Genomic DNA, 57671 nt, shown 5'->3' on the forward strand with positions numbered 1-57671 from the left:
ATGTATCGTGCCTCTTGGGTAGGGAAAGAAATGGAGAGCACGGCATTATCCCCTTCCCCTGTAGCTACAGCTTTACCCCAATCCGTGCCATCCAGTGAGGTGAATACTTCATAACCACGAGCATAATCCTCACTGCTGTGTGCACTATCCAGTACAATCCGGTTCACCATTTGGGGATTACCCAGATCCAGCTGAAGCCACTCACCACCTGTTTGGGTCTGGCCGGAAGTCCAGCGTGTTTGGTTCGAGCCATCCAGTACCGATTGAGCTTCCTCACCGGAAGACGCTGTGACGGACCATGCATCTGGAAGCAAACGTTTTTGTTTTCCTGTTCCATAGTGATGAACGAATAGCTCAGAGACCGACCACCATTGATCAGATTCACCTGTCTGTACGATCTTCACATAACGTGTTTGCTGCTCAGGGAAGGTAATGGAGAGACGTCCTGACACGCCTTCGCCTCCAGCGATAGATGTTCCCCAGTTCTGCCCGTCATCGGAAACAAAGATTCGATATTGCCGTGGATAGTCATCCTTGGCGTTCCCAGAGTCCAACTCTATCGCGTCAAAAGCACTCGTTTGTCCAAGATCAATCGTGATCCATTGTCCGTCCGTTTGCTTTCGCCCGTTCGTCCATAACGTCTCTTTATTGCCGTCTAACATGTGAGCTGTGACATCCGTTCCTTGTGTGGAGGAAGCGGTCACGATCCAGGTTGACCGATCGGGCAACGGGGTAGGCTTTGGATGCTCAGGAGCTTGGGTCAATTTTCCGAATCGGGCAAGCTTGAGTTCCGAGATAGACCACCAGCTGTCTGCGGGAGCAGTCAAAACAATTTTGATATAACGCACAGTCTGCATCCCCAAATCGACGGACAGGCTCGGCGATGTTCCTGTTCCCTGTGCAATCGGCTTGCTCCAGTTCTCATTATCCTTCGAAACGTAAACTTCATACCCGTGAGCATAATCCCCCCCGTTGTTGCCGGAGTTCATGAAGAGTGTGTCCATGATCTGTTCGTTGCCCAGATCAATATGGAGCCAGTCTCCAGGCTGTTGCGTTTGTCCAGATGACCAGCGGGTAGCCAAATCTCCATCAATCATGCGTTCCACTGCTTCCGAACTGGAGGAGGCGGTAATCGTCCATGTGCTACGATCCAGATAAGTGACACCTTGTGAAGCATCCGGCTGCTTAACTACCGTATGTTCCAAGGGATTAACCTTTACTTGAGCCTTTGCATAGACGGTAGCTGAACCCAAAGCCCCGCTTGCATTATAAAAGCGAACCGTCTTAGCGGTATCGGATGGATTCCAGATTTGCGCCGTGTAGACGCCGTCCTTTTCGTAGACGGTTACTGCCGGAGAATCAGCCCAAATATCCATTGTACGTGTTCCCGTGGATGCCATACTATGCATGAACCAATAGGCATTAAAGACTTCATTTTGCTGCATGTCTTTCGTATTCCACTTTGCAAGAGCAGCCCCCGGGTCCCCGATGGATTGGAAAGGCCAGATGATGTGCTGCCATGTGCGCTCCTGCTGACCACCAAGATCCTTGATCAGACCGTTGTAAAGTGCCGCGGTATTCTTCGGATCACGGCCATAATAGGTCATCCACTCCGCCGGCGGCAGCCAATGAATGCCGTAAATATGCTCTGCGTCGTTGGAGAAGTACGTGCCATACAGGTAAGCACTGCCGTATACATGCCCTACGGTAGCGTGTTTGTATCCTTCCAGCCAGTTGTCTCCATCGTAGTTGAACCAATATTGCTCGGCCGCTTTTTCTTCGGTGACGAAGCCCCATATGCCTGTATCGCGATAGGCTTTATTGCCTGTTACCTCGCCCCACATATATTGTCCGACCCAACTGAACAGAGCTTCGCCTGCAGCTTCCTGATTGTTTCCACTGCGATTGTCGGCATAACCGCCCGCCCAGGAATGACCTGAATAAGGATCAAAATTACGCATCCACGGGAATTGATTGTCTGTGCGCGAAGGATTGGCATAATCCCGGATCAGGAGTTCAACCATGTCACCATAATCTTCTACAAACGTTGAATCATACGTAGCCAGCACCGCAGATGCAAAGACGTAATAGCCATACGTAAAATGATGATCCGTCAGCCCGGTATTGACGCCGAACCCGCTTCCGTAAGGAAAGATCGTTCCCCATTGCTCCGAGTAATAAAAATAATAGGAGTGTAGACGTTCATCCGGCGAGTAGGTGTACCAGTCTGTCAAAATGTTTCTTAACAGGGACAGGTAGTGGTCCCGACGTTCGTGATCCCCAAGCTGATCGCTAATGAGCACACCCAGCGCAAGCGGATGAAGCTTTTTCCCCTGCCAGTAGGGATCTTCGCTCATTAAATTGCCTGACGTATCTGCATCAAGCTGATCCAGATAACTGATTAATTGCGCGCGTGAGTATGTCGGATCGTCCGGCTCTACAAATTGCGGAATGATGCCGTAGAAACGATCCTGTGTCGTAAAGCTGTTGCCTTCGCTTACTTTCATCATTCCTCGAATGGAAGGATAAGTGAGTTCCGTGAGTGGAGTTGTTGCAAGTTTCCACTGGTGCGGGAACAAAGCCATTAATGTGCTCGCAGAAAAGTTGGCACGCTTTGTTTGTGTAACGGAATTGAAGGTCGTCGTAACTTGAGAAGTGCTCTCGTTATAGTTGTAATCAACCTTCGTATCCGTCACAAAAGCATAGGCATGCTGGTAATAGTATGCTAATTCTGATGTAGATGGCAGAGTAGCCAGCGATAAATAATTTTCGCCTGATCCCAGCTTAATTTTAAGTGTATTGCCAAGCTTTATAAGTGTTGTTCCTTCTGGTACATAAAGGCCGTAGTTTCTTGTAAAGGTTTGCGGTGAAGGCGCTCTGTCCTGATTGGTGACTTCTACACCGATATGATCGCCTGTCCATGATTCCCCGTCTTGCAGTACAATCTCACGGTTTTGATCATCAAAGAGACGTGTGATGTTCGGTGAACGGAGCAGGATCGTGTCCGGGTTCTCGAACGTGTTGTACAGGAAAGGGGAGCCTTTCACAAAGGTTGTATTGACCTTCGCCGTGTCGTCATCACTCATGATGATGTTTGCGGAGTAATCTCCGTATCCGGCTACCTTGGTATTCACCTTGGCCGGATTCATACTGCTTGTCGTCAGGATCAGGTCTGCTTCGCCATCTGCATCCATCGAGTTGCCGTCAGCAGAGAGGTATCCCGCACCGGGATTCAAAATATGAAGCCCCTGTTTGGTATATCGATTTTTGAAGGGGAGTGTAACCAGACTGTTTCCATCCCCTAAGTCCGAAACAAGAATCGATTGCCACCAGTCATTAGATGGAATCGGGGCAGTGATGTCGGCTGTACGATTTTTGGGGTTTTTCGGTTGCAGCATCGTGATGTCATTAATAGCATAACTGCCAGCTCCAACTTGTACTGAGCTCATCTCCGGGATATCCGGAATGGTGTAGACCGGTTTCTCATCACCTGTAATATACTCATACACATCAAAGGCATAGAGCGAATATCCGTTAGTCGTACCTCGGCCAAGCCCTGCGAATTTTACATATCTGGCTTCTGCGTATACAGGTATGTCATCCCGTCCACCGTTGCTGTGTAACTCCCGAACCAACGTAGTCCATTGCTTTGCATCGCTCGATACCTGAATGTCGTAAGCACGTCCAAACGCATTTTCCCATTGCAGAGAAATATGTCCGATCTCATGACGCCTGCCAAGGTCCACAACAATCCATTCCTGATCCTTGTATATGGAAGACCAGCGTGTACCTGGGTCACCATCTGTCACATTGCGCGCTTCATAATTGCGCTTCTCCATTTTGGCCTTGTCTTCGGCGGAGCGGGCAGGTTCGTCAATCTCTTCCGATGACGCCATGACCGATTTACCAAGGGCAAGATTGGTGGCAACCGGTTTTGGAGGCGGGTTTGCTCCGCCCGTTCCATACACATTGAACGCGTAAAGAGAGACACCGTAGGCTTGTTGTGCCCGCTCATGACTGATTAAACGCACATAGCGTGCATTAGCGGCGACTTCTACTTCGCTTAGACCGCCTTGACCCCTCGTTGTGGAATACACTTGTTTCCAGTTCACCTCGTCATCCGACACTTCAAGGTCGAAGGCGGATGCATAGGCATTTTCCCACTCAATCGAGATATTCGAGATGGAAGCAACTGCGCCCAGGTCAACATAGATCCACTGAGGGTCCTGCTGCCATACACTTTCCCATCGGGTATTTTTGTTACCATCCACGGCATGATCGGCTGTATTCCCGCCAAGGGATGAGGAACTATACACCGGTCTGTTCAGAGATAAGAGATATGACCCTTCTACTGCAGCGTTTGCTGTTTTGCTTGGCCATAGCGGCACACTGCTAATTAACAATAGCATGGATAACAGCAAGTTCACGCAGATGCTGCGTTTGTTTCGTTTGTGACTCGTTCGTCCCTTCATATCTTCTTCTCCTTTGTTAGCTCTTGCCTCTCGGTCAGACAGAACTTTCTCTTTTTCCTAACAACCTGTTATATGTATGGTTCTGTTCTCCCGTGCCGCATTCCTGAGATCGATTTCAGGTTGCAATCATGGGATAAGCGGATGTTCATTGTTGTATATCGATCATTTGGAGCGGATTATAAAGTTTTTTTAAACGTTTTCGTAGAAAAAGAGACATATGTCCTACAGTAGGCAAGCGTGGTGTGTAACTATGAAATGCCGAATTAGGATTAAGGTCCGATAGCAATATAATATTTCTTCCTGCTGTAATCTAAGCAAATATTATCCTTCCGCGGGCAAGTTTGATTGAGGCAGTCTGTTTACAGGGAAATCAAAAAGCCCGCTTATCGCGAGCTTCAAGGTTCATAGTTTTCTATGGGGAAATTGAATTAGGTCATTAAACATGACTCAACGACTATTTTTAAGATAAACTGATTTATCTATAGTAGCCTTGACACATCTTCTATTATTCTAATATAGAGATAATTTCTCGCTGAACTAGCGCAGGTTGTTCAAGATATACATAGTGTCCTGAGCCTTGTGCAATCACATGAGTCGTCTTATCTGATAAAGAAGCTAAATCTTGCTGCATTTCGGCCCATTTGATTTCCATTTCTGGCCCCATGCCGTGTTCTGTTGCAGAAATTACGCTTAATGGTAGATTCCGCAATGCATCCTTGGCGCGCAACTTTTCGATATATTTAAAGCTCTTGGTTACTTCTGCATAATTCCCCTCCGCAGTAAACTGTGACTGATACATTTCAATAAATTCTGGGGGAAGGGTTGCCAGAACGGCTTCCTCTTGCTTTTCGTGAGAAGCGTCGATCAGCACGGCTCCTGCAACTTCATTCGTATAGCGGTCAGCGAATCCTCTCACATTTATTTGTATTATGGATAATTAATTTTAAATTAAAATGTTCAGAATAGGAGAGATTCTATGGTGCGTGCTTATCTTATGTTATTGTTCATAACGATCTTGATGATTAGCGGATGTGAACAGACTGATCATCGTATGGATCAAGAGAATGAGAGACGAACTGCTGCCAAAATGGGAATAGGAGACCCAGTGAATCTATCTAATTTGGATTCCCAGAAAGCTTATGAACTCTGTGCAGATGCTCTATCCGAATATTACAAAGCGATCTGGAACGGTCTGGAATTGGACGTCGGCAGATATATGGATAATCAGAACTTCCAACGTTATACAGAAAAAAAGATCAAATCACAATATAATCTGTTTCGTAAGAACAATCTAACCTATAACCAAGTGAAAGATGTCAAGATTGATGCCGAAAAAGTGGATTATTTAGAAGGGGAGCAACGTTTCTACTATCTAAAATTGAATGCACGTATTATTAAGGATGTAGGAGAATACGCAGAGCCTACTGAATTCTTGGTACAAGATGTGAGAGGAAGGGTAGTGATTGTAGATTGGTACACGTCTGGAAAGGATAGTTACGACTCCATTATGCGTGGGGAGAATCAGGTGATTGATAATCCTGCTATCTGGGAGAATAGCGATTGGGTAGGTAAATTGAAGTAGTGGATCGGTTACTATTGGGCCGTGATACTTGACATATACTGAACCCTAGCCCAACAGCCCGAAGTCTGTGTTAATGGTCTTTAGGCTGTTGTTAGAGTATCGATAAGTATTAGTCTCCGAATATAGGCTCTTTTGTGTTATCTGCTTGGCCCTGCAGCATGTTGCACAGTCAGTGATTCGGCGTCAATGGTCACCGTAAGATCGAAAAAACGGTCGCTGTATCCCTCTCTCCAGTCCTCAGGAATATCTTCGGAATAAAACCAGAAGCGAAGCAGTCGCCGCTCTGGATTTTGAAGGAGTTCAACAGCACAGTCAATTGAGCATATGGACAGATCAAGCGTAAGCGGTGGTGACCACTGCTGTACTGCTTCAGTCCATTCTGCTACAAGTTGCTGCGCGACTTCAATAGCGATGAGTAAATGTAATGTATATTCAGAATCGGCCAATTGCTCCACAATCATTTCCTGCTGCCTGACGTTTGTGGCGGATAAAAGTGCTGGAACATCCCTGCGGTCGATATTAAAGATGCTGCTTGGGAATTGCAGATTGGAACGTCTTTCATGATATGACTCCGGCATAGTTGTTCACCTCTTTTTAATGGATTTAGGATGTATCCCTCAGTGAATTTTTCCGGATTTAAATCCTATTTTACCACGTTTAATAAATAACAAAATAAGGGGCAATTGTTATTATTCAAATGAAGTCTATAAAGTGGATCTTTCGTTGCAAACTCGAGTTCCATATGGTGTCATTTCTAACTGTCATGGTAAAGGTGCCCTTCCTGACGAGTTTCCAGAAAATAAAGGCCCGCAAGAGGGAGCTAGCGCAACAAAACTGGAATTATATAATAATGTATCTATCTTTACACCTATTGAAGAAATCAACGGCAACTGGTATGGGGCATTACCAACAAAACAATGGAATACTAGGGGCTTATGTAAACTGGACGACGATCAACAAGACGTTAACAGCGAACGTATCGTTAAGTAAAAAGCGATAATCGATTTCATGATTCAACCGTGGTGGGCGGATGTCCATCGCGTTTTTTTTTTTCTGTTATCGTGAATCAAAAAAAGGACTAGCTGGGAGCGTATTAACTCTCTCAGTTTAGTCCTTAAAGCCTCTTCTCAGAATATCATCAAAATTTTATTCTTCCCATAACCCGCCTGCGATTGTGATCGAAGATGTGTCTATATCAATTCAGACAGTTCGATCTTGACCACCGAATCTTATACACTAAGTCCACCGTCTACAGGCAAAACGACTCCAGTAACAAAAGATGAATAATCACTAAGCAACCAAGCGGCTGCGTTTGCAATCTCAATAGGTTCAGCCGGGCGTCTGAGAGGTGTCTTAGCACAAATTTGTTCAATGATATCGGGGTTAATAGAAACCCACTGCTGAATCATATCGGTCATTGTGGTCCCCGGAGCAATGGCATTGACACGGATACCCGCTGGCCCATATTCGACCGCAGCTGTTTGCGTCAGACTGTTTACCGCTCGTTTGGATGCCCCGTAAGCTCCCAAGCCCGGATTACCCTTCAGACTACCTACGCTGCTGGTATTAACAATAGAGCCTGACCCTGAAGTCTCCATCATCACTTTAATCTGAGCTTTCATGCACATCCAGACTCCTTTATAATTTACAGACTGAATCAGGTCGAAGTCTTCTTCTTTTTCATCCACCAGCGATGATACCGTCACTCCGATACCTGCGTTGTTAAAAGCAGCATCAAGACGGCCATATCGTTCCACTGTAGCTTTAACAGCTTCTTCAACATTGCCTGCATCGGACAGATCGGCTGTAAAATATGCAGCATCTCCACCCGAGGTCACGATTTCATCCCTGACTTTACGCAACTCAGACTCTGTTCTTGCGACGAGCATCACAGAAGCTCCTTGCTGTACAAACAGCCTTGCTGCCTCAGCTCCAATGCCTCGCCCCGCCCCTGTAATCATTACTACCTTGTTTGCCAACATTTGTCCTGCAATGGTTGTCATATTCATTCTCCTTGCCTGGAATTGTTGATCTCATCAACTACCTTCAGTATAATTTGACTACGAAATGGTCACGAGAACCTGCTTGATGGTAGGTTTCCGAGTGATAGGATAAGGGGGAGGTTTTACTTGAACGACGGTGAGCGCCGTTTAGCGCTAGGTAATTTCTTAAGAGATTTACGCTCCTCCGTTTCTCCCCTTGATGTTGGCCTTTTGCCTGGCAATCGTCGTCGCACACGAGGCTTGCGGCGAGAGGAAGTCGCCGGGATCGCGAATATAGGACTCTCATGGTACACGCGCCTTGAGCAAGGTCGTGATATTCGTCCGTCCGTAGGTGTACTGGAAAGTTTGGCTACAGCACTCAAGCTGACGCCCAATGAGCGAAGACATCTCTTTCTGCTTGCTGGAGAATCACTGCCTCCTCAATCAACTATTATTGAGGAGAAAATCAGTCCTTCCATTCAGGACATGCTGAATGAATTGAATCCGAATCCGGCCTATGTCATCGGGAAAAAGTGGGACTTTTTAGCTTGGAATAAAGCGGCAGATGCTGTATTTATGATTCACAGGGTGTCACCCCCACATGATTATAATTTGATGTGGCGCCAATTTACGGATTCTATTTGGAAAGAAGGATCGGAGGATTGGGAAAGTGTCTCACGAAGAATGATTGCTGAGTTTAGAACGTCAAGAGCACGTTATCTGAACGACGATTCATTCGACAAGTTAATTGAAGATCTGAAGAGGGCGAGTGCTGATTTTACAAGGATGTGGCAGTATCATGAAGTACCAGGCTCCCTTGACGGCTACAAGAAGCTTTTGCACCCCACTTATGGAGTTATTGAATTTGAGCATGTCACCCTTCAATTTCCCAATGAACCTGATCAGCGAATGATGATTTATATGCCTCATCCGGCAACCAAATCCCGTTTAGAGCATTGCTTCACGCGCGGGTAGACAGCCGTGAAAATTTCTTTAGGCATCCCGTGCAACGATGCCTCTATCTCTCCCGTATTCCCGGGGGACGCTCAGGCAATGCAAATACACCGCCTCAAGGCATCAGCCTGCATGACGGTGTATTGGTCTTCGAGATACGGTAGACTTGTCCTCCGAACCTACTCTTCCCCGGTAGCCACCACCGCATTTCCCTCGTAACTGATCCAGTCGCTCCAGCTTCCGGAATACAGCTTCACATTCGAATATCCCGCTTCCTCCAGCGCAATCACGTTCGGGCAGGCGGAGACACCGGAGCCACAGTAGACGATGATGGCATCATCTTTCCCCAGCTTACTGAAGCGCTCTCCTAACACCTCAGTATCTGTCCAACGTCCATCCCAATCCAACACATCTTTCCAAAAATAGTTCACCGCACCCGGAATATGTCCGGCCTTGGCATCAATCGGTTCTTCCAGTCCCGCATAACGGCGGGCATCACGGGAGTCAATCAGCACGGCGCTGCCGCTTGCCGAAGCTTGTTGCGCATCCTCTACACTAGCGAGCATCTGTGGCTGCAGGTTCAGGTCAAACGAAGACGGGATCTGAACGGGGACATCCTGAGTCACCGGGAACTTGGCGTTCTGCCACGCGGTGAAACCTTCGTCCATGACATATACCTGATCATGTCCCATATAACGCAGCAGCCACCACAGACGCGAGGCGTTCATGCCGCCTTGATCATCATAGGCAATGATGCGGCTATTGGAGCCGATGCCTGCTTTGGCAAGGTGACTTGCGAGTGTAGCTGGATCAGGGAGCGGATGGCGTCCGCCATGCTCGGTGACCGGAGCGGACAAATCCTTTTCGAGATCAAGGTAGACAGCCCCCGGAATATGTCCGGCTTCATAGGCTTCACGCCCGGCATCGGGTTGCCCCAGCAGGAAGCGGCAATCTACGATGGCCACATCGGATTCGTACATTCTGGCGAGCAGCCAGCGCATGGATACCACATTTTTCATAACAATACACCGCCTTTAATATATAATGAATTTTTTATACCGTTTTCGGTTCAACCGGAACCGGAGCAGCGATGGGCGCATCAGCCGGGATAGGTTGTGGTTTGGTTTTGCCATATCGAATGAAGATCCACACTCCGAACAGGATAACAACACCCGCAGACATTTGAAGTGTGCTCAGTGCTTCACCCAGCAGCATCCAGGCTAGTATGGATGAGAATACAGGTTCTCCGAGAACACCCATAGATACCGTGGTAGCGTTCATATACTGTAGCAACCAGTTGAAGAGGTAATGTCCAAAGATGGTTGGTACGATAGCCAGCAGCAGGAAGATTCCCCACTCCGAAGCCGCATAACCGCCGAACGGATGCCCCATGAACAGATTGTACACAGCGAACGTACAGGCAGCGACAAGAAACACCAAGAAATTATACGTGAATGCACTGAGACCTGTTCGCAAAAATTGACCCAGCAACATATGCACAGCCACTGCCATCGTGCCAAGTAACGATAAAATATCCCCCTTCAGCGCAGTACCTGCCACCTGGAAGTCTCCTGCGCCGATGATAATCGACCCGAATAGAGCGATCCCCATACCGATGAGCATCATGCGATTAATTTTGGCTTTGAACAGCCATACCGAACCGGCCAGGATCAGAATCGGCTCCAGAGCAAGAATGACGGTGGAACTGGCGACACTGGTTAACCTCAGTGATCCCATCCAGAGCAGGAAGTGCAGCGCAAGCATCACACCGGAAGCTAGTAACAAGATCCACTGACGGAAATTCAATCGTAACATCTCATGTCTGTACGGCCAAACGAAAGGCAGCATGAGCAGATTGGTTAAAAACAGGCGATACATGGCAATGACCGCAACATCTGCGTCAGACCAGCGTACAAAAATAGAAGAGAAAGAAATGGCAATAATGCCGACAAAAAATAACAAATAGATGGGTCTGCCGGCACGGTTCATGCTTGTCATAGGTGTAGCTCCTTCTTGTAAATAGATAACCTAAATCACCTCATTATACAGGAGAAGATCAGCACAGGGAAGATCCATAGCAGGTAAACATGCTTTAAATAAAAGCAGATATCCTGTTATGATGATATGATGCATAAACGCTGAAAAAACTGGAAGCAACATCACGGCTGCGAAGTGCGTTTTACTTTTAACAACGCATAGATCCAAGTTTACATCAGGAGTTAGAGAAACATGGGAAAGAGATAAGCAGATTGTAACCGGGCTTGTAACTATTCTGTCATTCACAGCACGAGGTTTTCTATTAATCTTTTATATAGAGACATGAATCGATATAATATTCCATTCATCGGGAAAAAATGAAAGTTAGGAAGTGGCCAGGTCGTGAGAGTACAACAAGAAACAACGCGAGAGTATGGAAATGCCATTCGCAGCGTAAGTCGGAAACAAACCCATAGAAGAAGAAAAATTCGCTACGGCAGGTTGAGCGTAGCTATTATGCTCATGCTCCTGTTGGTTGCGGGATTGACATATGTATTTATCGGTATGACTCATTGGATTAAAACGGCTGTGGCCCCACCGCCAATTGCCGTGATTGAACAGCCTGCCAAGCTGGGCATGATTCAGGTCACACCTGAGGCGAAGGAAGAGCCGGCGCGGTTTCTGGGTCAAGTTCGTAAAGTGGCGTACATAACATTTGACGACGGACCAAGTAAATATACGGATCAGTTGCTGGATATTTTAAAACAACATGAGGCGAAGGCGACCTTTTTCATGGTTGGACGTCAGTTGCATGAATACCCGGATGCGGTCAAACGTTTGGTGAAAGAGGGCAGTTACCCTGGGCTGCACAGTATGACACATAACTATAAAAAGCTGTACAAGAGCGGGAGCTCAGCCAACTTTGTGAACGAGTTCAAAAAAGAGCAAAAAATGGTCGAGAAACTGATCGGATATACACCGCATCTCATCCGTGCCCCATACGGAAGCAGTCCGCAGATTGGTGAGGCATTCAGAGGAGATATTGCTGCGGCAGGTTTCAAAATGTGGGATTGGACAACGGATTCACTGGACTGGAATCTTCCAGGTCAGCCGGATAAAATTCTGGCCCGAGTGAGTAACAGTGTACACAAAGATAAAGAAGTTATTTTGATGCATGAACGGGAACAGACCGTGCAGGCGCTACCGCGTATCATGAAACTGCTGGAGGAACGGGGTTATGAGTTCGAGGTATATGATCCGAAGGCACATTGGGTTGTTAATTTCAGCGGAGATGCGCGCCTGTAATATTACGATAGAACCGTAGATGGTTATGGCAAGAGAGGGAGAACACATGTTAATCACGAGTAAAAAAATGACCCTTGCAGCATGCAGCATATTGCTGATGCTTCTACTTAGCGGGTGTGGAGAGCCGCAGGAGCCTGCGGCCAACCAGGTTAATCGGTTGGTGCAGGGCGGTCAGGAAATCGATAAAAGTTTGAAGTCCTTGACACGTTATGAAGAAGAGGATATGGACTTATACAAGACTATTTTGAGCAAAGGGAAGAAAAAGAACAGCAATATCGAGGCACTGCTCGATCAAGCCGATGCTCATATTCAGGAACGACGCGTGTTGCTTGAGCAGACGCGTAAGGCCATGCAAGAGGCGGGAGAGAAGACCGAAGCGCTGCGTCATTCCCTGAAGGAGCTTACCATTGAGAAAGAAGATACCCTTGTTCATGCAGGGAAAGTGCTGGATCAATATGAGGCAAGAGCCAAAACATTTGAGCTGTTCGTTGTCTCCTATGAGCATAGTCTGGACGCTGAGGCTGAACTATACGGACTCATGAGAGAAAGTGCCAAGCCGAATCTTGTAAAAATTAAACGTGCCATCCGCACACGCAATGAAGAGTACTCAAAGCTTGCGGATGTACGGAAACAATTCAACCTGCAGACGCAAGCATTCAACGCCGCACACGCGCAGTTGGTCAAGCTGGATCAGCAGGGCTAAGCTGGAGCGCAGCGTGACGAATACCGTTTTTACGTGATTGAGCTGCTCGGGTCCCGTGTAAATAAATATTATATGAAGCTATATCGTTGGTTCGATGGATGTAGCAACATGGACAAGCAGCATTGCGTATAAGCTAACGGAGGTGTTCATATGCGAAAAGGGAATAGGGCAAAGGTCAGCACCACATTAGTGGTTCTGCTTATGGGATTCTCGCTGGTGGCTTGCGGGAGCAGTGCACCTGTACTTCAACCATCTGTGAACAATACGAAGGAAACGTCACCCGCGCCGGAACAGAAGCCGGAGGACGGAAATGTCATTGAAGCAGAGGGTATTCTGACAGGCTGGGCTGACCCACACACCGTAGAGATTCGTGTGAAAGACAAAGCGATGTCCTTCCAGGTGAGCGAGGATATGCAGAAGTCGCTGGACGATATCGATGACGAGGATTCGGTTCGTTTCAAATATGTAGAAAAAACGGTTGATGTATCGACGAAACAGTTGATTCTTACCGAGATTGCCAAAATCGCATCGGCGGATGACGATAAAACGGGTTCCGGGGCGGGGGATAACCTTACATCTGACCGTCCAAAAACGTCAGAGCTGGAAGTGACGGTGGAAGGAATCACCGAGAAGCGGCCAGTGACTCTGGCACAGGCGAAAGGATATTCCCTGTATATCTTTGGGCCAATGGAGTTTGATGCGGGAGACCATGAGCTAACGATGAAAATTGATCCTGCGTATAAGGTAGAGATTGTGAAGCTGCCTTCGGACTTTAATTTGGATTATTTAAAGATGGACGCTAAGGAAGAGTTGTCGAAGACCGGAGAGGTCAAAGAATTAATGGCTGAACAGCTCAGCAATGGGCCGATGAAAGATGCAAGGTTATTCATGATGTCTCAGAACGACAAGAAAACGCAATATTTTATCGTCAAAGAACTGGACGGAAATGGATTTGTTTTTCACATCAATGCACCGATTGGTGAACCTTCCGAAGGTTTTCTGCCTATGGTGTATGCATCAGTAAACTCTATCATGAATGAATAGAGTAGTTTCTGTGAGCAGCGTGTTTCCTGATAAGAGGGGATGCGCTGTTTTGTTTTTGGGGAGCAGGGTGTGAAATACAGAAAAGAGCCGGAAAGAACAGGGCGTACACACTTTCCTTCCGGCTTCTTCGCCGTGATCGTGATATTATGGTTCTGTTAAGATCGTTGATCTACAGCCTGAACGGTGAGTTCAGGTGAGTACGCTCGGTACCTTGTGCCCTTGAAGTTCTTGATAACGGGAGATCACGTGCGGATGAACGGGATGGTCTTCGGGAATGCCCATGCGTTCGCGAATAAAAGTAGAGGGGCCATCTTCACGAATCATATGTTGCAGCTTCATGGCTTCCTCATCGCGTTTGTCATCAAACAGCATCGCGGCCGCCATCGCAGAGGTTAAATGAGGAATGGCAATTCCGAATTCACTGGCCTGCATCGCTGGGCGAACAAGCCGGTCATGAGGCGAAAGCTTGCGAAGCGGGGAACGTGCAACCCGGGTAACCTGATCTGTCAGATTGGGGTTGGCAAACCGTCCTAATATCGTATCCATGTATTTCTGGTGTTTCTCGGCGTTAAAACCGTGTTTACGGATCAGCATGGCTCCCGTCTCTTCCATAACGTGACGAACCTTGGCGCGAAGAGTCGTGTTGCTCATGACCTGCCGAATCGTCTTGAAACCTGCCAGATAACCGAAGTATGCGGCGACACAGTGACCTGTGTTGACCGTGAACATTTTGCGCTCGATATAGGGTTCCAGTGAGTCAACGTAGTGTACGCCTTTAATTTCTTTAAATCCATCCAGCAATGCAGGACGATGAACGACCCATTCATAAAAAGGCTCAACGGTGACCTGCAGCGGGTCTTCGTGGTTTTGGGCCGGAACAATCCGGTCCACAGCTGCATTGGGGAATGAAACAAAACGTTCGGCTTTGGCCCGGGTGGACTCATCGAGAAAAGGATAGATACGCTTTTTCAGCCGGGTACTGCCGCCTATCGCATTTTCGCAAGCGATAATGTGCAGAGGGGTATGATTGTTAGCTTTCATACGCAGATAGATGCCTTTCGCAATCGGCTCGGCGATATCCCCAAGGGCAGATACACCTACCGCCGTTGTGATGAGATCAGCGGATGCAATCTCTTCTGCAACACGCTGCTGCTCATTTACGTTAATTGCGGTTACGTTGTTTACGATGGTTGTGTCTTTTGCGCTATTGGCGAGGGTAATCGGATATTCTTGTCTTTGTTGAAGCATCAATATTTTCTTTGGGTTACGTGCGACAAAGCAGACGTCATAGTCGGAAGCGGACAACATATGACCGATAAACCCACGACCTATATTGCCCGCACCAAAATGTACAGCTTTCATATGTGAACTCCCCCTTTAAGATTGGATGACGAAATTCGTGCAAACCTTAGACGGTAGTAACGAGTGGCTTCGAGATCAAATCGTTAAATTCGAGGTCGGTCAGACAGGATAACCGTTGGTGTGCCATATCAAATTCCAATGTTCCTGTGATGGTATTCGAGATGACAACGCAATGCATACCGGCAGCAGCAGCTGCACGCGCGCCGTTAGGGGAATCCTCAATGGCTACGGCTTCGTCTGCAGTTACTCCAAGGGCCTCCAGTGCTTGAGTGTATAGTTCGGGATCGGGCTTCACATTCGCAACATCATCTGCTGTGCGGATCACTTCGAAGTAGTCTTTTAATTTAAGCTGCTCCAGGTGCTGTTCTACCCAGTCGCGTTTCGAACTGGAAGCTACAGCAAGCTTTATACCAGCTTTCCTCGCTTGTTCCAGGTATTCCTGTATGCCTGGGCGAACCTTTTCTTTGTTCATCAATGCCGCATGCTGCAATTGAACCGATTCCCTGAACGCATCCCGATCAATCGGAAGATTTAAATCTGTAATGAGGTACTCGTACGGATTGAAGGTTTTGAGGCTGGTGCCAATGCACTCGGAATACATTTCAAGTGTCAGATCTACACCATGTTCTTTGTACGCATCACGAAAGGCGATATACCATGCTGTCTCCGTATCAATAATGGTTCCATCAAAATCAAAAATCAGTGCTTTAATCATACAGTTGTTCCTCCTGTTTTTCAGAATTTGTTTTGTGTTTGTGAAAAAAACATATTTTTCGCAAATTTTCTGCAAATTAATTCCCGTTATATCCATTACCTCGCGGAATATTAGTTAACGCGAATGTTGGAAATGAATATTAAACTGGGAAAAAATATGCGTTTAATCTAATAAAACCGTAACACAGGACGAAGAATAGGGTCAAGTATGTTAAGTTTATTCACATTGAAAATTTTCATATAGGTGACTTGTTTTCAGAAAAACAAGAGGCTTACAAACCCTTAAGCACTTTGCATGTAAGCGGTGTACTGGATAAACTGTTTTTTCAGCACAAAAAAATAAAATATTTTTATGAAAATGAATCGGATTTGACCATTCAACAGCTTTCGACATGATTATCATGCTAGGAGTGTATGGATGGATTTTATTGAATTCCCTTTACGCCGGATTAGGGCATGTGGGAAAATGAAAGAATGAGTTTGCGAGAATGACGAGTAGAGGAGGAGGTTCAATGAACATGCTGCAAAGAGATCGTTTTGAGGGTTCTTTGATTGGGCTTGCCGTGGGTGATGCGCTGGGAACAACGGTTGAATTCAGCAGTCCCGGCACCTTTGAGCCTGTTACGGATATGGTAGGCGGGGGTGTGTTTGGATTAAAAGCGGGAGAATGGACAGACGATACATCCATGGCTCTCTGTCTGGCAGAGAGTCTGGTGCGTCAGCCCGGTTTTGATCCGGATGATCAGATGCGCAGGTATACGAACTGGTACAGAGTAGGTTACATGAGCAGTACGGGGAACTGCTTTGATATTGGGGGGGCTACGCGAAGTGCATTGGAACGATTTGCGCGAACCGGTGAAGCCTACAGTGGATCAACTGACCCCATGACAGCGGGCAATGGATCCATTATGAGACTCGCTCCAGTTGCCATGGCTTATGCGTCTCAACCGGAGGAAGCTGTTCGTTACGCAGCGCTTAGTTCACGGACAACACATGCCGCGTCGGAAAGTGTAGAGGCTTGCGAAGTGCTCGCAGCCATTCTTGTGGCAGGATTCCACGGAGCGGACAAGGCAACGATGTTATCTTCAGATACGATGACGCGCTGGCGGACAGAGAAAGGCAACCCTTTTTCACCTGCGATTGAAGAAGTGGTTATGGGGTCATATCAGCGTAAAGAGCCGCCTGAGATTCAAGGCAGTGGTTATGTAGTTCGATCACTTGAAGCTGCACTCTGGGCATTCAGGAAGTCATCCAGTTTCCGGGAAGGGGCGCTGGTGGCGGTTAATCTGGGAGATGATGCGGATACAACCGGTGCGATCTATGGACAGATTGCGGGCGCGTATTACGGACGAAGTGGTATCCCTTCCCATTGGCAGGACAAGCTGGCGATGAGAGATACATTTGACCGATTAAATGAGGCGTTATGGGTGAAAGCGTCGGACAATGCCACACAGAAGAACTAGGGAGTTTACAGGCTCAGAGCTAGAGCTAAGACTTATAATGAAACTATAGATATATGAAGGACAGGAGAAGAGAACACATCATGAGTAAGACAGAACATTCACTAGACCGTTCAACAGATGAACGGGGGACATCGACAAAATCGAGGAGTACGTCACAGACTTCAGCGTCCGCGAAAAGAAAACCGTTTCCTATATCGTTGTTATGTTTGACGATTGGGGCGTTTGCTATTGGCATGACTGAATTCATCATTATGGGTTTGTTGCCTAATGTGGCAACGGACTTGAACGTGAGCATTCCACAGGCGGGACAATTAATTACAGGATATGCGCTGGGTGTAGCCGTAGGGGCACCAATTTTAACCGTATTTACGCACAAAATTCCGCAAAAAAAACTTTTGGTACTATTGATGTGCATTTTCATCGTGGGTAACGCGCTATCGGTCATTGCGCCTACGTACGGGCTACTCATCTCGGCACGTATTCTGACGGCATTTGCTCATGGCACGTTCCTCGGCGTAGGTTCAATCATGGCTACCAAGCTTGTCACATCAGATCGAAGAGCTGCCGCAGTATCGGTCGTGCTGGCGGGACTGACTATTGCCAATATTATCGGTGTACCGTTTGGTACGTTTATCGGTCAGCAGCTTGGCTGGCGTTCCTCTTTTGGCGCGATTACCATTCTGGGCGTTATTTCGCTGCTCGGTATTATTCGTTTTATCCCGGTTATACCGCAAGGTACACCAGCTAACTTGGGACAACAGTTCCGCAATTTGATCCGCCCACAGGTATTGTTGGTGCTGCTCATCGGAGCGATGGGCTGCGGAAGTTTGTTTGCCGTTTTCACCTATATTACACCGATGCTGGTTGATATTAGCGGTTTTGCGGAGCAGAGTGTAACCTGGATTCTGGTACTGTTTGGCTTCGGTGTTACGCTCGGCAATATGGTTGGCGGACGACTGGCGGACTGGAAACTCATGCCTTCGCTTATTGTGAACTTTGGCATTCTTGCAGTATTGCTTGCTGCATTGACACTGACGCTACACAATCCGGTTTTGGCGGTAATTACGATATTCTTCTGGGGGGTTGCAGCCTTTGGCATTATGCCGGGACTTCAGCTTCGTATTATGAATATGACGCGTGAAGCTCCGCTGCTGGCGACAACATCCAGTCATTCTGCGTTTAATCTGGGGAATGCGGCCGGAGCTTATCTCGGCGGATTTGCCATTACACATACGGGATTGATCTCGGTACCGATCTATGCCGCAGTGATTGCTGCGCTTGGGTTGCTAGGGCTGTTACTCAGCTTGTTCATGAATGATAAGACTTCGCCCGAAGGTACACCCGGTGTCATCCATCCCGTATCCGTGCACTAAATTGTAATTGGTGTACTACATTAATAAAAGAAAAACCTCAGCCCTTGTTAAAAACAAGAAAACTGAGGTTTTTTGCTCTGTATTTTAGTAGATTTCCAGCTCGTTAATTCGAACATAGGTTGGCTGATGAGAAGGTCCTCTGCTTGCGACGACACGTACCTTGGAGGTGTTTACCGCCGTGAAGGTATGTGATCGTGTTGTCTCCTGATTGCCTGTGACTTGAACCAGGTTTACCCAGCTTGAACCATTCCAGTATTGCAGGTCGTAGTTGGCAAGTACATAACCATTGGTTGTATAGAGATCGATCCGCTGGATGGAACTGGATGCAGGCAGATCAAGGACGACATATTGCGGTAGTGAGGAATTACGATTATTTGCCCAGCTATAGCTGTCCCCGAGTGCCGTGTTACGATCGCCGTCATTGATTCGGGCTGTTGAGTACCCTGGATAGGTAGAGGATGCGGTTATGGTTGCATTTCTCGCCAGGTTCTGTCCAGTTCCCGGATTCGTAGGGTTTTTCACGAGCCTCACGAGATTCCAGCGCAGCTCGAAGAGCTTGAAGGATTTGTTAAATACAGCACCTTCTCCTTTCACGATAGCATCGATGGTCAGGGACATAGCACTCGGCACACTGTTGCTGCTTGTCCACTTCCCTGTGGCCTCAATGCCTGCAAACACACTGACCTCTAGTATTTTTTTGCCTGCAATTTTCAAACTTACTTCAGCTTTGGCTCCTGCCCAAGCCGTAACTTGTCCTTCAATTTTATGAGTGACGGTAAGATAACGGCTCACATTGCTGTAAGGCTTGATTTGTACAGGAATATAGGCACGTGTTTTACCTTTGACACCCAGAGTAACGGTATACCCCTGATCCACCTGGAATTCAAATGTGACATTGCCATCAATACCGATGACCAGGAAAACGCCAACGGATACGGAACCCAGACTGCCTGCACCGATGTTAAAGCCCACGATAGGTACTTTAACTTCTTTTTTGAATTTGGCGTCGCCTTTAATGTAGACGTTCGCTTTCTCACCTGCTGTAAATTTCAGATCGTATTTTCCCCAGAAACCGTATTTCCCCGTTACTTTAGGTGCGATCAATGTAAGTTTACCGCCTGCTTCAACAAAAACCTTGTTACCGTTTGCATTTTGTTGATTTACAAGCACTTTTTTGAAATCACACACAAACTCGTTACCGGATTTTTTACAAGTGGCAAAATCACCTGCTCCAGCGGTGCGAATGAGCTCATTCATATCTAAGGCTTTTGCCTCAGTGATGTCTGCGGAATCCGCTTTATTCAAGTCTGTGGAGGCCTCGTCACTTTGATGAATCGAAGTTTCATCCCCCTGAGGGATCAAGGGTTCGTCATTCTCATGAATCGAAGTTTTATCGCTCTGATCTAATGTGATGTCACCCAGGTCCGTAGGATCAACGGCTGTAAGAGCTTCATTGGCCTGGAAATCTGGATTTGAGAGATTAGCGTCTTGCTGAATTGTGTTGTCAATGTTGAAATGTTTAATCTCTTGATCCACATTTGTTTGCTCATCTGATAGAGAGGATGATCCAAGGCGTTCGTTGCTTTCCAGTACCATGTCCAGATCAGGCATGACAATATTTCGCTCTTCCAGAGAAACTTCCTGCTCAGGGATATCATAATAATTGAACAGTTCATCCACACCAGGCGTGGTGTAATCCACCACTATCCCATCTTTACTTTTGCCGGTGCTCGCGACTTTGATTGCCCGGGCAGAGGACTCATCCAGAAAAATCTGACCAGGTGAAAGCTGGCTGCCGAGCTGAGAAGCTTCCCGGGAAGTCAGCTCAATAGATCCTTTATCTTCCACCGTCTCGAAGACGGAATTCACTACAGGCAGTTTCTTCCCTATGGAAGAAGGCATAGGTTGTGTTGGCTTTAATTGATAATCCACCTGTTCAAACTGGCCGGAGGATGTAATCGGATTACTGACACCCAGACCGTCTTCCGAAATCGTAAAGGTAATACGGAAATAGGCTTCCGTGATCGGAGCATTGACGTTCGTTTTACCTGCCCAGATCCACCGTGCACTGGTATCCTCCGGCATCCCTTCGATTTGTTTCCACGGATCAATTCCATATCGCCCAAAGTCTGAAGCACGTGCCCAAGATGTATCATCAAACCTTAACTGTTCCCAGCCCTCAACGTATCGTTCAGATACCTTCCAGTTGAAGTCGGTAACCAGATTTTCATCTGCATAACTGAGATCTGCTAAAAGTCCGGCATACGAACCGAGGTCCTTTGCTTGAACCGCGATGACATTGGTGCCAGGTTGAATAGGAACCGGGAATGTATATGCCTTGGTCCAGTCATCCCCTTTACCTGCCTGTTTACCGTTTACATAAAGTGAAAATTCATTGTCGGCAGTTATGTATAGTTTTCCCTCGTTGTTAGAAGCAGAGTAGGCATTGGTAGGCCATAGACCGACAAGCAAAGGCAGCAATAACGTGAAAACCAAAAATGAGGCCCAGGTCTTTTGAATAGACGAGCGAAGTTTGTTCACAATCATTTCCCTCCCAAGAAATAAATAGTTTTAAATACGATAAATCATGCCGCCTGACCTGATGAAATAAATGCCTAGAAGAAAAAAAGCGAGAAAATGTTGTGACTTAGTATAGACACCTCCTTGTTTGAGATTATAATAAGGTAAAATATTCAATTTAACAACAGTAATTTACATTTTTTCGATGTGGTTTTTTCAGAAAAATAGAAGATTGAATTCTTTGCTGTTAAATAAAGATGGATATCGTAGATTCGGAGTGTCGAATATAGTTGCAAAAATTGGATAAATAAGTTTAAATATACTATATAAGTAATCTATCCGAAAGAAGTAGAGTTAAATTTACAATTTTGAAAGTGTTGTAAACGGTAATAATTAGGACGGAAGGGAGGTGGTGGATTTATTTGTAAAGGCTTTCATGACAGAGGTGTTGCTTGCTTTAACCCAATTGAGAGGAGAAAAGTGAATGAAGAAACGTGTTTCTATTCTTTTAAGTCTTTCTATGGTTGTTGCTATGATCGCTCCGACGATGGCATTTGCCACGGAATCCAGCGAACTTTCTGCTCAGAATACTGCATATGAATCCACCAATGCTTCTAATAATGGGGCGAATAATACTCTAAATGCAACACCGGTTGTGCCCGCACCACCCGGGTATGATGGTTATCGCAATAACATTCCGCATGGTAATATGAACCTCATTACTTATAATTCCACGACGGTTGGCAATGCCCGGAAAGCGATGGTGTACACGCCGCCTGGATATTCACCTAATAAAAAGTATAGCGTTCTGTACCTCCTGCATGGGATCGGCGGGGATGAGTACGAATGGGCTAACGCGATGAAACCGAAGAACATTCTGGATAACTTGTATTCCGAAGGGAAACTATCCCAGATGATCGTAGTTATGCCGAATGGCCGTGCGATGAAGGATGACCGCCCGGTAGGTGATATTTATGCACCGGATAAGGTGGCTGCGTTTGAACGGTTCGAGCAAGATTTGCTCAAGGATCTCATCCCTCACATTGAGAGAACCTATCCGGTGTATAAGGATAAGAACAATCGTGCACTTGCTGGTCTGTCCATGGGTGGCGGACAATCTCTCAACTTTGGATTAAAGAATTTGGATACGTTTGCTTATGTAGGTGCCTTCTCGGCAGCACCGAATACGAAGCCTGTGAACCAATTGATCACGAACCCTGGACAGGCAGCAAGCAAACTGAAATTGCTCTGGATCTCCTGTGGATCAAGTGACGGTTTATTGTGGGTGAGCCAGAACTTTAAAAATGGCCTCAGCAGTATGAATGTTCCACATACCTGGTATCAGGATGTAGGCGGACATGAGCCAAAGGTTTGGAACAGTGGCCTTTATCAGTTCTCGCAACGCATTTTTAAATAGTACAACAGTTTCCATCCAAAAGTAATCATCTGAATGTTCCATCCACACTATTCTTTAATAAGAGTGTAGCGTTAAGGGGGAACATTCGGATGAGCATCAGCCTCAGGCTTGTATTATACAGCGCCTGAGGCTTTATGTTTTTTTCGGTGAAGCAAGTTGGGATCGGAAGGGTAAATAGTATAGTATTAGATGAAATGTACATAGGTAGCTTTGAAGAGGGGGAACCGATTACGGTGTTTTATTATAAAGGAGCATTTCGGGAAACGGATAACGTCATCTATTTCAAGAGCGAGGTTCTGCTGAAGCAGCATGATATGGTTCTGTTTGGGGAGAGAACCTATTTTATTGAAAGTGTGGAAAAAGAGTTTTTGTTATTGGAGCGAGTCGGTTCGATCGTTACGGTGAGTGTGTGAAGCGTTTATTTTGATGCAGATTTACATGTACGTGCACTTATAGGCCCCTGCCTACATACAATAGATCGACCCTGTTCCCTTACGTGCTCAGGCCAGATCGTTGTAAAACTGCAGGAGGTGTCATCTGTGCCCGGATTTTTTACCGCAATAGCTCTGTTCATTAAAGAATTAACGTTACTCGTCTCGTATGTCAAAAACAATGCGTTTCCTCAGCCGCTCGCTGAGGATGACGAAGCCAAACATCTGCGCCTCATGGCTGAAGGCAACGCCCATTCGCGCAATCTGCTTATTGAACACAATCTGCGTCTTGTGGCGCATATCGTCAAGAAGTTTGATAATACCGGCGAAGATCAGGAAGACCTGATTTCCATTGGAACGATTGGTTTGATCAAAGCCATTGAAAGCTTTCAGCAAGGCAAAGGCACAAAGCTGGCTACATTTGCCGCGAGATGTATTGAAAACGAAATCTTAATGCATCTGCGTTCCCTGAAAAAAACACGCAAAGACGTATCCCTGCATGACCCCATTGGTACGGATAAAGAAGGAAATGAAATTACACTTATTGATATCCTCGGTACGGAAGCCGATGATGTGGTAGACCGTGTGCAGCTTAAAATTGAAAAAAGCAAAATTTATCGCAATCTCGACATTTTGGATGATCGGGAGAAAGAAGTGGTCATTGGCCGCTTTGGTCTCGAAGCTGGGGGAGAAGAGCGCACGCAGCGCGAGATCGCCAAGGAGCTTGGCATTTCACGCAGTTATGTTTCGCGAATTGAGAAGCGGGCGTTGATGAAACTGTACCATGAGTTTTATAAGCAAAAATAGATGTGAATTAAACAAGTATGTGTGTTTAAGATCAGGAGGGATTTTTGGTTCAAGAGTGGGTTTTGTTTTTCGTCTAAAAAACTCTTTTGTATATTATTGATGTGCATTCCCTCTGAGCGCGAGATGTATAGAAAATGGAATCCTAATTGCATTAGTGGTGCTAAAGACATGAAAAAGCACCCGGAGGGTGCAGATTATTGGTTTCTTAATAAGTCATCCCACTTGTCTGGAAAGCCCAAAAAAGATATATCGACTTCAGGGTAAGCTTCAATTAATGAGGATAATCCGGTGACCCAGCTGCTCCACATTGATCTATCACCTATGACATACTTTGAGTTGAGGATAGCTCCGAAAAGGAAAGCTTTATCTAATTTTAGGGACTCATCATTTCTTGTATATCGAATAGTAATAGGAATTCGATAATTAAAAAGCCTACTGTAATGAGCACACCGATTTCTAAATACAGTCAACACATGTAACCAGTTATCAAGTTCTCTATAACTCACGTGACGTGAAGGATAATATTCTCGGGCAATTGCTTTTTTGTCAGCTATTTTTAAGTTTTTATATAAAGATGACATCATAGAGATTGTACTTACCTCGAGGGCGGCCCAGACAGGGTATCTATCTTGATAGTTTTCTCTATGATGGACAATAAAAACTTCCCTACGTTGCTTTTGAATGCTTCTATGTAAATCTTCAATAAAACGTTGATGAAATAAAGGGTTAGAAAAATTAGCGGCATCCATATAGCCAAGTGCTCCGTAGTTATGGGCGAGCTTGTATGAGACTTGTGAACGGATGGCGATCTCGATGTATTCAACAATTTCCATAAAATGATTTCTAAGGGCAGCATCAAATAAATAATGCTTATATACTTTATTAAACGTTGTTCCTTCGATGTAATTATCAGAAAAGTCTTGTTTGAAAGTGAGCGCATAAGCAGTAAAACGATAATAATGAATTCGTTTCAGAATGCTGATTGCTTCAGACTCACTTTCTATTTCCATTTTTCTATCTTTAAACTTCTGAATCTGTTGTTCATATGTAGTAGGCGCTTTCAATTCACGTTGCTCAACCTCTTCAGTCACGTAAAATACCCCCATAACGCAAAAATGTCTCGCCCTGTTCCACATGCATAATGCAGAGGTGCGGGCGAGATCTGTTAACATCATTATAAGCTTCGTTGAGTGATTAGTCAACAAAACAGAGGGGAAAGTTACCGAAATCAATGAATGTTTTAGCAAAACGATATGGTTTGTTACCCCACGTCTTGATACGAACTAGAGAATTTACGAAAGATCAAGGTGTGAAATTCATACCACGTTAAATGTCCTCAAATTTGATGATAGTTCAACTGTCGTGAATTTCACGATGGTTAAGAAGATGGACTCGTTAAGCTGATGTCAATTTGGTGAATATTTCAAAACTTAGATCTGAGTTTTGGGTTCTGACTGGCGCAATCAAGAAAGCACAGAAGAAAGCAGAAATTTATTAGAACGCAAACACCAACGAGAAGGATCGGGAACTGTTGCACAAGATTAGATTGGTAAGGAAGCATTCTCGTGGGCCGAGGCATTGTACAAAGAGCATGACGGTGATCGCAAGCTACAGGAGGCGTTTGAATAGGCAATCGAAAAATTGAAGGCGGTTGACGTGGATGTTTCCGGTGATGAGATACGAGCGTCCATTGAAAAAGCTGTTGTGGATTACAACGCCAAAAAGGCTGGTGGCAGAATTTCCAGCTAAAAGCAGAGGCCTTGCTATCACGGTAGGTTCTTTTTTTATTTTTTCATTGGAAAAATATTAGAGACCTTTTTTAAAAATAAAAAATAAATAGATATAAATGGAGGGTCATACGTATCTCACGAGTGCTACTGGAGACATTGTTAGAGAAGTAGTCACACGAACGAATACCGATTTGGGCGTTCACAGTTATGCTTAGTAAATAAAGGGGCTGTCTCAAAAGCCCCTAAAAAACACACATCGGTGAAGAGATATAAGACCGATACATCCAAAAAGGACAAAGCAGAGTCTCATCCTGCTTTGTCCTTTTTGCGTTTTTCCGTCAGTGCAGCTTTTTTGAGCAGATTGTGAGCAAGGCAAAGCCACCCGACCTCCAGGCTTACTTTTTGCAAGCCGCGAAGCAGGAATCTTCGGAATCCCCGATTGTTTTTGAGCTGTCCAAACACACTTTCTGGCTCGATCATGCGCCGAACTGACAGGGTGTATCCTTCTTCGCTACGCAGGCGTTCTCGCATCTCATTTTTTTGCCGCATGTAGATCAGGCTAATTGCAATTTTTCGATCTCCCTGGGCCTTGGTGCATGTGGTCTTCAGGGGGCACTGGCTACAATCCTCACTCAGGTAATGACGTGTCCGAATCGGGTAGCCGCTCTCCGTCACCGTCTGACTTTCATACCGAAAATGCAACGTCTGTCCAGCTGTGCAGGTCCATGTATCTGACGTTTCGTTGTAACTCCAGTTCTCTACTTTATCGATAGCTCGCTGAAAAGCCCTTGTTTTTTCCTTATGATACGTCCCGTATTTCACGATTCCCTGAATGTTTTTTTCTTCCAAATAACTGTAATTCTCTTCACCGCCATATCCCGCATCGGCAATGACGGTCTTCGGTCTTTGGCCCAGCGTTTTTTCCAGATGATCCAGATGGGGTTTCAGACATTTGGTGTCCGTAGGTCGCTGATGCACACTGTAACCCAGAACAAACTGATTTTCCGTTCCGATCTGTACATTGTATCCAGGCTTCAATTGACCATTTCGCATATGATCCTCTTTCATTCGCATGAATGTCGCATCGGGATCGGTTTTGCTGTAACTGTTACGCTTACCGGCAGTTTGGATCTGATGTTCATATTTTTGAAGACGCGGCAGGAAGTCTTTACGCAACTGACGCACCGCTTTTTTTAATGTTTTGCTTTTCGGTTTTTCGCTGAGCTTTTTCTCCAATTGGTGGACGGCTTGCTCCAGCTTTTCCGCCGTAAGCGCCGAGCTTTCGCCAAGTTCAGGCAGATCGGCTCCGGTGTGGAGGGCATCTTCTTCGTTTTCCGCCTCTTCGATAGCTTGAAACAACGTATGTACTTTTTCTTGTAGCTTGGCCTGGTGCTGGATGACGGCTTTTTTCCACACAAAGGTATACCGATTGGCATTGGCTTCGAGCTTGGTTCCGTCCAGGAAATAGTGATCCAAGGATACATATTGCTCCTGAACAAGCAGCTCCAGTACATGGGTAAACACAGTTTCCAGTACCGTTTTCATCCGCTCGGAACGAAAGCGATTAATGGTACGGAAGTCTGGCTGCTGTCGCCCGGCAAGCCACATGAACATGATATTTTCGCGAACTGCCTTGGCGATTTGCCGGGAAGAATAGATGCGTTGAGTGTAGGCGTAAATGATGATTTTGGTAAGCATTTTGGGATGATAACTGTGGCGCCCGCCGCCAGATATGCGGCGCTAAAAATGGAATCGCTCAGGCGTTGAACTGCGTCATTCACAATACGCACAAGGTGATTTTCGGGGATGTCTGTCTCCAAATCCATTGGCAAGAAAAGTTGATCCATGGTATATTGAATGTACAAAAGAAGCCCTCCTTAGAAATGGTTGCTCGACACTTCCATTTTACCAAGGAAAGGCTTCTTTTTGTTGTATAAATTTGGAGAAAGGGGCTATCACGAGTTCTTTTTATGACTTATGGGACAGCCCCTTTATTTATAATGGAATATAACGAACTGAGTTATTGACTTCTTAAAGTTATAAACACAGATATTTATTTAGTGTTAATGAGATTACATGAATTTACATTTCACATTCAATTACAATGAAAACTCCGTGGGAGAGGGCTTTTTTGCCATGTCTAATTGTGAAAAGTAATGATAGGTATTCAGGACAGAATATTATATATTAAATGGTATATTATTTTTTACAGAGAGCATGCGCAGAAAGAGAGTGGTGGTCTACCTTGCAGGAAGAAACGTTAACAAGAGGATTAAAAAACAGGCATGTACAGCTAATGGCGATTGGAGGAGCGATCGGAACAGGATTATTTCTTGGAGCGGGCAAAACAATCCAATTAACGGGCCCTTCGATTCTGCTGGCGTACATCATTACAGGTATCATATTATTCCTCATCATGCGGGCGCTTGGGGAGTTGCTGCTGAGTAATCTGCAGTATCATTCTTTTGTGGATTTCGTTCGTGATTACCTGGGAAATATGACGGCATTTATTACAGGCTGGACCTACTGGTTCTGCTGGATTTCTATTGCGATGGCTGACATTACCGCGGTGGGGTTATATACGCAGTTTTGGTTCCCGAACGTTCCTCAATGGATGCCGGGATTGATTGCCCTGGTTATTTTGCTGGTGATGAATTTGGCTACAGTTAAATTGTTTGGGGAGATGGAGTTCTGGTTTGCCCTCATTAAAGTAATTGCTATATTGGCTCTGATCGTGGTTGGTTTGTATATGATTTTTACAGGTTTTACGACAAATCAGGGTGCTGCGAGTTTCACCAATCTATGGAGCCACGGAGGTTGGTTTCCTAATGGATTGCATGGGTTTATCATCTCATTCCAGATGGTTGTGTTTGCTTTTGTTGGCATGGAACTGGTGGGGCTGACCGCAGGGGAGACGGAGAATCCGGAAAAGGTCATTCCCAAAGCCATTAATCAGATCCCTATCCGGGTTCTGCTGTTTTATGTAGGCGCTTTGCTGATTATTATGAGCATCTATCCGTGGAGTGCAATCGTGCCAACCGAAAGCCCGTTTGTGCAGGTGTTTGCAGCGGTGGGGATTGCGGCAGCGGCTGGAGTTGTAAATTTTGTAGTGCTGACGTCTGCCGCATCGGCATGTAATAGCGCTATTTTCAGTACAAGCCGTATGGTATATTCCATGGCCAAAGACCAAAATGCACCCGAATCTTTTGCGCGTGTTAACCATAGAAAAGTTCCAGCTAATGCGCTATTTTTTTCTACCGTTGTCATCTTTATCGCGATTGTGCTGAACTACATTATGCCCGAAGGTGTATTTACTCTCATTACGAGTGTGTCCACGGTATGTTTTATATTTGTATGGGCGATCATGGTGATCTGCCATATGCGTTATAAGCGCACCCAGCCTGACTTAGCACGTCAAAGTCGGTTCAGATTGCCGCTCTATCCTTTTTCCAATGTGTTGATTCTGGTATTTCTGGCTTTTGTGGTCATTGTATTGGCGCTCGCAGAAGATACAAGAGTGGCATTGTTCGTTACACCGGTCTGGTTCCTGATCGTATCCGTTATTTATATGGTGAAAAAAAGAGTAAAGATGTAACAGAAAATACTTCTTTTACGTGAAGCAGTAAGGAAGAAAGCTGGAAATACGAAAAGAGGAAAAGAGCAAACACAAAAGAACAGGGACAAAAAGAGCAGTCTCCAAGGAGGTGGCTCGTTTTGTCCCTGTTCTTTATTCCAGATGAATTGAGTCAAGCCAATCAAGGATGATGTCTACGGCTTCCTTATACCGCTGACCTACAAGCAGACCCGTATGTGTAGTATCCCAAAGTCCGGCATAATTTGCTTCAAGCTGTTTTGCAGTTAGCCAGCCTCTCTGATCCTCATCCTCGGACGCAACAGCTTTAATTACCAGGCTGGGACAAGTGATCAGACTTCCATCAATAGATATGCCTTCAGCCCCACAAAGGACAGAGAAAATACGGAAGGCTTTGGCCGACTCCATCTGTAGATACAGACGTTGAAAAGCGATATCTTCTACGTTTTCATCCATAGTCTCCGTTTCCTCACGTAAAGGTGCTGGCATGATCATTCCTGGTTTAATCTGATCCGTTACGGGATAGGGCAGAGCATCATGGACTTCTTTGCTGATGCTTGTGTCAATCACAATTAAACCTGCCAACTCGGCAGTCTCTGCAATCTTTTGACTGAGGATGCCGCCCATACTGAAGCCAATTAATACAGGAGGTTCAGCGATTAGGGATAGTACCTCGCGGATATCTTCTATATAATGGTCAACCGTTATTTGAGTCATGTCCATCACCCGGCTTTTGTAATGACTTCTCAGATTCATCGCATAACATGTCCAGCCGTGTTCCACAAAATGAGGGATGTACTTGCTCCACATCCAACTGCCTGTGTATGCCCCGTGAATCAATAGGAGGGGAGGACACGTGCTTACCTGTGCTGCCCCAGATCCCTGATTTCCCCTGTGAATTTCTACGTGCAGTGCATGTTTTCCAATCTTCTGTATCTCATGTTCAGGTAAGTATTGAGTATAATCCGTCATCATAAATCTCCTCTGTAATTAGTTTGATATCAAACTATTTTGCTAAAAAAATTTAAAAGTTGTCGTAAATTTTGATCAAAATACGAAGTAGTTCTTTTTTCTCATCACCAGTGATATTCGCATAGAAGGTATCCAGCAATCGTTCTGAAATATCCTCGAACACTGGTTTTAACGCTTCGCCTTTGGTAGTCAACGCCACATGAACGATACGAGAGTCGGTTGCATCTCGTTCTTTCACCACATATCCCGTTCGCACCAATTTGTCTATAAGCGCAGTTACTGTGGATTTATCTTTGCGAATGTTCTTTGCAATCTCTGCCATGGTCAACCGCTGATGGTTGTAAAGCGCGTAGATGATATCTCCATGAGAAGTAGCGAGATCGTTGATCCCCTCTGCTGCCATTTCGTTCAAAATAAAACGACTGGTTTTTTCTTTAATTTTGGATATAAGTGAAACTGCATCTCTTGTTTTCATACTTGTAATATAATTTGATATCAAACTAATGTCAAGATGGGAATGAAAATAGACCTCCCTATTTCGAGCAATAGAACCGCTCACTGGAATGGTCTATGATTACTTTTATTTATTGTACACCTATTGAAGTTTCGGATTAATGGCGTGGGAATGTTGACCTTTGCTGACCTCTTCGAAAATGTCTGTGGAATGGGTACTTGTACTGGCGCTTGAGGTTGGGCTGTTATTGTACTTCTGCTGCTGATTAACGGCAGGTATACTTGTTAGGGTGTAGCTACGTAGAATCTCTTCCAGATCGCCAACGGTCACGGGACGGGCGTGACGTTTCAGGATATAACCAAGTTGTCCGTTGGGTTCGACCGTGGCTGTTTGCAAATCGTCTATACTTTGGATTCCCTCCTGCCTTAAATGCATCTCTAGCTGATCCATCGTATAACGCATTCGTTTCAGATTCGGGATGATGACTTTCCCATTCTCTACAACGACTTTGGAGCGGCCGCTCATTAGACGTTCAAACATGTTGAACTTGATTTGTAATTGCTCTACAACGAGCAATGTTGCAATAAACACCGATGCAGAGCCAATCGCTTTCCCCAGTTCATGGTTGGCAATCGGCTGTACAATGGTGGTTCCGATGGAAATCATAATTACGGTTGTTGCGACACTCATCTGTGAGATCGACTTGCGACCAGCGATTCTAAGCAGGATCATGCCAATAAGAACAAGCAAGACAGATTTCCAGATCCAGTCCATAGTTAACATCCTTTCTGTTCCGGTATGTATTCTAGCTATTAGACTGTTCTGATATGGGGGTGAATATACCAAATTCATTCCTTCTGGTTATCCCTTTATTCTCATAATCAAGAAATAACAAACTTTCATTTTAAACGGCTCATCGTTTACAATAGGGTATTGATGCGGTGAACAAAGGAGCGGTTACACATGGCAAAACAAAAATATTACGTGGTATGGGAAGGAAAGCAACCAGGCGTATATAACACTTGGGCGGCGTGCAAAGCACAAACGGATCAATATACCGGAGCCAAATATAAATCGTATGAATCCAAGGAAGCCGCCGAAGCGGCATACCGTGCTGGATGGAAAGGGAACTGGGGATCAAGCGCTGGCGGTGCTTCCAAGTCCAAAACAGGCAGCAGCAGTAGAAGCGCCGGAATGGAAACATCGGAGGAAATTGATTATGACAGCATCTCTGTAGATGTCGGAACACGCGGCAATCCCGGGCCTGTTGAGTATAAAGGAGTCGATACACGCACAGGGGAGATCATTTTTTCCGTTGGGCCGATCTCGAAAGGTACGAACAATCTGGGTGAATTTCTCGCCATCGTGCATGCGCTGGCTTATCTCCAGAAAGAAGGCAGCAACAAAACGGTTTATACCGATTCGGTGAATGCGATGAAGTGGCTGAAGCAAAAAAAGGTTGCTACAACCCTGCCGCGTGACCATTCGACTGAAGAAATCTGGCTGATGATTGATCGGGCAGAGCAGTGGCTTCGCACGAATACGTACACCAATAAAGTGCTGAAATGGCAAACGAAACAGTGGGGCGAGATCAAGGCGGATTATGGCCGAAAGTGATTTATTTTAACTCCAAAATTGAAGTCTTGAGCTTGTCTATTAGAATCGATATTTACAATTTCCATTTTCCATTCTATAATCATCAGCATATGATAAGTCGCACATATGGAGGAGCCTGCATCCAACAGGCCCTCCTTATATATTTTTGGGCCGGGAATACCCGGGTTTTGATCACTGAATCAGGTGAGATGAGTATACATTGCAGGAGGCAGACATGAGTTCCATTTATAGAAGTGAAGAAGGAAAGAGCAGTATTCTGGAAGAGTACGAAATTTATTTGAGTGAACTGGGTGAAGGATTCACAAGAGAGTATGTGGAGACACGTTTTGGGAAAACACATGTGTTGTTAACCGGGCCGGAAGACGGCAAGCCGTTATTTATTCTTCAGGGCGGCAATTGTGTGAATCCGATGACACTGTCCTGGTTTTCTTCGTTATTTCAGTCCTATCGGATCATTGCGCCGGATACGATTGGTCACCCGGGGTACAGCGAGGAAACCAGCATTTCGGCACGTTTTGACAGCTTGGCCTTGTGGGTATCCGATCTGCTCGACCACTACGGAATTGAACAAAGTGCATTCATCGGTCCTTCTTTTGGCGGCGGTATTATTCTCAGACTGGCTACCTATATCCCGGAACGCATTGCATGCTCGGTATTGGTAGCTCCCGCAGGTCTTGCTGTCAATTCCAGAATGAAAACCGCTCATGACATTACACTTCCGCTCGTCAAGTATCGTATGACTTCTTCGCCAGCTTCTTTGCAAAAGATCACGGATAACCTGTCATGCCATTGTATGAAGGAAACAGATAAAAACCTGATCGGCAAAATATTCAAATATGTCAGTCTGGAGCAGGATTTGCCCAAACTTGCAGAGCGTGAAGAGCTTGAAAATTACAAATCGCCTACATTACTGTTGGTGGGTGAGAAGGACGTCTTTTTCCCGGGGGATAAATGTATTGACCGTGCTCAGAAGATTATTCCCAATGTAGAGGCAATTAAATATGATACGGGGCATTTTCCTTCTCAGGATGTGTTAAGTAAGATGAATGAGGAGATTCAGCACTTTTTAAGCAAACATTATTAGAAGCTACAGCCATTTGAAAGCAAAGGAATGAAGGCAACACAGCGTCACCAATGGTTTGGACACTTGGGGCAGTTCGTATTTTTGCGAATGGATTAACGAAACTGCCCCTTCTGTCGATACTATGTATAGAAGAGTACGTACACATCTATGTATAGAAAACGGGAGCTTGAACGAATAAGCACTTTCCGCGAAAAAAGTGTTTCAAACGATGTGGTTTGGTTTAAATAGTTGATTAGCGATGAACTGCTATCTGGTTGGACTCATCTCGGATGAGTTTAAGGATCAATCACACGGTCATGCGGCAAGTCTTCCGATCGACAAGGTTGAAAAGAGGTTTGGTATGAGAAAAGATAACTGGAATATGGCATTGCAACGTAATGTCATTTTGAACGATACATATCAGGTAAGACAGGTTCTGACCAGCAGTGAATTGGCTATTGTATATGTTGGACGGAATCGGCATACAGGGGCCAAAGTGGCAATAAAGGAATTTTTCCCTCATCGAATTGCTGCACGTCAGACCAACAAGCGCAGTGTATTCTGTGCATCCCGAGGATATGGCGGACAATTTCACGAATTGCTGTCTGCATTTCTTCAGGAGGGCGAGTTGTTGTCTTCTCTTAATCATCCCCACATTATTTCGTATGTGGATCACTTTGAGGCCAATGATACCGGATATCTGGTCACGGAATATTGTACCGGCATGATTCTGACAGATTATTTACAAGAGCGTAACCACGCACTGCAAGCCGATTTCATCACCGGTACGTTACTGCCGCTGGTGGATACGCTGGATTATATTCATAAACAAGGTATTCTTCACCGGGATGTCAAACCTTCCAATGTGATGGTCATGGAGGATGGCACGCCCAAATTGATTGACTTCGGTTCAGCTATGCGCTGGCCAATGCAGACCGGAACCAAGCAAGCGATTTTTACTTCTAAAGGGTATTCGCCACTTGAGTTCTACTCCGAGAAGTCGGTTCAGGGGCCGATGTCGGATATCTATAGTTTGTCTGCCTTGCTTCATTATTGGACCTGTGGACAGCCACCTATGGATGTGAAGCAGCGCCTGTTTCAGGATGAACTGCCATCGGTTCGCAAGCACAATGAATATGTAAATCCATGGCTTGCACGAGTCATTCAATGGGGACTTATGGTTCGTTCGGAGAAGCGCTGCACCTCACTGTCCTGGGTGAGAAGATCGCTGCGTATTCAAGCTTTGGTATGGAAGGTGCGCAAGCCAGGTACAGTGGAGTGGATGCTTGAAGAGAACGAGCATACTCAGGTCTATGAGCCGGAGCCAAAGCAGCAGCATGAGACGGCCTGACCGTGGTGAGTTTCAATGAAATTGGAGTAAGACTGTGTTGCGTATAGCTGTGGTGTTTAAAGGAGACCAAATCGACTCTATCTGCGGAGAAGATTTGGTTTTTTTACTATTTTGGGTTTTACTATAATAAAGGTAGAGTTAATCTAGTATAAGCACGTTGGAAAGAGGGTTGTGAACGAATGGAATTTGAATTTCATGTTACCCTAAGTGACCTGAGCCAGCAAGAAAAGCAAACTTTTATCCGTATCTGTGAAGAAGAGAATGTAAAACCGGTCCTGATCGAACTCGATCAGGGAGAGCACATCCATCAACCCATGATTACGGGCATGGTCCATAGCGAGGATTTTCAGGATGTACAGCGTGTCATTGAAGAGATTTCAATAACATTTAGGAATAACGGGTTCACTGTGGTACGTACAAAAGTAGAGATACCGGCTAAGGAGGAACGGTTTTTCAAACAACCGATAGTGCCTCAGTCCAGACCTTATTTTGAGTGGCATGGTAAGGTTCAAGTCGAAGATGTGAATAGGCTGAAGCATATATGTGCGGGGACAGAGGGGCATATCTCCCGTAATTCGCTCCATAAGAATGGCAGTATAAGGTTTGTAACTGTGCGTGAGTATGAGCATGCAGATCATTTTTATCGTAGCGTTGAGGAAATTCATAACATTTTGCAAAGCAATCAAATTGAACTGATAAAGCAACAATATGAGCTGTGTATATATGATAGCCAGGAAGAGTTGGATCGGGGCTGGATTTGATTGAGACGGTCTTATTTGTTTAAGGTGAAGATAGGGGGAAGAGTTGTGACGGGGAATGAGATACCTATGCATCGTTTCAATGAAGATGAGAGACTGATTGTTGTTTTGGAAGCTCTATTGAAACGGGCAGTGATGGTCGATTCATCCTTTATTTTAAAAGGCAGCCTGTTAACGAGACAGTACTTGGAGAATGCAAGTCTGCGCTATGCTGAGGATATCGACTTTTTGTATAAAGGTACGATTGAACATGCGGATCAGGCCAAGCAGATTTTTACGGATTGGATGATTCAGGTGACTGAACTTGAACTGAATGATGGAATCCATTTTCGCAGTTTTAGGGAGAACCCTTTCTGGCGTGAAATTGACTACGCAATGGACGAGGACTTTCCGACAGTGAATACAGATATTGCCTATGCTATTCAAAGTGAATCCAGTGAAGGAGATCGATATGAGGACGAGCTCTTTCTCGACGTTTCATTCAACCTGAAGCTGGATGCGGAGCCTGTCCCGTTAAACTATCAGCCGTTACGGGGAGAATCTTTTGTAGTACCATACACGGTTCCGCTGTCTACTCAAGTGGCTTGGAAGCTGCATCAGACGATTGTGAGGCCCAGATTCAAGGATCTGTATGATTTGCAGTATCTCGTATCTCACCCGTCCTATGACAAGCTGACTGTAGAAGATACATTGCAGACCCTCGTCAATGAATGTAGCATGACGGCTAGGATTACGAGTGAAGATATGAAAAAAATATTAGTCGAAGATTTGGATCCACTGTATCAAGGTTTGGAAAACGATTATCTATTGAAGCAGCTTGCAGGGGATCGGGTACCTGAAGTTTATTTCATGGAAGTTGCTACTCGCTTGCGAAAAGCGCTGAATCGTGCGGGTATCCATCAAGAGGCTTTCAAACATCTGCCGTCCCCAACATGGAAAAGATAATTCGAATATAGCGCAGCAGAAACGTTACACGGAATAAAGGATAGAACGGAGAATATGGATATGAATGATTTTATGAACAAGGATGATAAGAATGATGTTATTTTGGGCGCAGCAGCCCATGAACTGGAGCAGATGGTAGAACAGGTCTGCGAACTGATTGGCACACCACTCGCAGAAACGACAGAACTGCAACGTCAAGTGCTCGCCGCTTTTGGTTTTGGTGCGGTGTACAGCATTACTCATCGTGATCGACTGGCCGAACCCCAGGCTCATGCGCTGAGCATTCGGATGTTGACCAAACCGTTTAATTACAGTGAACAACAGGCAGTTGATTTTGCTGACGATCTGATTCGTGTTGCATCCAAGGAAGAGGTTCATCCAGTGATGAATACGATTATTCATCGCGGTATTAATGGACATATCCAGTTTACACAGGAGGATCACGAAGCTCTTGCTCGTAACATTCAGGAGATTATGGCGGCAGTTCAGCAACAAGGATAGATGTGGGAAGGTGAGAGACATGGACTACATGAAACTGAGCAAAGAGCTTTCCTATGCATTGAGACATGCGCCATGGGAATACGAGCTTGAGCTGGATGAAGAGGGATGGGTAGAGATTTCACAATTGCTCGTCGCTTTGCACGAAAGCCCAGGGTGGCGGAATGTAACAGAAGATGATCTGAAACATATGATTGCAGTTTCGGAGAAAAAAAGGCACGAGATCAATGCTGGACGAATTCGTGCACTTTATGGTCATTCTACTCCGCAAAAAATATCCAAAATAGCTACACAGCCTCCCGAATTGTTGTATCACGGTACACCCGTACGTACTGTGTCCTCCATCATGGAGCACGGTTTGCAGCCACGGCAACGGCAGTATGTGCATCTATCGGCTGATATGGATACGGCACGTCAAGTTGGACAAAGGCGAGATGATCAGCCTGTCATTCTGCGCATTCAGGCAGGGCAGGCCGCACGTGAAGGTATTCTTTTTTACCATGGCAACGAGAGTATTTGGCTGGCTGATGTGATTCCATCGCGTTATATTGAGCAAGGTTAATCGATTAGTTAGGTTAAAGAATGTGTAAGTTTTGTTCGAAGAGCTCCATAATAATGTATACGAAAAGGGTTGTCCCCGTCATCATGTGACGTATGGAACAACCCTTTTTCTATATCCTGTATGTTACCGTGAGGGCAACATGACGAATTTAATTACCCAAAATGGCTTTGAAACCTTCACTTAGCGGTTGAGCCGGACGACCAAGCAAAGTTTCCAGTGCGTCGCTCTCAACAGCCAGTGCACCTTGGCGGATTGAATTCTGCATTTCAACCAGCATGGATACAACAAAGTCAGGTAAACCTGCACCTTTCATGATGTCCGCGTAAGCCGCATCGTCCACATTCTGTACGTTGATTTCCTGTCCGAGTACTTCACCTGCAATGGCAGCAAGCTCAGCCTGTGTACGCAGTTTGCCGGACAATTCGTAAACCTTGTTCTCGTGTCCTTCGCCTGCAAGTACGGTAGCGGCAGCTTCGGCGTAATCACGGCGGGTAGCCCAGCCAACCAGGCTGTCATTCGTAGCATGTACCCAAGGAGCACCGTGTGTAACGGCTTGTACACTGCCAGCCTCATTTTCAAGGTACCAGTTATTACGTAGGAATGTGTAAGGGATGCCTGACTCACGGATCGCTTGTTCTGTCTTGCGGTGTACCTCGGCGAGGGAGAGCGGATTATGTTCCGCATTCACAACACTTGTATAAGCGATGTAACCAACGCCGGCTTTTTTGGCGGCTTGAACGGCAGTCTGATGCTGACGAATACGTGTCTCGTTATCCCCGTCTGTGGAGATCAGTAGTAACCGATCTACACCAGCGAAGGCTTTCTCCAGCGTGTCCGGCTGATCGAAATCCCCTTGTCGAACGTCTACACCTTGGGAGCGCAAAGCTTCTGCTTTTTCTGGTGAACGCACACTAACAGCCAAGTCTGTTGCAGCATCCGTCTTCAACAGCGCCTCAACAACCAGTGAACCAAGTTTACCTGTAGCACCTGTAACTAACAATTTCATTTTTGTTTCCTCCTATATTGTAGTTTGCAACATTCGCCTTGTTAGGTGGATGTGTAACGAAAATATATATCCTTGTAACTATAATAGTTACAAAAAAGAATGTTGTCAATTTTATGTTTTTTTATAAAGTTGATTAAGATGATCCGAATATATGTATAAAACGAATCGACCGTTGGTTATTTAGTTTTTTTATTTGCCCAATAAATGAGTGATGGTTCTTAAGGAGTGTTAAAAAAGAAACATTTTTTGTGTGAATAAGTGTAAAAACGGTATAAAAGAACCATTTTATTCAAGTTATTTGGAACTACTTACAATTATACAATTGCGTATAAGAGAAGAAAAATGTAAAAAGCTTCGACAAAATAGAAAATTATGTACGAATTGACAAATGTAAAAGCAATTATATAATGTGGGTATCTACAAATTAATTCATTTAGTTACAAATGATTCCAAAATAACAAATTGGCAGGAGTGAGACAGCAATGTGGTTTTTGGTTCTATGGTTATTTGGGCTTATTTCAGGGGCGGTTCATCTTTGGATGCTCGGTTTCCCTGGAGAAATGAGCGAGATTAGCAGAGTGTTATTGCTTCATCAGTTTGTGGTTACATTTGGACTCGTAGGTGTTATTGGTTACGTGGTTAATATCGCCAGAGCAGATCAAACAGCCAAGATGTTGGGTTGGCCAGGCGGACCGTTTCAGGTGAAATACGGATTTTCGCAAGTTGGACTTGGTGTTATGGGGATTATGGCAATCTGGTTTCAAGGGAACTTTTGGGTTGGTGTGTTGGTTACGATGTACATATATGGTTTAAGTGGCCTATGGTCACATACTTATGTCATGATTAAGAATCGCAAGGCAGATGGAGATAGTATTGGTAATCTGATTATGGACGTTGTCTATCAAACGTTTATCACGGTTCTTTCCATATTGGCTGGCGGCATCTGGGTAATGAGCTAAACAGGGACTGGATTTATGACAACACAGCTTGAACTTCAATTAATGAATGAGGTGTGGTCGTGATGGTACGTAAAACCGTGGAACTCTCCGAGACACAAAAGGGAATCTATTTTGATTGTCAAGTGAATGATCCTTCTTCTTATAACATCTCAGCTTCGATACAATTCGAAAGGCTTCAACTTGAAGCCTTTCGACGTTCCATTGAATTGCTTATGCATGAACAAGTCGTGCTACGCACACATATTGAGATACAACAGGATAGACCAGTCCTATCCATCCACGATGACATGCAGTACTCACTGATTTTGCGGGATCTGAGTCACGAACATCAGGATGAGAAGGAACAACAACTGGAGGCATTCATAGAAGAATGTATTCAGGCTCCCTTCATGTTGGAGCAAGGCCCCTTGTTCCGAATGCAGCTTGTACGTATGGATGAGGACAAGCATATTCTTACTTTATGCATCCATCATTTAATCTGTGACGGTATGTCACTTGAATTGTTAAAAAATAAACTCCTCCATTCATACACTTGCATAATGCAGGATCTGTCTTTGGAGATCAAACAGGATCAAGGTTTTATCTCTTATATTGAAACAGAGAACATGAAGTTACAAGAGGACAAGTATAACCGGGAGCGCGAGTTCTGGTTATCCAAAATGAATGGTGCAGAACCACTGGCTCTGCAGCATGACTATCCAACTGGCGGCTCGCAGACCGGCGTGGGACATGAGTTGCGATTCGATATACCCGAAGCTTTAATGGCGAACATTACACAGATGTCCAAGGAACACGAGGTTACTGTATTTATGTTTTTCATGGGTGCATTCAGCATTCTCTTGAATAAATATGCGGGTAAAGAGGATATCACGTTTGCTTCACCGTTTTCCCATCGTCCGGGTTTTGAATTGGAAGAAACGATTGGCTGTTTTGTACATATGTTGCCCATGCGGTTCCAGATTGACCTCGAATCTAAATTTGGACCTCTGCTTGAGCAAGTTAGTGCAGCCTGGATCGATACGTATAAACACATTGGGTATCCCAATAATCTGATTATCAGAGACAGCATGTTGCAGGTGCAACCAGGCTCACCTTCGGTATTCGATGTATCCTTTGTGTATGACTCATATGAGGAGGATCTGCCAGGAAGCCAGCTTGTGGAACAGGATAAGGTTACTTTTCCAGGCGATCTTATGGTTATATTGAACGGCACACCTCAAGGTACACAGCTGAAACTGCAATATAAACCGAATGTGTTTCGAGAAGACTCCATTGAACGAATGGGTCAGCGCTTCTTATACCTCATGCAACAGCTGGTAACTGAACCAGAGAAGAGCATTGGTGAATACAGCCTGCTAATGCAGGAAGAGCAGGAGCAATTGCTGCATCAATTTAACCAAACTTCATATTTTCCCTACACTCCGCAGCATATCATCGATGTTTTTCATACAAAAGTAACAAATCACCCAGAACGAGTCGCTCTACTGGAAGGAAAAGAAAAACAAACCTACGCACAAGTTAATGCAAAGGCTAATCAATTGGCAAAACAGATCATCGCACGGAAAAAGACCGAAAATGAGGCAGTCGGCGTACAAATGCCACGTTCTTCCGATCTGGTCATCGCCTTGCTGGCTGTTCTGAAGGCTGGATGTGCTTTTGTTCCCCTAGATCCTTCCTATCCGGTATCCAGAAAAGCCTACATTTTATCCGATGCGAATATATCCACAGTCATCGCAATCCGGCCGGAAGCAGAGGACGATTCTCTGACTGCCGACTATATTTACACGGAGGACGGGACGGTGTATACAGGGGACAGCTCCAATCTCGAAGAGCCTTTGAACCCATACAGTCTCGCCTACATTATGTACACGTCAGGATCAACGGGCAAACCCAAAGGGGTCATGATTGAAAATCATAGCGTTGTGAATACACTACTGGATCTGGAACGTCGTTTTCCAGTACAAGCGAGTGATGTGTATATGTTAAAAACAGCGTATACCTTCGATGTATCCTGTACGGAATTGTTTGGTTGGTTTATGGGTGAGGGAGCATTAAGTATTCTGCCGCCAGGCGAGGAGAAGAATCCTGATCAGATCTTGACTACAGTAGCTGAACATCAGGTGACTCATATCAACTTTGTGCCGACTCTGTTCCGTCTTTTTCTTGAAACGATGGAACTTCGCTCTGATCTCTCGGGATTGGACTCCCTGAAATGGGTATGTTTAGGCGGAGAGGCTGTTACACCCGATATTATTAAAAAATATAACAAACTGAACATTCGGGCCAGCCTCGATAATGTCTACGGCCCTACGGAATGTACAATATGGGTTTCCCATTATCCATTGAGTACATATGAGGGGCATGGAAATATACCGATTGGTTCCCCGCTTAACGAGTCCAGATGGTATGTCGTTGGAAGTGGGGATAAATTACAGCCATTGGGTATTCCGGGCGAGCTATGTCTTAGTGGCGTGGGGCTTGCACGAGGATATTTGAATCTGGAACAAATGACAAGGGAGAAATTCGTTCTTAATCCTTTCTTTGATGAAGAGAAAGATCCTGAGTATTTCAGATGGATGTACCGTACAGGGGATATGGTTCGGTCACTGCCAAGCGGAACGATTGAATATCTGGGACGCATCGATTTTCAGGTTAAAATTCAGGGGGCCAGGTTGGAGACAGGAGAGATCGAAAATACCCTTTCATCCTATTCTGGAGTTATTCAAACGGTTGTTGTCATGAAATCATCCGAGGGACAATCCGGTGTATTGTATGCTTACTACCTGTCGGAACAAGAATTGCCTGTGGCTGATCTAAGGCAGCATCTATCACAATCCTTACCTGCCTATATGATTCCATCTGTTTTTGTACATAAATCGGAGTTTCCACTTAATAGCAGCGGGAAAATTGATCGAAATGCACTTATCGCAGACGCAACGCATATTCACACTTCAAGCACGGCATATGTTGCTCCTACTACGGAATTGGAGCGGAAGATAGCCGCCGTATGGTCAGAAGTGCTGGGTGTGGAGAGAGTCGGAAGAGATGATCATTTCTTCGAACTTGGTGGCAATTCATTTTCCGTTATTCAGGCTCATAACCGATTGAAGCATCGCACGGATATCGACTTCCCGGTGCCCCGCTTTTTTGAGTGCCCTACACTGCGGCAGTTCGCAGCACTGGGTCAGATGAAGGAAATAATCCAAACACCGGTCTTGCGAGAGGAACGTTTTGGGCGGAAAGCCGGCATTCTGCGTGAGGATATTGCGATTGTAGGGATGTCTGTCCATGTACCCGGAGCAGAGGATATTCATGAATTCTGGCGTAATTTGGTGGCACAGGAGGAGAGCATTCATTTTTACAGTGATGAGGAACTGAGGACACTTGGTGTAGACGAAGCATTGCTGCGTTCTCCTCGTTATGTGAAGGCCAAAGGACGGGTCGATGGGATTGAAGAGTTCGACGCTGGCTTCTTTGACTACACACCTGGCGAAGCCAAAATGATGTCTCCCCAGTTCAGACTGATGTATCAGGGGATTTGGGAAGCGCTCGAAGACGCGGGATGCAGACCTGATGAAGCAGGCAAAGTCGGTGTGTTCCTCGGTGGATCGGATGACTTTGAGTGGTATCGCCAAGTGCTGTTTGGGGATGCAGGGTACAGCAGTAAATATGAAGCATTTACACTAAGCACGAATCATTTTTTGGCTACACGAATGGCTTATAAGTTAAACCTCAGAGGTCCTGCTTATACAGCTCTTACGGGATGTTCAACCTCATTGGTAACACCGCACCTGGCATGCCAGTCCTTGATGGTTGGAGAATGTGATGTGGCTGTGGCTGGTGGAATTACCGTGGAATTGCCGAACGAAGGCGGCTACGTGTATGAGGATGGCATGATGTTCTCCTCGGATGGTCATTGCCGCCCATTTGATGCAGCAGCGAGTGGCACGGTGTTCTCCAACGGGATGGGGATCGTGGTCTTGAAGCGATTAACGGATGCCTTGCGAGATACAGATCATATTTATGGAGTTATCAAAGGTTCGGCCATTAACAATGATGGACAGGAGAAGCTCAGTTTCCTTGCGCCAAGTGTGAGCGGTCAGGCGGAGGTCATTCAGGATGCATATCAGGCAGCGGGAGTTGATCCCGAAACGGTCAGTTACATTGAGGCCCATGGAACAGGAACGCTTCTGGGTGATCCGATTGAAGTTGAATCGTTGACACGTGCTTTTGCCTCCGAGAAGAAGCAGTTTTGTTATCTCGGCTCGGTGAAGGGCAATGTCGGACATATGGATACGGCGGCTGGGGTAGTTGGTTTGATTAAGGTTGCACTTAGCCTTGATCAAGGATATATCCCGGGTACCGCGAATTATGAACAGCCGAATCCGAAGATTGATTTTGCAAGCACCCCCTTCATGGTTAATCCGCAAGGAGTTGACTGGAAACCAGGTGAGGCTGGTGTTCTGCGTGCAGGTATTAATTCATTTGGTGTGGGAGGCACGAATGCTCACATGGTATTGGAGGAGGCTCCAAAGATGGACAAATGCAGTCCGGATGATGATGTCAACGTATTGCTTTTTTCAGCCAAAACAGAGTACTCACTAGACCGCACCGCTGAACAAATCATGGAGCATTTGGTGCAGCATCCAGAGCTATCGGTTTCAGACGCAGCGTGGACATTGCAGACAGGCCGAACAGGTTTTGCATATCGTAAAGCACTGGTTCTGGATAAAAGTTGGAAAGATGATCCCGAGCAATTCATGCGTCAACTGGAAAAGGCTAAAATCTCTTATTCGCCGCAAGGGCGGCGCCCGGTATACTTTATGTTCCCTGGGCAGGGCAGTCAGTATCAGGGCATGGGTGCAGCACTGTACGGATCAACAGAGCAATCAGGTATCGCACCTCTGTTCAAAAAACATGTACAGCAGATTTTGGATCTGCTCCCTGAAGTAGAACGTGAAGAGGTACTGTCTGTTGTCTACGGGGATCAGCAGCCAGAACGAATTAACCAGACGGAGTACAGCCAATTTGCACTATTCATGACCAGTTATGCTATGGCTCAATCCTTGATCGATCTGGGTATCCGGCCCGACGGCATGATCGGACATAGTATTGGGGAGCTGACCGCGGCTGTGGTTGCTGGTGTATTCGATCTGCGAGACGCTGTGCGGATTGTAAGACTGCGCGGGCATTTGATGCAGCAGCAGCGGCCAGGTGTCATGCTTGCCATTATGGAGGACTCACAGCTGGTGAAGTCCCAGTTGGACGAAGAGATGTGGCTGGCTCTGGTCAATACGACAGGTTCCAGCGTCATTGGCGGAACGGCAGAGGCTATTGATCGAATGGAAGAAAAGGCTGGAAGACTCGGCTGGAAATGTGTTCGTGTGAAAACCTCTCATGCGTTTCATACGCCAATGATGAAGGACGCAGCGGTGGAATTTGAGCGCAGTCTGTCGGCTTATTCGCTTCATAGCCCGCAAATCCCATTGCTTTCGAATACGAGTGGAACGTGGGCATTACCAAATGAAATTATGAGTCCAACCTACTGGGCAAAGCATATTTTGGAGCCGGTGTTGTTTGAAGCGAATCTGGCCGAGATGTTAAAAGAGGAACAAGCGGTATTTATTGAAGTTGGTGCAGGACGGACATTAAATTCGTTTGTAAGACAGCACGTTCAGTCCAAGGAAACACATACTGCCTTGAATATGCTGCGTCACGTCAGAGAGACCGAACATGACATCCTCTATACGAACCGTAGAATAGCTGAGTTATGGTGCGAGGGAATTGAACCGGAATGGAAGGCGTTCAAGGGACAGAATGTGCGCCGAAAATGCTCTCTGCCAACCTATCACTTCGACAAGCAACATTATGCAATTGGTCAATCGCTTACCGGAAGTTCAGCAGTAGAAGGGACGAGTGCTGGTCAGCGTCAGCAGCAGTCGAGAGCGGAATACAGCAACGCGCCACGATCCAGTGTGGGAGGTTATGCGGGCAGCCTGGATGACATGAAGCGGGTTGTTCTGGAGGCATATGAGTCCATTTTTGGAATCAACGATCTGGAAGAGCATGTGAATTTCTTCGGCGTTGGCGGAGACTCGCTCAAAGCAGTCAGTTTGTCTGCATCAATCCGTTCTTCCATCGGCATTCAGGCAGAGGTAGCGGATGTGTTCAACCATGCTACACCGGCTCAACTGGCGGAACATCTCTTTGAGATGGTTAAACCGCAAGCACAACACCAGAACATGATTGAGGCTGCGCCGGTGATGGATGCTTACCCGATCTCGTCCGCGCAGATGCGGATGTTCACCCAATCCATGCTTGATCCGAACAGCACAGCGTACAATTTGCCGTCGGCCACCCTGATCGAGGGAGATTTGGATCATGCCAGAGTGGAGACTGCACTGGAGAAGCTGGTGCAATGCCATGAGGCGCTTCGAACGACGTTTGAAGTACGTGGAGACCAAGTGGTTCAGATCATTCATCCATCGGTACCTTTACAGTTAAGTTTTACGGAGCAGCACTTGGCCGATGAACGCGAGATGTCTTCTTTAATCCAGAAGCTAATTCGACCTTTTGAGCTTCATCAAGCTCCACTTATGCGAGTGAACCTGATTAAAACAGGGGAGCGCAAACATCTGTTGTTCTTTGATATCCATCATATTATTGCGGATGGTACTTCGGTGGAATTGATCACGCGTGACTTCAATGCGTTGTATTTTGGCGAGGAACGAACCGTCCGTTTACATTACAAAGATTACGCCGTCTGGCAGCAGGAGCGTCTTGCCTCACAGTCGTATCAGCCACATCAGACTTACTGGCTGGAACGTCTGGGCCAGGCACCACCTGTACTGCAGCTTCCGCTTGATCATGATCGTCCATTGCAGCGGTCGATGCAAGGTGAACGCGTGCAATTCACGCTCAGTCACTCGTTAACAGAGCGTCTGCATAAGCTGGCTTCGTCGGCTGAAGTTTCCATGTATATGGTGATGCTCAGTGTGTGGAATCTTCTGTTAGCGAGTCGAACAGGTCAGCAGGACATCGTAGTCGGAACACCTGTAGCCGGCAGATTACAGGAAGAGTGGAAAGAAACGGTCGGCATGTTTGTCAATATGATTGCGATGCGGAATTTTCCGGCATCTGATCGGGCATACACTACATTTTTGCGTGAACTCAAACAGCATACTCTCGATGCTTTTGCATATCAGGATTATCCATTCAACGAGCTCGTAACGCAGCTTGGAATCAAGCGGGAACTGAACCGCAATGCCATTTTTGATGTGTGTTTCGATTATCAGAATATGGAACTGCATGATCTCGAGCTTCATGGCTTACAATTCACTTCTTTCCCTGTGGAGACGGGAATCTCAATCTATGACTTGTTATTGACGTGTCAGGAGAACAGGGAACAGCAGGTCATCGAAGGTTACATCGAATATTCACTCGATTTGTTCCGGGGCGAAACGGTTGAGAGTATGATTCAGGAGTTCATTGAACTATGTGAGCAGGTTGTGCAGCAGCCGGATGTAACTCTGGGGGAACTGTATAAACGAGCCCGGTATTCTTCCGAAACGGAGGTTCACCGGTTGGCAGGGCCAGTTCTGCATTATGATCACAAGCTGAGCTTGCATCGTTTGTTTGAACTACAGGCAGAACGTACACCAGAGAAGACAGCGCTTATCGTATCTTCGGGAACGGTACTCACCTATCGAGAACTTAATGAGCGAGCGAATGCGCTGGCTTGGAAGCTGATGGATCGAGGTATATGCAAAGGTGAGCCCGTGGGCATATTATCTAGCCGGAATGAAGCATTAATTATTATGTTGATCGCAGTACTCAAAGCGGGTGCAGCCTATCTGCCTATAGATCCAGCATTTCCGCCGCAGCGCATTCTGAACATGATACAAGACAGCGGTATGAAATTGTTGCTGTGCACTTCTGATGAGGCGAATGTTGTAGCTTTTGAAGGAGATCGCTTGATTTATGAGCATGGGTCTGCTGACGAACATTCAATTATTAATCCCAATGTAGATGTCCTGTCTTCCGACTTGTCTTGTGTAATATTCACCTCGGGATCAACCGGAAGGCCCAAAGGGGTGATGATTACACATGAAGCGATGGTCAATTTTGTGGAGGACATCAGGCATCGAAACATTTTTGCCCACGAAACAGACCGAATGATCAGTGTAACGACGGTTTCCTTTGATATTTTCGGATTCGAAGTGTGGGCGCCATTGTGTACGGGGTACTCTTTATATCTGGCGAATGAGCAGGAGCAGCTTGATCCGGTTCTTGCAGCACGAAGAATAGAACAACAGGGCGTTACGCATATTCTCAGCACGGTTTCTCGGATTAAAGCCTTTGTTGAGAATTCGGAATTTGCGAAGGCATTGACTCATCTCCGGTGTGTGCTTACCGGAGGAGAAAGTGTTCCGGCAGGACTTCTTACGGATATTAAAAAATATTCGTCCGCTCGTGTCTTTAATATGTATGGCCCTACCGAAACGACGATTTGGTCAACGACCAAAGAGTTACAGGAGCCAGGTCTCATTACGATAGGCAAACCTATTGCGAATACAGAGCTATATATTGTGGATGAACAGGGTGAGTTATTGCCTCCCGGAAATTACGGGGAACTCTGCATCGCAGGACGTGGGTTGTCTCGTGGTTACCTCAACAATATGGCCGAGACGAGTGCCAAATTCATTAATCATGCCCATGTCTTGGGAGGACGGTTGTACCGGACAGGTGACCTGGCCCGTGTGTTGGCAAGTGGAGAGGTTGAGCTGGCAGGGCGTTTGGATCAACAAGTGAAAGTCAGAGGATACCGGATTGAATTAAATGAAATTGAGCAAGCGGCCTTGAGCTATGAATGTGTGAGAGAAGCCGTTGTGAAGGCAGAAGGAAATCAGCCTGAGCAGTTGCGACTGGTTCTCTACTACAGCTTGAAGCCTGACGTAAGTTTATCCGTTATGGCTGAAGCTGACACATTGCTTCGTGCCTGGCTTCATCAAAGGCTGCCACATTATATGATGCCTTCCCGTATCATTCGTCTGGACAAGCTGCCGGTTCTGCCGAATGGAAAACTGAATCGGAACGCCCTTCAATGGACTGATTTTGAAGTGATCCAGAAATCAGAATCGTTAGCGACTTCGAGCTCCTCTTCCTCATTGGGGAGAGAGCAAGCTCGCAGAGAGTTGGAACAGATGCTGATAGAAGCGTGGAAAGAGATATTGAACCGGGATCATGTCGGCGTACAAGAGCACTTTTTTGATATTGGTGGCAACTCGCTTGGCCTGATCTTAATTAATAATCGGTTAAACGCTTATCTGGGCAAAAATGTTCCGCTTGTGCAATTGTTTGAACATTCGTCCATTGCTTCTTTGGTTGATCATCTGATCTCGGAACGGATGTTAACTTCTGTGGATCCACCGCCTGTGCGTGAGCAACATGAGCATAAATCTAGCGAAGCTATCACAAATGCTACATTCAAACCTGATCCTTTCACGGTGCAAGAAAAAGTGATTATGGATAGCGGTCTTGATGATTCGATGGCGGAGCAGAGTAAGCAGCAAGAACAGACAATGAACATCAAAGCACATCCCGATGTAAACAGCAGGAACAGAAGTACTTCCCCATCGGATATTGCCGTTATAGGCATGGCTGGGCGTTTCCCGGGATCGAAGAATATCGAGGAATTCTGGGACAATCTGATGGCAGGTAAAGATGGCATTACCCGACTGACGGAAGAAGAACTAACAGCAGCAGGGGTGCGACCGGAAGAGTATAAACATCCTGAATATGTACGGGCCAAAGGCGTTTTGCAAGATACCGAATTTTTTGACTCCGGATTTTTCGAATACCCGCACCAGGAGTCCGATATGATGGATCCGCAGATTCGACTGCTCCATCAGTGTTCCTGGGAGGCCCTCGAACATGCGGGCTGTGATCCGTATCGGTACTCGGGTTCCATCGGTTTATTTGCTGGAAGCGGACTAAGTTTGCCTTGGATGGTTCAATTCCTCGGTCGTTCAGGGGACCTGTTGCAAGCTTTTGAAGCGATGACGCTCAATGAGAAGGACTATATAACTACACGTATATCCCATAAGCTGAATCTGAGAGGGCCAAGTATGGCCGTGCAGACGGCATGTTCCACCTCGCTCGTCGCTATTCATCAGGCTGCAGAATCGCTGATCCGGGGAGAATGTGACGTGGCTCTCGCAGGGGGAGTATCCATCTCTTATCCGCTCCAAGAAGGGTATCACTGGCATGAAGGCATGATCTATTCCAAGGATGGGCATTGCAGAGCGTTCGACGAACAGGCGTCAGGTACCGTCTCTGGCAACGGGTGCGGCATGGTTGTTCTGAAGCCACTGCGGGAAGCGTTGCGAGATGGGGATCAGGTTTTTGCCGTGATCAAAGGCTCAGCGATTAACAATGATGGATTGGATAAAATCGGATATACCGCGCCAAGTGTTACCGGACAGGTGAAGGTGATTCAAACAGCACTGGAGCGTTCGGGAGTGTCTCCGCAAGAAATTAATTATGTGGAGGCACACGGGACAGGCACCAAACTGGGTGATCCCATCGAGATCGAAGCACTTCGACAGTCCTGGGGAACGGATAAACGTAATTATTGCGCCCTCGGTTCGGTCAAGGCCAATATCGGTCATCTTGACGCAGCAGCTGGTGTTGCCGGGTTTATCAAAACGGTTCTGACATTGCATCACCGGACGGTTCCGCCGCAGATCTATATGGAAAGAAGCAATCCCATGCTGGAACTGGAACGCAGTCCCTTTTACATCAACCAGGAGCCGCAGTCCTTCAAAAGTCAGGAGCAGGTTCTACGCGCAGCGGTAAGTTCCTTCGGAATCGGCGGCACGAATGCGCATGTTATTTTGGAGCAACCGCCCGTACAAGAGAGTCAAAGTGTCTATCAGCCTTTACACTTGCTTCCGTTCTCGGCCAAGAGTGAATCCGCCTTGGATCGCACGTACCATTCGATTTTGCAAGCACTTGAGAATATGCCGGAACAAATGTCGAACGCTGCCTGGACTTTACAGGAGGGCAGAAGCCGATTTAATCACCGCAAAGCTCTTGTCGTTGTAGATGGGTATATCCCTTCACAGGATCAGGTGGAAGAGCATGAAGCACAAGCGAGTGTGATACAGCGTGGTAAGCCTAAAGTGATGTTTTACATCCATGGGAAAGCTTCCTGGGAGTTACGCTCGATTCGGGAACTTTATGCTTCCAGGTATCGTAGTCAGGTGTCTGAACGATTCAAGCAACACCTTGAAGAGGTGCTGAACCTTTTTGAATCCAAGGAGCAGTATGCACTTCGTCAGAGTATAGGCAGGCCGATTAAGGATTCACGTCTGGAACGTATGGTTTGTTTTGCAGTCCAGTATGCGCTTTTCACAACCGTGATGGAGTCAGGTGTCAAACCGGATGTGATATGTGGACAAGGTGTCGGTGATTTAGTCGGACAAGTGATTAGTCATACGCTTGAGCCAGCTCAAGCAGTGCGCCTGTTATATAGCCGCGATGATTGGCCGGCCAATGAAGGCACCTTGTATGATGCATTGAATACATTCGGAACATCAACAAGTCTTTCACAATCTGCGGAAAATACACTTTGTATTACAGCAGCTCCACTGCAGAACGCGGAGTTTGCAGACGACATTATTTTGAAAGATACACAAGTTGTCTCACTTACTGGAGACCGTTCCAGCCCGCTTGAAGCCGATATTTATTTCATGAAAACGTTGGGGTATTGCTGGTGCAGGGGCATTGAACTGGATTGGGAGCAGATCAACGGACAGGGGTCTGGGCAAAAGATAGCTCTTCCAACTTATTCTTTCGATCGAATTGTTCATAAGAATGATGTTCCGCTATACCTGCTTACGGGTATGCCGCAAGCCGCGGCTTCTGGGATCTCTTCATCTGTACAAGCGATAGAAGGTAGGGCAGGAACCCGGTTAAATGTAGATGAAATATACGACGCAACGGCACAACTCTGGCAGGAGTTGCTTGGGTGTGAAGCGGTGACCTCGGAAGATGATTTCTTCCAGCTTGGCGGGCACTCCTTAAAGGCGATCACTCTGGCATCCCGAATCAAGGAAACATTCGGTGTCTCTATGGGATTGGAAGATGTGTTTGATCATTCGGAACTTGCCCGCATGGTCGCGTGGATTGATCAACAACAGAATTTTGGCGTGAAGCGTTCAGGATCAGAAGAATACATTTTACCGGCTGCAAATCAAGACAGATACAAGACTACTTCTGCGCAGCGAAGAATGTTTGTGGTGCATGAATGGATGAAAGGCGAAAGCACGGCGTACAATCTCGCAAGTTCGTACAGGCTGCGGGGAGAGCTGAAACCTGCACAATTGATAGCGGTGATGGATGCTCTCGTGAAGCGGCATGAGGCATTCCGTACTCGATTTGAGATGGTGGAAGGTGAACTGTATCAGGTTGTTGAGGATCAGGTCGCAAGTGTAGTGGAGTTGCTGGAACTTGAAAAAGAAGATCCAGAGCAGCAGTTGATGACATGGCTGCAGCCATTTGATCTGACCCGTGCACCATTGGTTCGTGTAAAGCTGGCCCGCCTTTCAGACGAGGAACATATTCTGTTCATAGACATGCATCATATCATCTCGGATCAGAGTTCCATTGCGATTCTTATGCAGGAATTTACTCGGTTGTACAATGGAGAATCCTTGGAGCCATTAACGATCCATTACAAGGATTATGCCGAATGGCTTGATCAATCCGCATCAAACGGGCATTCTGCTGCAGATGAGGCATTCTGGCTGCAGGAGTTCAAGGAGGTGCCTGCACCGGTTGAATTGCTTACGGATTACCCGAGACGTGGAGTGTTATCTACCCAGGGGGATCGGATTAGCAGTGAGCTTGGTGAAGTTTTAAGCACACAAATTAATGATTTTTGTGCAAGACAAGGGCTCACTCCATACATGTTGTTCATGGCAGCTCTGAATGTGTTGATCTTGAAATATACGGGGCAGCAAGATCTGGTTGTGGGTACAGCTGTAGCTGGAAGAGAGAAGCCGGAATTGAATAACGTCATGGGTATGTTTGTAAACATGCTCGCCGTTCGAACTACGTTAGACAAGAATCAGTCTGTTGAACGGTATTTGAATGAGGTTCGAAGCAAGCTGTTAGCCTGTTATGAACATCAGCAATATCCATATGAAGCGTTGGTTGAACAACTCGATCTGTTCGGCGATTTGAGCCGGAATCCGCTTTTTGATATCGTCCTGAATTATATCAACATGGGTGCGGATGATCTTGAAGCGGGGGCATTACAAGTTGAGCCCTGGATGGACGGCAAGGTGGATGCCAAGTTTGATCAGACCTGGACGATCGTTGAACATCAGCATCAGTATACACTTGAACTGGAATATCGTTCTGAATTGTTCAATGCCGAGTCCATGGAACTCATGATGAATAAATTCCGGTATGTCTTGACTCAGATGGTCACAGGGGAGGTTGAGCAGCTTCGTCAGATCAAGCTTACTGTGCCGGAAGAGGATGAATGGCTGTTGTTCGGCGTCAACGATAACCAATTGCATTATCCGCGTGAGGCGACGATTCCACAGCTGTTTGAGGAACAAGTTCGATTACATGGGCAGAAGATCGCATTGATATGGGGAGACGAGGAATGGAGTTATGCTGATGTGCATGCACTTGTTCAGAGGCTTGCATCCAGAATACTCGAACAAGAGGTACAATCAGGCTCAAGTATTGCTTTGATCCTGGACCGCGGACCGATCCAGATGATCAGTATCCTTGCTACACTAACAGCAGGTTGTCACTATGTACCGATTGATCCGGCTTCACCGCCTGCACGAATTGAATATATTTTACAAGACTGCAATACGCCCGTTCTCTTGACCGAAGCCTCTTATGCCTCAACATGGAACTCTGTTGTTCCTTGTGTCATGAACCCGTCCGAAGAACTGGCATCGGTTGTTTCAGGAGAATCTGTAGAGCCGGTAGTACGGGTAAAGACTGCTGCTACGGACCCGGCGTATATCATTTATACATCGGGATCAACCGGAACGCCAAAAGGTACGGTCATGAGCCACCGCAACGTTATTAAAGTCATGAAGACAAGCAATTTTGTGACGGTAGTGCCGGAGGATCGGGTTTTGCAGGTTTCCAATTACGCGTTTGACGGTTCGATCTTTGATATTTTTGCTTCATTAATAAATGGGGCTACCCTGGTACTCATTCCCAAAGAGATCATTCTTGATATGGCTCGTCTGGCGGCAGTGATTCGTCAGCAGCAGATATCCGTATTTTTTATCACAACTTCGTTGTTTAATATGCTGGTTGACTGGGATGTTGAATGTCTGAAAAACGTTCGCAGAGTGATGTTTGGGGGCGAAGCCGCATCTGTAAGCCACGCGAATAAAGCACTTGCATGTGTAGGGCCAGGTAAACTGTTAAATGGCTACGGACCAACTGAAGCTACATTTTTTGCCTCCTATCATTTGCTGGAGCAGACGGAGCCGTATACCGACTCACTGCCTATAGGTTATCCATTGTCCAACACGGCCTTATATGTTCTGGATGAGGATATGAATCCTGTACCTGCCAATGTACCGGGCGAATTGTATATCAGCGGAGATGCAGTAGGCATCGGATATCTGAACCGTGAAGAACTTACTTTAAAACATTTTGTAGATGATCCTTTCCGCCAAGGGGAACGGATGTACCGGACGGGTGATATCGTCAAGCGTTTACTCGATGGCAGTTTGATGTTTATTGAACGCTCGGATTTTCAAGTGAAAATCAGGGGATTTCGAATTGAGTTATCAGAGATCAACAATTGCCTGGAGCAGCTTCCAGGAATTCGGGATGCTTTTGTGATGACAGCTACGGATGCATCTGGAAGTCTGTATATTACTGCATTTTATACGTGTGAATCCCATACTGAACGAACGGTTGAAGATGTTCGGTCAGAGCTGCATAAAGCGATGCCTGAATACATGGTACCTGCGCAAATCTGGCGAATGGATCATCTGCCAATCAACGCTAACGGCAAGGTGGATCGGAAGGCTTTGTCCGAAATGACAGAAGTAAAGTCAGTGCAGGTCGGGACAGATTCTGCTCTGACGGATACGGAACGAATCATCCTTGCTGCCATGAGACAAGTGCTGAACAACCCTGACTTTGGCGTAACCGATCATTTCTTTCAGAACGGAGGACATTCGCTTAAAGCTATCGCATTTGCGCAAATTTTGTCAAAAGAAGGAATTGCCATCAGCGTGAGCGAATTATTCCAATATAATACAGCTAGAGCGTTGGCACACTCCTTAAAACGAATAGACTCATCAACGATTTTACTGGAAGAAAGCCTGCAAATTCAGTCCCCCATTGTCATTCCCCAAGACATTACACTTCATGAGAAACAAATGGACAGCCTGGTATTACATGTCTTGAATAATTGTAATCAGGTTTCAAGTTTTATGGCGGGAACAGCTATTGTCGGTCGTTTCCCCTTATCTCCAATTCAACAAGCACATGCTGCTACAACTGCACGAGCAAGCGGTTTTACAACGATGTTGGAGGGACATTTGAATGAATTTGCTGTGAAACGGCTGATTCTCGGGATCATTGCCCGTCATCAGTTACTGCATAGCATTATATATGAGGAAGAAACGTTACAGTGGCATCAGTGTGATTTGTCTGAAGCAGCAGATATGTTGCAACAGCTCATTCCATACCTCGATGTGCGTCACTATGCCTCTGCTACGCTGGAACAAATGGAGTTCAAACTAATTCAGTCTCTTTTACACAGGCCATATACACTGGATGGATTGCCATGGCGTCTGTGTATTCTGCGAACAGGGGATAGGGAGCACAAACTGATCTGGAGTTTTGATCACCTTGCCTTTGATGGCATGAGCGCCGAGATCATCAAGCAGCAGCTGGAGTCGGCAATTGCCGGTAACCAGCAAGCCAAGATGATCGATACGGCTGGTTCGTTGAAGGAGATACGGAAATACGAGGATTATGTAAACATGTTGTCTCGGGGGCCTGTTGGCATTACGGAGCATGAACTGGAAGAAAAGTATTCCATTCAGGCCTGGCAGCATGCTAATAGCGATGTTATGGATCAATTGCTCACTACAGCAGGCCATTCATCGCCGTCAGCGCTGACTGTTGAACTACCGCGGACAGATACCACAGGTCAAGAGATTGAAGATGCTTGGTGGACCCATTTTAAATCTTTTGCCAGCATTCTTGCATCATATCTTGACATAAGTGAATTGCCCATTGCCCTGGTGCATTATGGCCGAGAGTATGGTCAAGAATCGTATTACGATCATGTAGGTGAATTCCTAGACCTAATTCCGATTCTTGTACACGGTGACTTTGCCCAGGAGGATCTGCTGCAGCGCTTGGACTTTGCCAAGCAACACAGCATTAATTTTATGGCACTGACGAATGAATCGGCGATGTCATCTCCGTATTCAAAAGTTCAAAAACAACTGGCTGCGTCCTATAAACAGATGGGTCATGAGCCAAGAAAGCTGATTTTGTTCAACTTTCAGGGTTTTATCTCCAGTGAGGAGAGCATTCCAGAGATGGAGCAGGCAGATAACACAGATTCTGAGCTGAGCCTTGCATACATGGAATGGGTCATTCGATACGATGAAAACTGTGTTTACGTGCATCTGGCTTGTCATGCAGGACTGGATATCGAGTGGTTGAAGCAGCAGATCGAGCAGCAAATCGGCAGTGACAGGAATGTAAAAGTAAAAGTTCATAATGAGGCAGTGGAGGTGCAGCATGTCCATTAAATCCATACAACGAGGGCCGGAGTTGATTGTGCCGGAGCATTATGCAACAGTTGCTGAACTTCTTATGTATATCGCTGATAAACATCCGGAAAAGGGCATCACTTATATCAGTTCATCCGGCGAAGAACAGTTTGAATCGTATCCTGAACTGCTGAAGCAAGGACGTTTGTATCTCCAAGGCTTGCTTGAGAGCGGGTTAGCTAAGGGACAAGTTGTTATATTGGAAATTGATCATTCACAGCAGTTTTATCGTACATTTTGGGCTTGCATCCTGGGCGGCATTATTGTCGCCCCGGTCAGTCCTCCGGCCTCCTGGGAGCCGGGGTCAGCTGGTCTGGAGAAATTTACAAAAATCTGGGGAATCCTCGGAAAGCCTGTTGTAGTCGTAGAAGAAGCATTCTTGCCAAAATACGAACAGCTTGCTGAGAGTCCGATTTTTGAGAGATTGAGCTGCATTAGCGTCAGCAAGCTTCAGACAAGTTGTACACTTGCTGAAATAAACTTGACCGCACCTGAAGAGGTCGTATTTCTACAGTTTTCTTCAGGAAGTACAGGTATCCCTAAAGGGGTACAGTTAACGAACCGCAATATTATAGCAAACAGTATTGCATGCAAAACGTTCCTTGGTGCTGAAGAAGGAGATAACGTGTTCACATGGCTACCTCATACGCACGATATGGGAATGTTTGGGCAACATCTAACAACTGTACTAAGCGCTGCTAATATGATGGTCATGTCTCCATATACCTTTGTCAGATCACCGTACTTGTTCCTGCGCAAAATTACGGAACATCAAGGAAAGTGGTTTTGCTGTACAAACTTTGGCTTTGAATGGATGGTTCAAAAGATTCCGGATTCCAAACTGGCGACGCTTGATCTGTCTTCGCTGCGTATGGCCTTAAACGGTGCCGAGCCGATATCGACCAAAGTCATTGAGCGATTCGGTCAAAAGTTCAGTTCCTGCGGTTACCGTACGAATATGATGTTCCCTGCTTACGGTATGGCTGAGGCAACGGTGGGTGTGTGTACCTGGAGACTGGGAGAGGAGCCGCGCATCGAACAAATATCCCGTAAAGTGCTTGTGCAGCAGGGGAAGGCGGTCCCGGTTGATGCGGCCGTCCATGACCCGGCAGATCTGATTGAGTTTGTACATGAAGGTTACCCTATGACGGGAATCCAGATTCGAATTGCCAACGAGCAGGGCGAAGCGGTAGATGAGCGCACGGTGG

36 protein-coding genes and 1 pseudogene (2 of these 37 cut by a window edge) are annotated in these 57671 nt (G+C 46.0%); 22 read left to right on the forward strand and 15 right to left on the reverse strand.

What is annotated here, in order from left to right:
* Together ACUTVW_RS10565 and ACUTVW_RS10570 are read right to left on the reverse strand one after the other, a co-directional pair.
* Positions 1-4472, reverse strand: the 5' portion of a protein-coding gene (locus ACUTVW_RS10565) for a discoidin domain-containing protein (protein WP_445645752.1). It extends 499 nt beyond the left edge of the window; 4472 of the gene's 4971 nt are visible here — the first part of the coding sequence; it begins with the start codon at positions 4470-4472; the stop codon falls past the left edge of the window.
* A 505-nt stretch (positions 4473-4977) separates the two neighbouring features.
* Positions 4978-5343 (reverse strand): alpha/beta fold hydrolase, encoded by a 366-nt coding sequence (locus ACUTVW_RS10570; protein WP_445645753.1) that lies wholly within the window; start codon positions 5341-5343, stop codon positions 4978-4980.
* 105 nt (positions 5344-5448) lie between these two features.
* Between ACUTVW_RS10570 and ACUTVW_RS10575 the strand changes: the two genes are divergently transcribed.
* Positions 5449-6054 (forward strand): hypothetical protein, encoded by a 606-nt coding sequence (locus ACUTVW_RS10575; RefSeq protein WP_445645754.1) that lies wholly within the window; start codon positions 5449-5451, stop codon positions 6052-6054.
* A 137-nt stretch (positions 6055-6191) separates the two neighbouring features.
* On the opposite strand, the gene ACUTVW_RS10580 is transcribed toward ACUTVW_RS10575, so the two are convergent.
* Positions 6192-6632 (reverse strand): hypothetical protein, encoded by a 441-nt coding sequence (locus ACUTVW_RS10580; protein ID WP_445645755.1) that lies wholly within the window; start codon positions 6630-6632, stop codon positions 6192-6194.
* A gap of 145 nt (positions 6633-6777) precedes the next feature.
* Here ACUTVW_RS10580 and ACUTVW_RS10585 point away from each other — a divergent pair, with 145 nt between their 5' ends.
* Positions 6778-7044, forward strand: a complete 267-nt coding sequence (locus ACUTVW_RS10585; RefSeq protein ID WP_445645756.1) for a hypothetical protein — start codon at positions 6778-6780, stop codon at positions 7042-7044.
* 239 nt (positions 7045-7283) lie between these two features.
* Here ACUTVW_RS10585 and ACUTVW_RS10590 read toward each other — a convergent pair whose 3' ends face one another.
* Positions 7284-8057, reverse strand: coding sequence for an SDR family NAD(P)-dependent oxidoreductase (locus ACUTVW_RS10590; protein ID WP_445645757.1), 774 nt, complete (start codon positions 8055-8057; stop codon positions 7284-7286).
* 126 nt (positions 8058-8183) lie between these two features.
* Between ACUTVW_RS10590 and ACUTVW_RS10595 the strand changes: the two genes are divergently transcribed.
* On the forward strand, positions 8184-9011 hold the full coding sequence (locus ACUTVW_RS10595) for a helix-turn-helix transcriptional regulator (protein WP_445645758.1): 828 nt from the start codon (positions 8184-8186) through the stop codon (positions 9009-9011).
* A 158-nt stretch (positions 9012-9169) separates the two neighbouring features.
* Here ACUTVW_RS10595 and ACUTVW_RS10600 read toward each other — a convergent pair whose 3' ends face one another.
* Entirely contained in the window at positions 9170-10009 is an 840-nt protein-coding gene (locus ACUTVW_RS10600; RefSeq protein ID WP_445645759.1) for a sulfurtransferase, read from the reverse strand.
* A gap of 34 nt (positions 10010-10043) precedes the next feature.
* Positions 10044-10979 carry a DMT family transporter gene (locus ACUTVW_RS10605; protein ID WP_445645875.1) on the reverse strand — a complete coding sequence of 312 codons (936 nt, stop codon included), beginning with the start codon at positions 10977-10979 and terminating at the stop codon, positions 10044-10046.
* Between the two features lie 390 nt (positions 10980-11369).
* On the opposite strand from ACUTVW_RS10605, the gene ACUTVW_RS10610 reads away from it, so the two are divergent.
* The 3 genes from ACUTVW_RS10610 (at position 11370) to ACUTVW_RS10620 (ending at position 14019) form a co-directional block, all read left to right on the forward strand.
* Positions 11370-12272: a polysaccharide deacetylase family protein gene (locus ACUTVW_RS10610; protein ID WP_445645760.1), complete on the forward strand. Its 903-nt coding sequence runs from the start codon at positions 11370-11372 to the stop codon at positions 12270-12272.
* A gap of 46 nt (positions 12273-12318) precedes the next feature.
* The gene (locus ACUTVW_RS10615) at positions 12319-12975 is read left to right on the forward strand and encodes a YkyA family protein (RefSeq protein WP_445645761.1); all 657 of its coding nucleotides are present in this window, start codon (positions 12319-12321) and stop codon (positions 12973-12975) included.
* Between the two features lie 150 nt (positions 12976-13125).
* Positions 13126-14019, forward strand: coding sequence for a hypothetical protein (locus tag ACUTVW_RS10620; RefSeq protein ID WP_445645762.1), 894 nt, complete (start codon positions 13126-13128; stop codon positions 14017-14019).
* Positions 14020-14208: 189 nt separating this feature from the next.
* On the opposite strand, the gene ACUTVW_RS10625 is transcribed toward ACUTVW_RS10620, so the two are convergent.
* A complete protein-coding gene (locus ACUTVW_RS10625; protein ID WP_445645763.1) occupies positions 14209-15381 on the reverse strand; it encodes a mannitol-1-phosphate 5-dehydrogenase in 1173 nt (390 codons plus the stop codon).
* Positions 15382-15427: 46 nt separating this feature from the next.
* Positions 15428-16096: an HAD family hydrolase gene (locus ACUTVW_RS10630; RefSeq protein WP_445645764.1), complete on the reverse strand. Its 669-nt coding sequence runs from the start codon at positions 16094-16096 to the stop codon at positions 15428-15430.
* A 517-nt stretch (positions 16097-16613) separates the two neighbouring features.
* Between ACUTVW_RS10630 and ACUTVW_RS10635 the strand changes: the two genes are divergently transcribed.
* Together ACUTVW_RS10635 and ACUTVW_RS10640 are read left to right on the forward strand one after the other, a co-directional pair.
* Positions 16614-17558: an ADP-ribosylglycohydrolase family protein gene (locus ACUTVW_RS10635; RefSeq protein WP_445645876.1), complete on the forward strand. Its 945-nt coding sequence runs from the start codon at positions 16614-16616 to the stop codon at positions 17556-17558.
* Positions 17559-17638: 80 nt separating this feature from the next.
* Positions 17639-18931, forward strand: coding sequence for an MFS transporter (locus ACUTVW_RS10640; protein ID WP_445645765.1), 1293 nt, complete (start codon positions 17639-17641; stop codon positions 18929-18931).
* Positions 18932-19015: 84 nt separating this feature from the next.
* On the opposite strand, the gene ACUTVW_RS10645 is transcribed toward ACUTVW_RS10640, so the two are convergent.
* On the reverse strand, positions 19016-21472 hold the full coding sequence (locus ACUTVW_RS10645; protein WP_445645766.1) for a galactose-binding domain-containing protein: 2457 nt from the start codon (positions 21470-21472) through the stop codon (positions 19016-19018).
* Between the two features lie 688 nt (positions 21473-22160).
* Between ACUTVW_RS10645 and ACUTVW_RS10650 the strand changes: the two genes are divergently transcribed.
* The 3 genes from ACUTVW_RS10650 to sigK all read left to right on the forward strand — a co-directional run bounded on the left by ACUTVW_RS10650 (position 22161) and on the right by sigK (position 24106).
* Complete coding sequence (locus ACUTVW_RS10650; protein ID WP_445645877.1) at positions 22161-22868, forward strand: alpha/beta hydrolase; 708 nt, start codon at positions 22161-22163, stop codon at positions 22866-22868.
* A 233-nt stretch (positions 22869-23101) separates the two neighbouring features.
* Positions 23102-23281, forward strand: coding sequence for a hypothetical protein (locus ACUTVW_RS10655; RefSeq protein ID WP_445645767.1), 180 nt, complete (start codon positions 23102-23104; stop codon positions 23279-23281).
* Between the two features lie 126 nt (positions 23282-23407).
* On the forward strand, positions 23408-24106 hold the full coding sequence (sigK, locus tag ACUTVW_RS10660; RefSeq protein ID WP_445645768.1) for an RNA polymerase sporulation sigma factor SigK: 699 nt from the start codon (positions 23408-23410) through the stop codon (positions 24104-24106).
* 194 nt (positions 24107-24300) lie between these two features.
* Here sigK and ACUTVW_RS10665 read toward each other — a convergent pair whose 3' ends face one another.
* Entirely contained in the window at positions 24301-25197 is an 897-nt protein-coding gene (locus ACUTVW_RS10665) for an Abi family protein (protein WP_445645769.1), read from the reverse strand.
* A 945-nt stretch (positions 25198-26142) separates the two neighbouring features.
* Positions 26143-27701: pseudogene (locus ACUTVW_RS10670) on the reverse strand (IS1182 family transposase).
* A gap of 431 nt (positions 27702-28132) precedes the next feature.
* Here ACUTVW_RS10670 and ACUTVW_RS10675 point away from each other — a divergent pair.
* Entirely contained in the window at positions 28133-29431 is a 1299-nt protein-coding gene (locus tag ACUTVW_RS10675; RefSeq protein ID WP_445645878.1) for an amino acid permease, read from the forward strand.
* A 132-nt stretch (positions 29432-29563) separates the two neighbouring features.
* Here the strand turns inward: ACUTVW_RS10675 and ACUTVW_RS10680 are convergent, their stop codons facing one another.
* From ACUTVW_RS10680 to ACUTVW_RS10690, 3 genes are all read right to left on the reverse strand, one after another.
* Positions 29564-30400, reverse strand: a complete 837-nt coding sequence (locus ACUTVW_RS10680) for an alpha/beta fold hydrolase (RefSeq protein WP_445645770.1) — start codon at positions 30398-30400, stop codon at positions 29564-29566.
* A gap of 52 nt (positions 30401-30452) precedes the next feature.
* On the reverse strand, positions 30453-30875 hold the full coding sequence (locus ACUTVW_RS10685) for a MarR family winged helix-turn-helix transcriptional regulator (protein WP_445645771.1): 423 nt from the start codon (positions 30873-30875) through the stop codon (positions 30453-30455).
* 120 nt (positions 30876-30995) lie between these two features.
* Positions 30996-31628, reverse strand: a complete 633-nt coding sequence (locus ACUTVW_RS10690) for a DUF421 domain-containing protein (protein ID WP_445645772.1) — start codon at positions 31626-31628, stop codon at positions 30996-30998.
* A 189-nt stretch (positions 31629-31817) separates the two neighbouring features.
* Here ACUTVW_RS10690 and rnhA point away from each other — a divergent pair, with 189 nt between their 5' ends.
* The 7 genes from rnhA to ACUTVW_RS10725 all read left to right on the forward strand — a co-directional run bounded on the left by rnhA (position 31818) and on the right by ACUTVW_RS10725 (position 37648).
* Complete coding sequence (gene rnhA / locus ACUTVW_RS10695; RefSeq protein ID WP_445645773.1) at positions 31818-32471, forward strand: ribonuclease H; 654 nt, start codon at positions 31818-31820, stop codon at positions 32469-32471.
* Between the two features lie 214 nt (positions 32472-32685).
* On the forward strand, positions 32686-33555 hold the full coding sequence (locus ACUTVW_RS10700; protein ID WP_445645774.1) for an alpha/beta fold hydrolase: 870 nt from the start codon (positions 32686-32688) through the stop codon (positions 33553-33555).
* 340 nt (positions 33556-33895) lie between these two features.
* On the forward strand, positions 33896-34885 hold the full coding sequence (locus tag ACUTVW_RS10705) for a serine/threonine protein kinase (RefSeq protein ID WP_445645775.1): 990 nt from the start codon (positions 33896-33898) through the stop codon (positions 34883-34885).
* A 179-nt stretch (positions 34886-35064) separates the two neighbouring features.
* Positions 35065-35646: a hypothetical protein gene (locus ACUTVW_RS10710; RefSeq protein ID WP_445645776.1), complete on the forward strand. Its 582-nt coding sequence runs from the start codon at positions 35065-35067 to the stop codon at positions 35644-35646.
* Between the two features lie 45 nt (positions 35647-35691).
* Positions 35692-36588 carry a nucleotidyl transferase AbiEii/AbiGii toxin family protein gene (locus ACUTVW_RS10715; protein WP_445645777.1) on the forward strand — a complete coding sequence of 299 codons (897 nt, stop codon included), beginning with the start codon at positions 35692-35694 and terminating at the stop codon, positions 36586-36588.
* Positions 36589-36648: 60 nt separating this feature from the next.
* A complete protein-coding gene (gene imm48, locus ACUTVW_RS10720) occupies positions 36649-37089 on the forward strand; it encodes an Imm48 family immunity protein (protein WP_445645778.1) in 441 nt (146 codons plus the stop codon).
* 19 nt (positions 37090-37108) lie between these two features.
* Positions 37109-37648, forward strand: coding sequence for an RNA 2'-phosphotransferase (locus ACUTVW_RS10725; protein WP_445645779.1), 540 nt, complete (start codon positions 37109-37111; stop codon positions 37646-37648).
* Positions 37649-37796: 148 nt separating this feature from the next.
* Here ACUTVW_RS10725 and ACUTVW_RS10730 read toward each other — a convergent pair whose 3' ends face one another.
* Positions 37797-38654 carry an SDR family oxidoreductase gene (locus tag ACUTVW_RS10730; RefSeq protein WP_445645780.1) on the reverse strand — a complete coding sequence of 286 codons (858 nt, stop codon included), beginning with the start codon at positions 38652-38654 and terminating at the stop codon, positions 37797-37799.
* Between the two features lie 482 nt (positions 38655-39136).
* On the opposite strand from ACUTVW_RS10730, the gene ACUTVW_RS10735 reads away from it, so the two are divergent.
* The 3 genes from ACUTVW_RS10735 to ACUTVW_RS10745 form a co-directional block, all read left to right on the forward strand.
* A complete protein-coding gene (locus ACUTVW_RS10735) occupies positions 39137-39613 on the forward strand; it encodes a DUF6790 family protein (RefSeq protein ID WP_441929341.1) in 477 nt (158 codons plus the stop codon).
* 62 nt (positions 39614-39675) lie between these two features.
* Complete coding sequence (locus ACUTVW_RS10740; RefSeq protein WP_445645879.1) at positions 39676-56442, forward strand: amino acid adenylation domain-containing protein; 16767 nt, start codon at positions 39676-39678, stop codon at positions 56440-56442.
* Positions 56432-57671, forward strand: partial view of a beta-ketoacyl synthase N-terminal-like domain-containing protein gene (locus ACUTVW_RS10745; protein WP_445645781.1) — the 5' portion only. The gene runs 2900 nt beyond the window's last position; 1240 of the gene's 4140 nt are visible here — the first part of the coding sequence; its start codon is at positions 56432-56434; its stop codon lies beyond the right edge, outside the window. Before ACUTVW_RS10740 ends, ACUTVW_RS10745 begins: the two co-directional genes overlap by 11 nt.

It is taken from the genome of Paenibacillus sp. TSA_86.1, from assembly GCF_052691815.1.

Excerpts from the sequence above, each read along its gene's own strand:
- ACUTVW_RS10620 (WP_445645762.1), top strand. The coding sequence starts at position 13,126 with ATGCGAAAAGGGAATAGGGCAAAGGTCAGCACCACATTAGTGGTTCTG.
- ACUTVW_RS10710 (WP_445645776.1), top strand. The coding sequence starts at position 35,065 with ATGGAATTTGAATTTCATGTTACCCTAAGTGACCTGAGCCAGCAAGAA.
- ACUTVW_RS10615 (WP_445645761.1), top strand. The coding sequence starts at position 12,319 with ATGTTAATCACGAGTAAAAAAATGACCCTTGCAGCATGCAGCATATTG.
- ACUTVW_RS10725 (WP_445645779.1), top strand. The coding sequence starts at position 37,109 with ATGGACTACATGAAACTGAGCAAAGAGCTTTCCTATGCATTGAGACAT.
- ACUTVW_RS10600 (WP_445645759.1), bottom strand. The coding sequence starts at position 10,009 with ATGAAAAATGTGGTATCCATGCGCTGGCTGCTCGCCAGAATGTACGAA.
- ACUTVW_RS10605 (WP_445645875.1), bottom strand. The coding sequence starts at position 10,979 with ATGAACCGTGCCGGCAGACCCATCTATTTGTTATTTTTTGTCGGCATT.
- ACUTVW_RS10705 (WP_445645775.1), top strand. The coding sequence starts at position 33,896 with ATGAGAAAAGATAACTGGAATATGGCATTGCAACGTAATGTCATTTTG.
- rnhA (WP_445645773.1), top strand. The coding sequence starts at position 31,818 with ATGGCAAAACAAAAATATTACGTGGTATGGGAAGGAAAGCAACCAGGC.
- ACUTVW_RS10625 (WP_445645763.1), bottom strand. The coding sequence starts at position 15,381 with ATGAAAGCTGTACATTTTGGTGCGGGCAATATAGGTCGTGGGTTTATC.
- ACUTVW_RS10735 (WP_441929341.1), top strand. The coding sequence starts at position 39,137 with ATGTGGTTTTTGGTTCTATGGTTATTTGGGCTTATTTCAGGGGCGGTT.
- imm48 (WP_445645778.1), top strand. The coding sequence starts at position 36,649 with ATGAATGATTTTATGAACAAGGATGATAAGAATGATGTTATTTTGGGC.
- ACUTVW_RS10740 (WP_445645879.1), top strand. The coding sequence starts at position 39,676 with ATGGTACGTAAAACCGTGGAACTCTCCGAGACACAAAAGGGAATCTAT.
- ACUTVW_RS10575 (WP_445645754.1), top strand. The coding sequence starts at position 5,449 with ATGGTGCGTGCTTATCTTATGTTATTGTTCATAACGATCTTGATGATT.
- ACUTVW_RS10640 (WP_445645765.1), top strand. The coding sequence starts at position 17,639 with ATGAGTAAGACAGAACATTCACTAGACCGTTCAACAGATGAACGGGGG.
- ACUTVW_RS10730 (WP_445645780.1), bottom strand. The coding sequence starts at position 38,654 with ATGAAATTGTTAGTTACAGGTGCTACAGGTAAACTTGGTTCACTGGTT.
- ACUTVW_RS10685 (WP_445645771.1), bottom strand. The coding sequence starts at position 30,875 with ATGAAAACAAGAGATGCAGTTTCACTTATATCCAAAATTAAAGAAAAA.
- ACUTVW_RS10690 (WP_445645772.1), bottom strand. The coding sequence starts at position 31,628 with ATGGACTGGATCTGGAAATCTGTCTTGCTTGTTCTTATTGGCATGATC.
- ACUTVW_RS10630 (WP_445645764.1), bottom strand. The coding sequence starts at position 16,096 with ATGATTAAAGCACTGATTTTTGATTTTGATGGAACCATTATTGATACG.
- ACUTVW_RS10700 (WP_445645774.1), top strand. The coding sequence starts at position 32,686 with ATGAGTTCCATTTATAGAAGTGAAGAAGGAAAGAGCAGTATTCTGGAA.
- ACUTVW_RS10650 (WP_445645877.1), top strand. The coding sequence starts at position 22,161 with ATGAACCTCATTACTTATAATTCCACGACGGTTGGCAATGCCCGGAAA.
- ACUTVW_RS10580 (WP_445645755.1), bottom strand. The coding sequence starts at position 6,632 with ATGCCGGAGTCATATCATGAAAGACGTTCCAATCTGCAATTCCCAAGC.
- ACUTVW_RS10635 (WP_445645876.1), top strand. The coding sequence starts at position 16,614 with ATGCTGCAAAGAGATCGTTTTGAGGGTTCTTTGATTGGGCTTGCCGTG.
- ACUTVW_RS10680 (WP_445645770.1), bottom strand. The coding sequence starts at position 30,400 with ATGACGGATTATACTCAATACTTACCTGAACATGAGATACAGAAGATT.
- ACUTVW_RS10675 (WP_445645878.1), top strand. The coding sequence starts at position 28,133 with ATGGCGATTGGAGGAGCGATCGGAACAGGATTATTTCTTGGAGCGGGC.
- ACUTVW_RS10590 (WP_445645757.1), bottom strand. The coding sequence starts at position 8,057 with ATGACAACCATTGCAGGACAAATGTTGGCAAACAAGGTAGTAATGATT.